Genomic DNA, 55688 nt, shown 5'->3' on the forward strand with positions numbered 1-55688 from the left:
GCGGCGACACAGCCACCGTCGTCAGCTGGCTTACCGCGGATGGAAACTACGTGGAATCCACCCAAACCCAGGTTTCTGCAGAAGAGGCGGGCGAAAAATACGACGCTAACTATCGCGGGCTGAACTCAATGCGCGAGGTAGCCGGCCATCAGGTGCGCGTGCTGGCAAGTGACGACGATTCTGTGCGCCGCTTGTGGATCGCCGACTTGGGCGATGCCCGCCTCATCATCTCCGGTGCAGCCCCCGATGAAGAATTCGCTGCAGCCACCGAGGCCTTCATCAAGGCCGAACCTATAAGCGGAAAGTAACCTCGCTGAGCCCCTCGGCGTCCGCTTGCACTGTGATTCCTTCTGTATCACCGGTGGCTTCGTCCAAGGCAGCGGCATCCAGCCCGCTCAAACGCGTCTTTTCTAGGTAGACGTCCACGCGCTCGCGCTGGGAACGCTGCGGGTAGATGGAGACTTGGACCACTTTGGCATCGGCAAGCAGCAGCACGATGGACCGGGAAAAGTAACTCAATTCCTCCTCTGTGGCCGAAACCTGGGTGCTGGTATGTGCCGGCCCGAAAAATTCCTCTACCAGCGCGCGGGAATCGCCGCCCATGATGGAGCCTGCCGATGCCGATTTGGAGACGAAATCAATCCGCCTTCCCGGGTAACCATAAATCTGCATTACTCTTCACCCTCCTCAGCCTGCTGCTCGCTGTGTTCCGCCTTTTCAAGGGCATCCTCCACCCGCTTGGATGCGCCATCCAAGTGGGACTCGCACGTGCGAGCAAGCGCCTCGCCGCGCTCCCAATACTTCAGAGACTCGTCCAAGCCCATCTGGCCGAGCTCTAGAATCTTGACGGTTTCAATGAGCTCATCGCGCGCCTGTTCGTAGCTCAATTCCTCTACGGGAGTAAAGGCATCCTGGCCCGGCTGGCCGGAACCAATAGTTTCATCTGACATCAGCAATTCTCCTACTATTTCTGGCTAATCGGCGGCCTTGGAGGCCATGGACACGGCAGTGATGGAACCATCGCCCACGCGAATGCGCAATTGCGCGCCGGGCGGTGATTGTTCATAAGAGCTAACTACCTCCGGATCGCTGCCGTCTTTGGGCAATACCTGGACAATAGAATACCCACGGGCGAGCGTGGCTGAGGGCCCCAAAGCAGAAACCCGTGCGCGCAGGGATTCCACGTGCCGGGTCTCGCGGTCCAAGAGCACCCGCAGCTCGCGGCGCATGCTCGTGCGCATGCGCTCGATCTCCTCGCGCCGGGCGCGGATCGGCGTCATAGGGTCAGCCAATACCGGCCGGGAACGGATATTATCCAGTCCACGGCGCTCGCGTTCTACCCAGCCGCGCAACGCCGCCGCCATGCGGGAACGCGCCTCTGCAATAATCGCTCGTTCTTCTGCCACGGAAGGCACCACGCGCTTGGCGGCATCCGTGGGCGTGGCCGCGCGCAAATCTGCGACATTATCCAGCACCGGGCTGTCTGGCTCGTGGCCAATCGCGGAGACTACCGGGGTGCTGGCAGCCACGACGGCGCGTTGCAGGGCTTCTTCAGAAAAGGGCAATAGATCTTCCACGGAACCGCCGCCGCGGGCGATGATGATGACATCAATCTCCGCATCGGCGTCCAGCTCCTGCAGGGCCGAAATCACCTCGGGGACGGTATTGGTCCCCTGAACCGGAGTATTAATGACCCGGAATTGCACGGCCGGCCACCGGTCGCGGGCGACTGCCATGACATCGCGCTCGGCGGCAGAACCGCGGCCGGTAATTAGGCCAATCTTCTGCGGGAGGTAGGGAAGCGGGCGCTTGCGCGCGGGATCAAAGAGGCCCTCTGCGGCGAGCTGCGCGCGCAGTTTTTCGATGCGCGCCAATAGATCGCCGATGCCCACGTGCCGGATCTCCGTGGTCCACAAGGAAAAGGACCCGCGGCCGGCATAAAAGGCGGGCTTGCCGTGCACGATGACGCGATCGCCATCCTTCAGCGGCGTGGGCAGGTTGTGCAGCATTGAGGAAGAGCAGGTCAATTGCACCGACTTTTCCTGCTGCACATCGCGCAGGGTGAGATAAGACAGCTTCCAGGTGGGCTTGTAATTGATCTGCGTTAATTGGCCTTCCACCCACAGATATCCAAGGCGCTCGATCCACCCCTTCACCTGGTCATTGACCTGGCCCACAGGCCAGGGGGTCTCTGGAGTATTTGCCGGTTGGTTCACGCAGCCACCCTTTCCTTCTACAGCGCCCTACGGTGCCCTTTAGTCTAGGTGCTCCAGACAAGTACCGCCCCGCTTGGGTGGCCTAGATCGGCGCTTTTGCTGCTGGATAGGCCTTACTATTGTTTTGCTTTACCTTTCGATACTCTGGGAGGCATGACTGATGGTAAAAATGTTCTCCTCGCGGCACCGCGCGGTTACTGCGCTGGAGTGGACCGCGCCGTCGAGACCGTAGAAAAGGCGCTAGAAAAATACGGCGCACCCATTTATGTACGCAAGCAAATCGTCCACAACCGTTATGTCGTTGAAACTTTGGCCAAGCGCGGGGTCATCTTCGTTGAAGAGGCAGCCGAGGCCCCGGAGGGTGCTCACCTCGTCTTCTCCGCCCACGGCATCTCCCCGGCGGTGCGCAATCAGGCGCAAGAGCGCAAGCAATTGACCCTGGATGCCACGTGCCCCTTGGTTACCAAGGTGCACAAGGAAGCCCAGCGCTTCGAGCGCGATGGTTACCACATCCTCCTCGTGGGCCACGAAGGCCACGAAGAAGTAGAAGGCACCGCGGGCGAGGCCCCCGATGTCACGCACCTGGTCGATGGCGTTGACGGCGTGGACAAGCTGCCGGACTACCTCCAGGATGAAAAGCTCATCTGGCTGTCACAGACCACGCTTTCGGTGGATGAGACCGTCGTGATCGTCAATAAGCTGCGCGAGCGTTTCCCACACCTGGAAAACCCGCCGTCAGATGATATTTGCTACGCCACCCAAAACCGGCAAGAGTCCGTCAAGGCCATCGCGCCGAAGTGCGATCTGATGATCGTGGTGGGATCAAAGAACTCGTCCAACTCGGTGCGCCTCGTAGAGGTCGCGCTCGAAGCAGGCGCGCGCGACTCCCACTTGGTGGACTTCGCCGCAGAGATCGATGAATCGTGGTTAGACGGCGTAGAGACCGTTGGCGTGACCTGTGGCGCCTCCGTGCCGGAACTCTTGGTGCGCGAGGTGCTCGAGTACTTGGATGATCGCGGCTTTAATGACGTGGAGCAAGTAACCACCTCTACGGAATCCATTACCTTCGCGCTTCCGCGCGATCTGCGCCCCGCCCGTACCTAGCGCTGCAGCACTTAGAAGCAACGAAAAACCGTGAGCCTAGCGGCCTCTTAAAGAGTGCCGACGGCTCACGGTTTAGTTTATTCATAGAGGTTGTCGTCCCAACGCTGCTTTTTGGCAGTGTCTTTTGGTGAAGAAGAGGGACCTGGTTCGGGGGCCGGTGGTATCACGTCCCCCGCGCGCCGGTTCGGATCCGGCTGCAGGCGTTTTTCGCGTTCTGCCTGTTGCTCGCGGCGGCGCTCTTCCCGGTCGCGGCCGCGGATGCGGTCTTGCGGTTTCTGCGGCGGCCGCGCTTGTGCATGCGATCTACGGCGGGAGGAGCGTAGGGATGAGGCCTGCGGGTTTTCGGATCTATCGCGGGCCATAAGCTCCGCCACGGAAAGCCGTTCAGTGCGGTTCTGACGGTCTCGCTTCATGTCCGCGCGCCGCGAGGCCTTTTGTTGATTCACGGCGCGCTGGGCGGCCTTGCGGAAGCGCATCCAGCGCAGAATGCCGATTGCGGTCGCGCCGAGAACCGCGATAAGCAACCACAGGAAGTTCTGGACCAGCGGATACACGGAGGTCAGCAGCGACGTTTTAGAAAAACTGCTGCCTTCTGGAGCATTGGACTTGGTGATGAAGACTCCTGCCGTCACCACGGTTACCGCGTACAAAATGGGGATGGACGCGATGGACAGGAATAATCCCCGCTCCTCAACGATGAGCGCTATGAGCAGCGAGCTGATGATGAGGAAGGCAAAGTACATCCAGCCTATGGAGCCAGCCTGAATGGAAATCAATGCGCCGGTGAGCAAAAGTGCCGCCAATAGCCCAAGGCCCTTCAGCAGCGAGATGCTCGGCATGCTCAGGCTTTGCGCGGCGGTAGGCTTTCGTTGTTTGGCTAGTGACACGTCGCAAAATCCTACCGTCTGGCGCGGGCCAATGGCTATATCCACGCAGTAAAACTGCCTAGATTTTAGGAAGAATTTGTCCCGCGCGGCCACGTATCAATGGGGGAAGGCTCCCGCGGTGCCCTGTTCGTGTGGCCGGGAATCTCCATTTCGTGCAGTTTGCGGGCGGTCACGCCCACGCGTGAATCCAGCGAGGAGAGCGTGGAATTATAGGCTTCTACTGCCTTTTCGAGGTTCTGGCCCACCTTGCCGTAGTGCTCCGAGAGGGTATTGAGCCGCGAATAGAGCTCGCGTCCCAAGCGTTTGACTTCCTTTGCCTTGGCGGAAATATCTTCCTGGTGCCACCCCATAGCCACCGTGCGCAAGAGCGCGAAGAGTGAGCTCGGGGTGGCGATGACGACGTTGCGCTCAAACCCGAACTCGATGAGCTCAGGATCGACCGATAGAGCCGCATCGAGGAAGGGATCCGCGGGCACGAAGAGCACCACGAATTCCGGGGTCGGTTGGAAGGCCTCAATATAGTCTTTGTGGGACAACGCCTGGATGTGGCTGCGCAGCTGATGCGCGTGGCGGCGCAGGTAGCCTGCGTGTTCTTCTGGATCCTCGGTCTCCAGCGCATCGAGGTAAGAAGAAAACGGGACCTTGGCATCGACGATGATATGCCTGCCACCGGCCAAGTTGATGAGCATATCTGGGCGCACGATGCGGCCGTTTAAGGGCGCAGAGACTTGGGAATCAAAGTCCACGTGCCGTCTCATGCCGCCGAGTTCGACGACGCGCTCTAGCTGGATCTCGCCCCACCGCCCGCGCACATTGGGCGAGCGGAGGGCCGTCACGAGCTGATCCGTGCGCTCTGTTAGCCGAGACGAGGTGCGGGTCACGGCCTGCACTTGGCTGGAGAGGGAGGCCAGGTGGGCAGTGCGGTCTTCTTCCAATTCTTGGAGCTGGAATCCGAGCCTATCCATGGCCTTTTCTAACGGCTGTAGCTCGGCCTGGCGGCGTTGGGATTCTTGCAGCGCCCGGTGCTCCTCGCTCGGCGCGGAGCGGGAAGCGGAATGAGAGTGGGCCAGCCATCCCAGCACGGCGCCCAATAGGAGACCGATAAACAGCAGCAGCACGGGCAAAGTGGATGTCATGGAATCCACTATGACACGTGCTGCCGACACGGCACACTATTTATTCGAATCTCCGTTCAAAAGATTTTCAAAGGCATCCCGCGCCCGGCGCAGGTTGGAGCGCATGCTCGGCTCGTCATAGTCCTCTGGGGTGGAGTCGACGTCGACGGAGTCATCGAGCGTGGTGGAGTCGCCATCGGAAGCCGCATCGGCGCCGGCGATATCGGGGTTGGCGTGTTCTGGGACCTTGCGCCATTGCTCGCGCTTGTATTGCGCCTGCTCTTCGGTATAGCGGCCGATGAGATAGCCCGCGACGGTGGAGTAGTTGAGCTCGGAGGAGTGCTTTTCCCCGGACTGCAGCTTCATCATGTCCTGCACGTAGCGATAAGCCACTGCGACCATCGCAGCGGTCGGTACGGCCAGGAACCCACCGATGAGTCCAAAGAGCGCGGAGCCGACGATGACGGAGACCAAAACAATAACTGGGTGCAGGTTCATGGCCTTTGCCTGCAGCCACGGCGAAAGGACATTGCCTTCAAGCTGCTGGACCAAAATAACGAGGCCCAAGACCAACAGTGCTTGGGTAAAGCCCAAAGACACCAAGGCGATAACCACTGCGAGCGCGCCGGAGACGATGGCGCCGACGAACGGGATGAAGCCGGCGATGAAGGTGATGATCGCCAGGGCCATCGCCAAGGGCACGCCGATAAGCACGAGGCCGAGGCCGATAAAGATGGCATCGATAAGCGAGACCACCGCCTGTGCCCGAATGAATCCGCCCAGGGTATTCCAGGCGCGCGTGAGCAATTCCGTGAGGTGCCAGCCGGCGCGCCGCCCGGTGGCATCGCGCAGCCACGGCAGGAATTTGGTGCCGTCCTTGAGGAAGAAGAAGGTGAGCACCAAGACAATGAACACCGTGACGAAAAATGAGGTGGCATTGCCGATACCCGTAAATACAGACCCGGCGATAACGCCCGCACGCTCCTGCAACCAGCCTGCGGCCTCGTCGATATAGGTGCTCATATCGTCGCTATCGAGGTTCAGGGGTGGGCCCTGGGCCCAAACCTGGAGCTGCTGGATGCCGGAGACCGTTTGTAGGTAGAGCGACTGGGATTGCCGCATGAAGTCCGGTGCCACCGAGGCGATAAGCCCACCGACGGCGGCCGAGGAGAGCAGGATCGTCACAATCGCCGCCAGGCCTGCGGGCAGTCCTTTTGTTCGCATCCAACGCGCCATGGGGTGAAGCACGGTACAGATAATAAGAGCCAAGAGCACCGGCAGGATGCCCTGCCAGAAGCTACCCAAGACGTGACAGATCGCAAAAAGGAAAACGCCAATTATCAGCAGGCGCACGGCCCACAGGGAGGTCGATTTCACCATTTCGCCCGCAATGACGGAGCGATCGACCTGATTGCCCGGGGGGTGTGGCGATACGTCGTCCAATTGGCTGGTGTCGAAGTCACCGTCCATTTTATCGCCCGGGCTCGCCTGCGGCTTTTCGGGTGTTGGTTGCTTATCAGAACTCACCCCACCATCTTGCCTCATAACGCGGTAGGTGCGTTAGGATTAGCCCCGTGAGTCTTACACTAGGAATCGTCGGCTTGCCCAATGTGGGCAAGTCCACTTTGTTTAATGCCCTGACCCGTTCCGAAATCTTGGCGGCTAATTACCCTTTCGCCACCATCGAGCCCAACGTCGGCTTGGTGGAGCTGCCGGATCCCCGTTTGGACACCCTCGCTAAGATGTTCAACTCCGAGCGCATCTTGCCGGCGACCGTGTCCTTCGTGGATATTGCCGGCATCGTCGCAGGTGCCTCGCAGGGCGAGGGCATGGGAAACGCCTTCCTAGCCAATATTCGTGAGGCCGACGCTATCTGCCAGGTGGTCCGCGCCTTTTCTGATGACAACGTCATCCACGTCGATGGTCAGGTAGATCCCGGCAATGACATTTCCGTTATTAATACAGAGCTCATTCTGGCGGATCTGCAGACCATCGAGAAGGCCCTGCCGCGCCTAGAAAAGGATGCCCGGAAGAATAAGGACTTGGCTCCTGTGGTGGAGGCCACCAAGAAGGCGCAGGAAATCCTGGAGGATGACCGCACCCTCTTCGCCGCCGCCAAGACCGGCGAGATTGATCTTTCCCTCGTGCGCGAGCTGCACTTGATGACGGCTAAGCCCTTCCTCTATGTCTTTAACTCGGACGAGGCTGTGCTTACCGATGCCGCCAAGAAGGACGAACTGCGCCAGCTCGTCGCCCCAGCAGATTGCGTCTTCCTCGATGCACAAACCGAGTCCGAGCTCTTGGAGCTGGATGAGGACGAGGCAAGCGAGCTGCTCGAGGCAGTAGGCCAAGAAGAGCCGGGCTTGGCTACTTTGGCTAAGGCCGGTTTCTCCACCTTGGGCCTGCAGACCTACCTCACCGCTGGTGAAAAGGAAGCCCGCGCGTGGACCATTAAGCAAGGCGCTGCCGCGCCCCAGGCTGCCGGCGTTATTCACACCGACTTTGAAAAGAAGTTCATCAAGGCCGAAATCGTCTCCTTCGATGATCTTGTTGCCGCCGGCTCCATGGCCGAGGCGCGCGCCAACGGCAAGGTCCGCCAAGAAGGCAAGGACTACATCATGCACGATGGCGACGTGTGTGACTTTAAGATCGGCGGCTAAATCCTAGCTTGTTGCAGGTCGCGGTAGGGAACGTGGCGAGCGCGGGAATTTAGAGTTACCCTATCTGCGTACCCAACAACAATAAGGAGGTCATAATAATGGCTGAGCTAGATAACAAGACGATCGCAATCATTGCTACGAATGACTTTGAAGACTCTGAGCTGACCTCTCCGCTAGAGGCCGTACAAAAGGCAGGCGCTACCGTAAAGGTTTTGGCGCCTAAGGCCGGCACCATTACGGGCAAGAACGGTACCGAGATCAACGTTGATGCAACGACCCAGGACTCCGAGGGTGAGACCTTCGACGGCATCATCTTGCCTGGCGGCACCAATAACGCAGACCTCATCCGCTTGGACGAGGCAGCCGTTAGCATCGTGCGCAAGCACATGGGCGAGGGCCGCCCCTTGGGCGCTATCTGCCACGGCGGCTGGATTCTAGCCGATGCAGACGCTCTCAAGGGTCGTACCTTGACGTCCTTCCCGTCCCTGCAGACCGATCTCCGCAATGCAGGTGCTACCTGGGTTGACGAAGAGGTCCACTGCGACCAGGGCTTGGTCTCCTCCCGTACCCCGGATGACCTGCCTGCATTCAACGCTAAGTTGGTCGAAGAGTTCGCAGAGGGTCAGCACTAAATTAGGCTAAAGCCTTAATTACTCCCTACGAGCCAGAGCGCGAGAAACCCTCTGGCTCGTAGGGAGATTTTTCGTCTATATGGGCTCCTTGCGTTCCCTAGGGCGGATCATGGATTTGGTTGAATGTTTAAGGATTCTCGCCGTCTGCTAACCTATGAACCCAGAAGGGGAGTAGTTCCTACGGCGCCCGCGTGCGCCGCGATGACTGGTCGACACACTGGCTTCAAAGCCCGGCCACTCAGCATCGATGCTTTTGATGCGAACGAGACCTTCGGACTGATTTTGGTTGCCGAAGGGAGAGTAGTAGGCCTTGTCTTCTTTAAGTTCTGAGCAGCGCATTTTAGAGCGCTTTATGATGCTGTCCATCGCCGCGGCGGTGGCGACGATTATCTTGAAATCCCTAGCGGCCTGGCTAACGGGCTCGGTAGGTTTCTTCTCGGACGCCCTTGAGTCCCTCGTGAACCTCGCAGCCGCCATCGCGGGCTATTGCGCCTTGCGCATTTCCGCCAAGCCTGCCGATCACAATCACCACTTTGGACACGGCAAGGCCGAGTATGTGTCTGCGTTGGTAGAAGGCGCGATGATCTTCCTCGCCGCTGGTGCCATCATCTACACCGCGGTTCAGCGCCTCATTACTCCCCAGCCCGTTGAAGAAGGCGGCTGGGGCTTAGCGCTGTCGCTCTTGTCCTCGCTGCTCAATTTGGGCGTCGGGTTGGCCTTGATTAAGGCGGGCAAGCGCTATCGTTCCGCGACGCTGAATGCTGATGGCCACCACCTGCTTACGGATGTGTGGACCTCCGTCGGCGTCCTCGCCGGCATGGCTGCGGTGTATCTTACGGGCTGGCTGTGGCTCGATGCTCTCGTCGCCCTAGCCGTTGGCATCAATATCTTGTGGACGGGATTTAAGATTTTGCGCGAATCCGTCAGCAGCCTGCTTTCTGAGGCCCTTCCGGAAGAAGAGCAGGATCAGATTTGGGATCTCTTAGCTGAACTGGAAAAAGAAAAGTCCGTGACCTTCACGGACCGGCGCACGGTAGCCTCCGGCAGGCAAAGAATGGTCTACCTGACCATGGAGGTGCCGGCGAACTGGAGCGTTTTATACTCGCACGAGATTGCCGATGACGTCGAAGTCGCCCTTGACCAGCTTTTCCCCGGATGCAGTGTGTTTATTCACGTGGAGCCGGCCGGCGTCGCGCATCGCCGCCCACTTCCATTCCGGCAATAAATAAAGGCCCAAGGCGTACTGCCCGGGGCCTTTATTCGCGATTTATTAAGCCTTGACGCTTACTTCCTCGTCGGAGTCTTCCTCCATGATGTGCTTAACGCCGTTTTCGGCTTCATCCCACACCTCTTGGTTTTGGATGCCTGCGCGCTTGGCGACGACCGTCGCGCACAATGCCTGACCCGTGACGTTCAGTGCCGTACGGCCCATGTCAATGATGGGCTCAACGGCCAGCAGCAAACCAACGCCAGCCAACGGCAGTCCCAGCGTGGACAGGGTCAGCGTGAGCATAACCGTCGCGCCAGTGGTACCCGCGGTAGCCGCGGAACCAATAACGGAGACGAAGATGATGAGTAGGTACTGCGTGAAGTCCAGGTCTACGCCGTAGAATTGCGCGACGAAGATCGCAGCAACAGCGGGGTAGACGGAGGCGCAGCCATCCATCTTCGTGGTAGCGCCGAGTGGCACTGCAAAGGACGCGTACTCGGTGGGAACGCCCAAGGCGCGTTCGCTAAAGCGTTGCGTTGCGGGCATAACACCCATGGAAGAACGGGTGACAAAGCCCAAGGAGGTTACAGGCCAGATGCGCTTGTAGAAGCCCTTGACCGGAATATTGTTGAACTTCAGCACTGCAGGGTAGACCACGGCGAAGACGATGGCTAGACCCACATACATTGCCAAGACGAACTTGCCCAGCGAGCCAAGTGCGTCCCAACCGTAGGTAGCAACGGCCTTACCGATAAGCGCTGCGGTACCAATCGGTGCCAGGCGGATAATCCACCACAGGACTTTCTGGATGACCTTGAGGAAGGACTCCGTAAAGTGCAAGAACGGATCGGCTGCCTTACCGGTCTGTACGGCGGCAATACCAATGGCCAAGGAAATAACCAGCAGCTGAAGCGCACCGAAATTGAGGGTAACTTCGCCATCGCTAGCAGAGGCCGTAAGTCCAATGAAGTTTTGAGGGAGCAGCTGCTCGAAGAAGGCAGTCCACGAACCGACGCTCGATGGATCCTCCGCGGTGGATGCATCGACGCTCGCGCCAGCACCGGGCTTCATGACCAATGCCACGACGATGCCCACGATGACGGAGAAGAACGCTGTAATGGCGAACCACATCAACGTAGAAACGGCCAAGGATGCGGCATTGGCAACCTTGCGCAGGTTAGCCACAGAGGTGACCACCGCGGCGAAGATGAGCGGCGGAACCATGACCTTCAATAGCTGGACATAGGCGCCACCGACACCGCTGAGCAGGCTGGTCAGCCACCCTGGATTATCAGGATCGGTATCCATGCCAGATGCGATCAGTCCCAGGATAAGGCCGATGATAAGGCCCGCAATGACTTGCGCGCCAAACCCCGTTGCCCAGCTAGGAAGTTTGGAGCGAGAGGAAACTTTTTGTGTCATAGAACGTCCTTTAGAAATAAAATGAACAGGTCTGACTATTTGTTGAGTACGGTGCTGTTCAACTTTGACCAGTCTTACTTTATTCCACGCGTCAAACCATGAAGAAAAAGGGACCCGTTTGCAGCAGGAGATTTGTTATGACCGCTTTGTAGACAAAGCAGTTCAGTATCTACTCATGCTTTCGCTCACACCGCGCTCTATAACCCGCGCGCTTCAATCCTCATCCTGCAACCCCGCCCTTCGCGCTCACCGCGAGAATCATCTCGGTTGGCTCGCCTATCTCCCGTGAGCGCGAAGGGGAAGGGTATGGGGAAATGCATCTTAACTTTCGATTTAGTGTGCTGCTCGTCCGCTCGAATTCGTCCTCTTTACCTTCGCGCTCACCGCGAGCCCAGGGCCCTGGTAAAAAGCCGCCTCCGGTGAGCGGCAAGGGCGGGTACTATGCGCAAACTAAAAGGACAGCTCTGAATCGAAGCAGCGGAGCACCGTCATCTGCCATACTGAAATGATGAAGATTCTGGTAACTGCATTTGATGCCTTTGGTGGCGAAGAAATTAACCCTACGGAACGCGCGCTCGATAAGCTGCCGGATGAAATCGGCGGCGCGCAGATTATCAAGCACCCTGTGCCCACGGTGTTCGGTGAAGCACTGAAGCAGGCAATTGCTGTGGCCGAGAAAGAAGGGGTAGACGCGGTGGTCTGCCTGGGGCAAGCCGCCGGGCGCAGCCATATCACTCCGGAGCGAGTAGGCATCAACTTAGCGGATGCTTCCATACCGGATAATGCGGGCAACCAGCCAATCGATGAACCAGTGGTTGAAGGCGGCCCGGCCGCATACTTTTCCACCCTGCCGGTTAAGGCAATGGTCGCAGCGATTCAGGAGGCTGAGATTCCGGCACGGGTCTCGACCACCGCGGGAACGTTTGTGTGCAACCACCTGCTCTATGGCCTGTTGCACCATTTGAAAGATACGCAGGTAAAAGCAGGCTTTATCCACGTACCGTTTATTAAGGAGCAGAATAAAGAAAACAGCCCGATGCTGGAGCTTACGGACGTCGTACAGGGTGTGGAATGCGCGATCAGCGCAGTTGCGAAAAACGCTTAGGGTCACCTTGCTAGAGAATTTTTCCGCCCAAATATAGATTTAAAGACATGTCTCGCTTAAGTCCTCTCAACTGGCCGGTGGTGCGCCAGCTGCGTAGCGGCGATCCCTTTGGCCGGGATATCAATACGCAATCAACCAAGAGCAAGGAAAAGCACGGGCGCACGGTCGAAGCTGACCGCGTGGTGCAATCCGTGTGCCCATATTGCGCGGTTGGTTGCGCCCAGCGCGTGTACGTCAAAGATGACCGGGTCATCCAGATTGAGGGCGATCCGGATTCACCGATTTCGCGCGGGCGTTTGTGCCCGAAGGGCTCAGCGTCGGAGCAGTTGGTCAACTCCGCAACGCGATTGACCAAGATTAAGTACCGCGCACCGCACTCCACCGAGTGGCAGGAGCTGGATGAAGACACCGCGATGGACATGATCGCGGATCGTTTCTTGGAAGCGCGCCGGAAGGGCTGGCAAGACACCGATGATTCGGGGCGGACGCTCAACCGCACGATGGGTATCGCCGGCCTTGGTGGCGCGACCTTGGATAACGAGGAAAACTACCTCATCAAGAAGCTTTTTACCGCTGCCGGTGCGGTGCAGCTCGAAAACCAGGCGCGCATATGACACTCCGCCACAGTTCCTAGTTTAGGAACTTCGTTTGGCCGCGGCGGCGCAACCCAACCGCTGCAGGATATGGCGAATGCTGATTGCATCGTCATCGAGGGTTCGAATATGGCCGAGTGTCACCCGGTGGGATTCCAGTGGGTCGTAGAAGCCAAAAAGCGTGGCGCCCGGATTATTCACGTGGATCCGCGGTATACGCGTACCTCTGCGTTCTCCAATCGCCACATTGGCATTCGCGGCGGTACCGACGTGGTGCTGCTGGGCGCGGTCATTAACTACATGCTCCAGAATGAGCTGTACTTCCGCGATTATGTCGTCGCATATACCAATGCGCCGATGATCATCTCGGAGGATTACCAGGACACCGAGGAACTGGACGGACTGTTTTCTGGCTATGACCCAGAAACCGGCACGTACGTGACCGATTCGTGGCAGTACGTGCAAAAGCCGGAAGGTTCTTCCTGGAATGTGGAGCGCGATGACACTCTGGAGCACCCGAATTCGGTCTTCCAGATTCTCAAGCGCCACTATGCGCGCTATACCCCTGAGCTGGTAGAAGAAACCTGCGGCATCGCGCAGGAAGACTTCTACTACCTGGCGGATTCCATTGCGCAGAATTCCGATCCGGAACACACCACGTGTTTCGCTTATGCCTTGGGCTTTACCCAGCACACCTTGGGCGCTCAGTTCATCCGTACCGCTGCCATTTTGCAGCTCTTGATGGGCAATGTGGGCCGCCCAGGCTCGGGAATCATGGCCTTGCGCGGGCACGCCTCCATTCAGGGATCCACGGATATTCCGACGCTCTTCCACTCCCTGCCCGGCTACCTGCCCATGCCGAGCGTGGAAAAGCAGACGTGGCCGGAATTTGTGGATGAGATCCGGGATGAGTCCCAAAAGGGCTTCTGGCAGATCGGCGAAAATTACGCCGTGTCCTTGATGAAGTCTTATTGGGGAGACGCGGCGACCAAGGAAAATAACTGGGGCTATGACCTCATGCCGCGCATTTCCGGCGCGCATTCTACTTACGAAACCCTGCAGGCCATGCTTAATGGTCAGGTGGAAGGCTATTTCGTCTTTGGTCAGAACCCGGCGGTGGCGCAGTCCAATGGTGGCATGCAGCGCCGCGGTCTGGCATCGCTGAAGTGGCTAGTGGTGCGCGATTTCCAAGAAATCGAAACCGCATCGTTTTGGAAGGATGCGCCGGAGATTAAAAACGGCGAGCTGAAGACCGAAGACATCGAAACCGAGGTCTTCCTAATGCCCGCGGCCACCCACGTGGAAAAGGCCGGTACCTTTACCCAGACCCAACGCATGCTGCAGTGGCGCTTCCAAGCGGCGCCGCCGCCAGGCGATGCCAAGAGCGAGCTGTGGTTCTTCTACCAGCTGGGCAAGAAGCTGAAGGAACGCCTGCGCGATTCCACTGATCCGCGCGATCTCCCGCTTCAGAAGGTGACGTGGGATTACGTGGAAAATGAGGAAGGCGAGCCGAACTCGGAGGACGTCCTCAAAGAGATCAACGGCTACTACCTGGATGGTCCCAAGAAGGGCGAGCTTTTGCCCACCTTCGTGGAGATGAAGAATGACGGCACGACCTCCGGCGGCTGCTGGATCTACACCGGCGTGTACAAGGACGGCGTTAACCAGTCCGCGCGCAAGGTCCCGGGTTCGGAGCAGAACGAGGTCGCGCCCGAGTGGGGCTGGGTATGGCCTGCTAACCGCCGCATTTTGTACAACCGTGCATCGGCCAAGCCGGATGGCACCCCGTGGTCCGAGCGCAAGAAGTACGTGTGGTGGGACGAGGCCCAGGGCAAGTGGGTAGGCGATGACGTCCCTGACTTCCCGGTGACGAAGTCGCCCGAGTACAAGGCTCCCGCCGATGCCGTCGGTCCGGACGCCCTTGATGGCACGGACGCCTTCATCATGCAGGCGGACGGTCGCGGGTGGCTCTTTGCGCCTTCCGGGCTTTCCGATGGCCCTTTGCCCACCCACTACGAGCCGCAGGAGTCTCCGGTGACCAACGTGCTGTATAAGCAGCAGCAATCACCGACGCGCTTGACCATTAAGCGCCCGGATAACCTGCAGCGTCCAGAACCGGGCATGCCTGGCGCAGAGGTTTTCCCGTTCGTATTTTCTACCTATCGCCTCACGGAGATGTACACCTCGGGTGCGATGTCGCGCCGCCTGCCTTATTTGGCGGAGCTGCAGCCGGGCCTATTCTGCGAGGTGGATAAGGACTTGGCCGCAAAGCGCGGCTTGGAAAATGGCGAGTGGGCGACGATTATCTCGCCGCGCGGTGTGATTGAGGCGCAGGTCTTGGTCACCGATCGCATGCAGATGCTGAAGATTAATGGGGAAGAATTCCACCAGATTGGCCTGCCCTTCCACTACGGCGAGTCCGAGACCACCGCTGTGGCCGGTGACGGTGCCAACGATCTCTTGGGTCTTACGCTCGAGCCGAATGTGTTCATTCAGAACTCAAAGATCGGCGCCTGCGATATCCAGCCGGGCCGCCGTCCGAGGGGAGAAGGCCGCTTGAAGCTGCTCAAGCAATACCAGGAGCGGGCGCAGTTGAGCGTTGATTCCGGCAATGATTTGTTGTCGGTTCCTGACTCGTTTACCTATAATCCCGAGCCCGAAAAGCGTGGTCAGTCTGGGGCAGATAGTAGTGATGATGAGACGGCAAGCGAAGGCGAAGAAGGTAAGTAAATGACTAATCTACTGACCGAGGACGTGGGCCGGCACGGCTATGATTCCTACCGCCGCATGGCCTTTTTCACCGATACGTCCGTGTGCATCGGCTGCAAGGCCTGCGAGGTGGCGTGTAAGGAATGGAACCGCAACCCGGTAGAGGGATATGACGTCACCGGTAATTCCTATGACAATACCGGCGCCCTGGGCGCCAATACGTGGCGGCACGTAGCCTTTGTGGAACAAAACAATGACCGTATCGAAAAGGCTCGTGAAGAGGGAAAACAGCTTATTTCCCTAGGCATGCCCACCATCGGTGGAAAGCCTGACGAGGTCGATACCACGCCGCCGGATACGGATACGTTCCGGTGGTTGATGTCCTCGGACGTCTGCAAGCATTGCACGCATGCGGGATGTTTGGATGTGTGCCCAACGGGTGCGCTCTTTCGCACCGAGTTTGGCACCGTGATGGTCCAAGATGATGTGTGCAATGGCTGCGGAACCTGCGTGGCGGGGTGCCCCTTCGGCGTCATCGAACGCCGCGATGACGGCGGGGTGTCGTTGAAATATGATAAGACCGCCACGGTGGATTATCAGGATAATTCGCACGCCGGCATCAACGTGCTCAAAAAGCTCAAGCAGCGCAAGCCCCAAGGCACGGATCACACGCCGGGCGAGGCAATGCCGATTAAGAATGTGGGCGTCGCCCAAAAGTGCACTATGTGCTATGACCGCCTGAAACAGGGTGAGCAGCCGGCGTGTTCCAAGACGTGTCCGACTGATTCCATCCAGTTCGGTACCTATGAGGACATGCTGGCCGCGGCGAAGGATCGCGTGCGCGTCCTGCACGAACAGGGCATAACGGAGGCGCGGCTCTATGGCGCCAATGATAACGATGGCGTGGGCGGAACCGGCTCTATCTTCTTATTGCTAGATTCGCCAGAGGTCTATGGCCTGCCGCCGGATCCGCGCGTGCCCACTGCGGATTTGCCGAGCATGTATAAGACCGCGGCCAAGGCCATCGGTGGGATGGCACTCGCCGTGGCGGGTTCCTTTTTGATTGGAGGGCGCAAATGAGCGGTTTTGATGAGTACCGGCCACCGCAGCCGGAGCGGCCGAATCGCTACCGCAATTTCGATGGGCCGAAGCGCAAGAAGAAGCGCAAGCGCCCGGGCGCGGGTGCGCAGGATGGCTCCAAAGAGGAGCGGATGGCAGAAGACTTTGAGTTTTCTTCCTACTACGGCAGGCCCGTGGTTAAGGCCCCACCGTGGGAGTGGCCCATCGGTGGGTATTTCTTCTTGGGCGGCATTGCCGGCGGATCGGGGCTTTTGGCCACCGGTGCACAGGCCGCAGGCAATGCGCCATTGCGCCGGACCACGCGGGTAGCGGCCTTTGGCGCGGCGGCCGCAGGATCGGTCTTTTTGATTTTGGACCTGGGCCGGCCGGAGCGCGCATTGAATATGTTCCGCGTCTTCAAGGTGACCTCGCCGATGTCGCTCGGATCGTGGCTGCTTGCGGGCTTTTCCACAGCGGCAGCCATTCCGGCCGCGGTAGAGGTGGATAATGCGACCAAGCGGAAGCTGCCGCTGCCGAAGTGGTTGCGCGCGAGCCTGGGCAAGGCTGCGACTCCGGCCGGGGCGGTCACTGGTGTGCTCGGTGGCCCGTTGGCCGGATATACGGCGGTATTGCTGTCTAATACGTCCAACCCGGTATGGAATGACATGAAGCGGCACCTGCCCTATGTCTTTGTGTCCTCGGCTTCGGCAGCAGCCTCTGGCCTGGCCATGGTGACAACCCCGGTAAAGCACGCCGGTCCCGCCCGCGCCTTGGGCATGGCGGCTGCGGCCAGCGATATCGCGACGACGAAGGTATTAGAAAACAATATGGAGCCGGAGCCGCGGGAGGAATTGCACCACGGAACGCCAGGTAAGCTTATGCGCGCCTCGGAATACCTGATAGCCGCTGGCGGCGTGGGCAGCGCGGTGGCGGCGGCAACGAAGTCCCGCGCCGTGTCTGTGGCTTCGGGCCTGGCCTTGCTTGCCGGTTCTGCGTGCACGCGCTTTGGCGTGCTCAACGCTGGCTTGGAGGCGGTCAAGAACCCGGCCACCACGATGGGGCCGCAAAAACGCCGCGCGGAGCGGCGCCGGCGCGAGCAGGGGCTTGCCACCGACGTGCTCAGCGCAGGTTAGTGCTGGGCAGTCAGGTTTAGTCGAGGTTGGCGAAGGAATCGGCAAGCTCTTCGCCGATCTCCTGCATGCGCGATTGCTCCGCCTCTAAGGACTCGGAATCGCGGTGGAGATAATAGTTCACCGCCGCGTCATGGACCGTGGTCACGCAGGTGGTCGAAATGGCATCCTCGACCTCCCAGGCGGAGCAATAGAAATGCCGGTCCGCTGCGGTGAAATCGAACGGCTTGTACTCATTTCCCGCGCGGCCTTGGGCAGCATTTTGCTTATCGATGTCCTCATTGACCAGCTCCAAGTAGCGCTCTGCCGCCGCATCTGGGTCATCGGGGCACACGGCCTCATTATCGGACTCGTATTTCGTGCCCAGTACGCTGACCTTCTCCGGCGAATCGCCGCCATAGAGCACGGAGAAGGAGTCATCCTCATCGCTGGTGGAATCGGGATCCTGGTTAGCGCCGATGAGGGTGTCTGGCAGGGACGTGCGCAGTTCCGATAATTCGATGGGCGAGCAGCTGCGGTTGGTGCTCCCGTCAGCGCAGGCGACAAGGCCCGCGCCGAGGGCGAGGGTGGCAAGGGGCAGGCTAAAAATGCGGTGGTTCATTTTAGGAAATGGTGATGTAGGAATCGTTAGAAAGCGGTGTCGTGCGGCCAATAACGGGGTAGCCCGGGACCTCGCCGATGATGAGGAGGCCACCGGAGGTTTGGGCATCGGCAAGCAGCACTAGCTCTTCCTCCGTAAGGGAGGAGGGCTGCAGGTGTGGGCGCACCCAATCCAGGTTGCGGCGCGATCCGCCCGGAATGAAGCCCTCCGCGAGGGCGTCGGTGGCACCGTCCACGGTGGGGATCGCAGAAAAGTCCAGCTCAGCCGATACGCCAGAAGCGCGGCACATCTTGTACAGGTGTCCCAGCAGCCCGAACCCAGTGACATCGGTGGCCGCTCGCGCACCGGCGGCAACGGCGTCCTGGGCGGCCTGGCGGTTGAGCGCGGTCATGGAATGAATGGCGGCCTGGGATACCTCGCCGGTGGCCTTGTGCTTATTATTCAAAATGCCCACGCCGATGGGCTTGGTCAGCGTAATGGGCAGGCCGGCCTCGGCGGCATCGTTGCGCATGAGTTTTTCGGGATCGCCGATGCCCGTCGCCGCCATGCCGTACAACGGTTCCGGGGCGGTAATAGAGTGGCCGCCGGTAATGGAAATGCCCGCCTCGGTGGCCTTATCCATGCCGCCGCGCAGCACCTCGCGCAGGACGTCCAGGCCGAGCTTCTCATTGGGCCAGCCCACGAGGTTGATGGCGGTAATGGGGGTGCCACCCATGGCGTAGACATCAGAAAGCGCATTGGCGGCGGCAATCTGGCCCCAGGTATAGGGATCATTGACCATGGGGGTGAAAAAGTCCGCGGTGGAAATCACGGCGAGGCCGTTGTCGATCTTGACCGCTGCGGCGTCATCGCCATCGTCGAGGCCGACCAAGACATTGGGATCGGCCTTGCCGATGAGCCCTTCTACCGCCGATTCCAATTCCCCGGCGGGAATCTTGCAGGCGCAGCCGCCACCGGCGGCGAAAGAGGTTAAGTTAATCTGCTCCGTCATGCTGGTCATTTTACCCGCCGGAAAGTGGTGGGGCGGGCGCGGTGGGGTGCGCGCGGGGTCTGTAAAGTAGCCAGGCGGAGGCGTACGTGTCCTGGTGGGCTCCCCGGTCTTCAAAACCGGTGAGGCCGAGCATCTCGGTCTGGCAGGTTCGATTCCTGTCCGTCTCCGCCAAAAGCGTGCAAGGAGGAAAACGAGTGCCGAGCCATAACGCTGGTCGCCCCGCGAATAATGCCCGTGATCCCCGCCGGAATTTACCCCGCATGGATGAGCTCTTGCGGCTCCCCGTGGTAGAAAGCGCGCGGCAGACACTCGCCGAACACGCCATCCGCGCCACGATTCAAGGCGTGCTCTCCGCCGCCCGCCGCGGGGAGGTGCCCGTTGCCGGCGTGGAGGAAGAAATAGTGCAAAGGCTGGCAGACCACAGCACCCATTCCTTGCAGCCGGTCATCAACGCCACCGGCGTGATTATCCATACGAACTTGGGCCGCGCCCCGCTGCCCGCAGCCGCGATCGACGCGTTGCAGGACGCGGCCGGATATACCGACGTGGAAATGGACCTAGACACCGGGCGGCGCTCGTCCCGGCGCGGTGCCGGTGCCACCCAGGCGCTTTTGGCGGCCTGCCCCGGCGCGGAGGACGCGCTGGTGGTCAATAACGGTGCGGCGGCCTTATTGCTGGCCACGGCCGCGCTGGCCCCGGACAAAGAGGTCATCATCTCGCGTGGCGAGCTGATAGAAATCGGCGCGGGGTTCCGCCTGCCGGAGCTTATTGAATCCACCGCGACGCGCCTGCGCGAGGTGGGTGCGACCAACCGGACGCACCTGCACGATTATGAAGGCGCGCTGGGGGAGGAGACCGGTGCGATTTTGAAGGTGCACCCGTCCAATTTTCGGATAGAGGGGTTTAGCTCGTCGGTGGGTGTGGGCGAGCTGGCGCAGCTGGCGAAGAAGCAGGGTACACACCTCATCGTGGATCTCGGCTCGGGCTTGCTCACCCACGATCCGGTGCTGCCAGACGAGCCCGATATTCACGCGCAGCTGAAGGCCGGGGCGGATATCGTCATCGCTTCTGGCGATAAGCTTTTGGGTGGGCCGCAGGCCGGGATCCTGTTGGGCACTAAGGACGCGATTGCGGCGGTGAAAAAGCACCCGTTGGCGCGGTCGGTGCGCATTGATAAGCTGCGGCTTAATGCCCTGGAGGCGGCTATCACGACGCCCGCCAATGCGGTGCAGCAGGCCCTCCACCTTGACCCGGCGCGCCACCGCGCGCGCACCGAGGCCATCGCCGCGGCGGTGGGTGGCGAGGTTGTTGACCACGCTGGTCGCGTGGGCGGGGGAGGAGCCCCCGAGTACCCGTTGCCCGGCGTCGCGGTATCCCTGCCGGAGGAACTTGCGCCAAAGCTGCGACGGCACACCCCGCCGGTGGTGGCGCGCCAGCACCAAGGCCGCTGTCTCATTGACGTGCGCTGCGTGCCTGAAGCTCAGGACGAGGTGCTCATCGCGGCTATCCGGGCGGTGATGTAGGTGTACGTCATCGCGACCGCCGGCCACGTCGATCACGGCAAGTCCAGCCTGGTGCGCGCCTTAACGGACATGGATCCGGATAGGTGGGCCGAGGAAAAGCGCCGCGGGCTGACCATTGACTTAGGCTTTGTGTGGACGTCGCTGCCTTCCGGTGCGGACGTGGCCTTTGTCGATGTCCCCGGCCACGAAAAGTTCTTTGGCAATATGCTCGCCGGGGTGGGGCCCGCCTCCGTGGTGCTCTTCGTGGTTGCCGCGGACGAGGGCTGGCAGGCCCAATCCACCGATCACCGCGATGCGCTGCACGCGCTGGGCATCGAGCACGGCATTATCGCCCTGACCCGCAGTGACCGCGCCGATGAAAAGCGCCGCGCGGAGGTCACCGCCCAAGTGCGCACGCAGTTTTCTGCCACGCCGCTTGCCGATTCCCCCATTATCCCCGTCTCCTCCCACACCGGCGAGGGCCTAGCGGAACTGGGCGGGGCGCTCGATGACTTGGTCGCCCGCGTGCCCGCACCCGACACAGACGCCCCGGTGCGCCTGTGGATCGACCGCGCCTTTAGCGTCAAGGGCGCGGGAACCGTGGTGACCGGGACCCTGAGTGCTGGCACGCTGCGCACCGGCGACACCCTGGTGCTATCCACCGCGGCAGGGGACAAGCGTGTGGAGATCCGTGGTCTGCACAGCGAAAATACCGCGCAGGAATCCTTGGGCCCCGTCACCCGCGCCGCGGTCAACCTGCGCGGGGTCGATGCCGCCGATATCCACCGCGGTGACCTGCTGCTGAGCCCCGATGCGTGGCGCGGCGTCGATACCGTGGACGTCCACCGCACTTTTGGCACCGCGCTTGATGAACTGCCCGATAACCTCGTGGTCCACTGCGGTACCGCCGGGATAGAAGCGCACCTGCGGCCGCTGTCAGCGGGCTTTGCCCGCCTGCGCCTATCGCGCGCTCTGCCGCTGGTCATCCTGGACCGCCTAGTGATCCGCAGCCCCGGCGGCCGCCATGTCAGCGCCGGCGTAGAGGTCATCGACGTGCGCCCGCCGGAGCTCGACCGCCGCGGTGCCGCCCGCAAGCGGGCTAACGCACTGGCTGAGCTAAGCTCCTTTCGCAATCCTTTCTCCTACCTGCAGCGCGTGGGCTATGCCCGGCGCGCGGACCTGGCACTCGATGGTTATGACACCGACGCTACGCCGACGGGCATCATTAACTTCCACCAGTGGTGGATTGCCGCCAGCCAGGTAACGCGCTGGAAAGAAGCTCTGACTACCGCGCTGCAGGAACACGCTGCGGCTAATCCGCTCGCACCCGGCATGCCGCGCAAGGCGGCACTCGATGCCTTGGATCTCAAGGAAGAAGGGCTGCTGCGCCTAGCAGTAGCCGCCGCGCACGCGGAGGAATCCGAAGGGCTTATCCGCCTGCCCGGCCACAGCGTGGATCTCGGCGCCGCCGAGCCCGCCGTGACTGAGCTGGAGCGCAGGTTAAATAAAGATCCCTTCGCGGCACCAGAGGCGCACGAACTTAAAGAGCTGGGGCTGAGCGAAAAAGAACTGGCCGCCGCCGAGCGCGCCGGGCGCCTGCTACGCCTGAAAGACGGCATCATCCTCTTACCAGGCGCGTCGGGCAAAGCGCGGGAGCTCCTAGTAGAACTCGAGCAGCCCTTCACCCTGTCCGCCGCGCGGCAGGCGCTGGGGACCACCCGCCGGGTGGCCATCCCGCTGCTGGAATATCTCGATGCCCACGGCATTACCCGCCGCGGCGAGGGCAGCAAGCGCACCCTGCGCTAAGCAGAGGTGGCCGACCTATTTGCGGTGGTTTCCGCCGCGCGGGCGGGACTGTTCGCGCGCCACGCGCCGGGCACGCACGCGGGCGGATTCGGAAGAAAAGCGGCCCGGTTCCTCCGCGACGGGAAGTGCGCGCCAGCTCAGGTTTTGTGAGCCCGGCATGGACGAGACCAAGTCAGCCAAGCCACTGCTAGCAGGCGGTGCCGCGGCCTCATCGTTGTCGCGGGCTCGAGGCGCGGGTGGGGAAGTAGGTGCCTCTTTGTCTTTCTTGGTGCTGTCCCCTTGGGCAGCACCGTCCTCTGGGGCAGCGCCGTCCTCTGCGGCAGCGCTGGGCGTCGCGGGCGAGGATTCTGCAGAATCTGTGGTCGTTGTGGTCGCGTCGGTATTGGGGCTGACCGGGCGCCGCGAGCCGGCGGGAAGATCACCGGCGATGTCAGCGGACTCCAGCGCGAACTCCCACTCCTCGGTCGGGGCTGGGGTGGCCTGGCGGGATGTAGTGGCACTAGGAAGCGCGGTGCGTCCGGACGGCACCCTCAGGGGTGGTACCGCCGGGGAGAATAATTCGCTATCTGGGGAATCCGCGGCGGGGATATCGACCGCGATCATCCCGCCGCCGCTATACGCGCGGGCGGCCAACACAGTACCGGCTTCTTGCGCCGCCGCATACGCGGTGCGCAGGCCAGGCAACTGGCTCAACGCGCCACACGGGCCGAGCACAGTATCGCCGCAGGCGGCCACGACGGCATCATCGATGACCTTAAGCGTGACAAGGAACTGCTGCGTTTCAAGGTGAGATAGCTGCGAATCAGGCATATCGCCCGCCGCAGTATCAACGACCGCGCCGTGGCCTCCAGCGAGCAGCGCCGATTCGGCGGGCTGGTCATTGACTGGCACCATCCACGGCCACAGCCCGAGGGAGACGGCAACCTCGAGTTCGCCGTCAACAATGCCGACCGTGGCTACTGTCTGCGGGGTGGCTTGCGATGCCTTCAACCGGTCTAGGTCCGGGTATTCGGCTGCCTCTACCTCATCGAGAAACCCGATGAAGCCAAACTCCGAGCGCACCCGCCAGCCGTTGGAGTAGGTATCGGGCTCTAAAGAGACATCGATAAGCGCGGGCTGAGTACCCACGCCAGGGATGCTGAGCGCCGTGCCGGCGATGACGTGCTCCAAAATCACGACGTGTTCAACACCGAAGTAGCTGGTAGGAAGCGGATAAGCCATCATGGGTATAAGGTCACCTCGAAGGTTAAATGCTGGCATGAAGGATGCTATTTATTTTACGCATGTGGGGGTAATGGCATCCTCATCCGGTAATTTCCGCGAGATTTGGTTAGTGTATAGGCACCTCTCGGTAGTTGATTTTTGCATAAACGAATAGGAGCAGGTGCTATCTCTTCTACATCCACACCTCAGCCCGGAACAAATCCGGATGACGGGGTGAATAACACAGCAGAAAGCCGCAAGCGTGTGCGCGGGGCCAAGCGTATCCTCCGGGAAATTACGTACCCGCACAATATCCATCCGGCCCTCGTTCCTGGCGTGTCTGTTGAAGATCAAAAGATTAAATATGGGGTGGATAAGACCATCCTGAGCGTCGTGGGTGGGCTCATCGTCGCCTTTGTGCTGTGGGGAGTCCTTGCTCCAGAGCAGGTGTTTGATTCTTCTTCCGCTGCCTTGGATTGGGTTATGCGCAACCTCGGGTGGATCTTTACTGCCCTGGCAACATGCTTGATGTTTTTGCTGCTCATCTTGGCGTTTTCAAAGTACGGCAAGATTCCACTCGGCGTCGATGGGGAAAAGCCAGAGTTCTCCACTCTTAGCTGGGCGGCCATGCTTTTTGGTGCGGGGATCGGCATCGGCATCATTTTCTTCGGACCTTTTGAGCCCCTGAGCTACTATCTTTCACCGCGGCCAGGCGCCTATGAAGCCGCAAGTGATGACGCTGTCATGGGGGCTATGGCCCAAGCCGCCATGCACTGGGGGATTAATGCTTGGGCTATCTACGCCATCGTCGGGCTCTGCGTAGCGTACGTCTCCTTCCGCCGTGGTCGTGTACCGCTGATGAGCTCCATCTTAATGCCGCTTTTTGGCAATCGATCTACGGATTCCGCACCGGCGCGAATCATTGATGGCTTAGCGATTATCGCAACGCTCTTTGGCACTGCAGCCACTCTGGGTATCGGCGCCCTGCAAATTGGCCGCGGAGTGGAGATCGTCAGCGGATGGTCCACCGCCGGAAATACCGCGGCGCTCATTATCATCGTTGTGCTTTCTATCGGCACCATCTTTTCCGCCGTATCCGGTGTGGCGAAGGGAATTCGGTGGCTGTCCAATATCAATTTGGTATTGGCATTGGCACTCGCCCTCTTTTTCTTTGTCATCGGCCCCACAGCCTTCCTAGCGAATATGCTGCCCGCCGTCATCGTCGAATACCTCGGTGAAATGCCCAATATGCTCTCCGCGAACATGGGCCAGAGCGAAGACATGGTGTCCTTTTTGTCGTCTTGGACTACTTTTTACTGGGCATGGTGGGTGTCATGGTCACCATTCGTTGGCGTATTCGTGGCCAAAATTTCCCGCGGGCGCACCATCCGGCAATTTGTTCTCGGCGTGTTATTAATTCCATCTGCCATCATTGTCTGTGCCTTCACCATCTTGGGCGGTACCACCATTTGGCTGCAGCGCCGCGATGGCGATATTGCCCCAGACGGCACTATCGATTCCATGCCTGCAGCAGAAGATATGTTCTTTACCGTTTTGGATCACTTTCCCGGATCAGAATGGATGGCTCCGATTGTCATCCTCATGCTCGTGGTATTTTTCATCACCACGGCCGACTCTGCGTCCATCGTCAATTCCCAACTGACACAGCGCGGCAATCCCCAGCCGAAGCCTCTGGTAACGATTTTCTGGGTTATTTGCATGGCCGGCATTGCCGTTGTGATCCTATTAGCTGGCGGCAAAAATGCGCTGCAAGGCTTGCAAAACTTGATCACCGTCACGGCCCTGCCGTTCGCCGTCATTATCGTGCTCATGTGCATTGCCCTCGTACGGGAATTGCGACATGATCCTGCAGCGATCCGCGATTATTATGCGGAAGAAGCTGTCTCTAATGCCGTTATCCACGGTGTGCGCGAATACGGTGACAACTTTGCCCTTACTGTCGAACCCACCGATGATGATTCTGATTATGCTACCGGTGGCAAGTTTAACTCCACTGCCGCGGAGGTCACCGAGTGGTACGCGCGCACCGATGAGGAAGGCCATGCCATCGGATATGACTACGAAGCCGGCCGCTACGTGGATGATGATCCTTCGGTGGCCGATGGTGAGTTCGTATCTGGCTCCGCCGAAGACGATACGCAGACCCCGCCAGCTCATTAAGGCTTGATAATTATTGTCAGGTACAGTCACAGACTATGACCTTGTCCACGTTCGCCTTCGCCTTCGGCCTGGTCCTGCTGTCAGGCCTGTCCACCTCCATCGGCGGAGCGCTGGCTGTGGGAAAGCGCCAGCCAGGGCCCGCATTTATGGCTGCGGCCCTGGGCCTTTCGGCGGGTGTGATGCTTTATGTCTCCTTCATGGAAATCCTGCCGGAGGGCACAGAGCAGCTTAGCGATGCCCTCGGAAGCGAGAAATCCGGTACCTGGGCCGCGGTAGGCGCCTTCTTCGCCGGTATTGCGGTCATCGCGATTATTGACCGAATGGTGCCAGAAGAAATCAACCCGCACGAACCGGGCACGACCGAAGAAGATGCCCGGCGCGGCAGGTTGATGAAGACGGGCGTATTTACTGCGGTAGCGCTGGGCCTGCACAATTTTCCGGAGGGCTTTGCCACCTTCTTATCAGGCCTGGAGTCTAAGGAGATTGCGGTGCCGGTGGCCGTGGCGATTGCCATCCACAATATCCCGGAAGGCATCGCCGTCGCGGTGCCACTGCGGGAGGCGACCGGATCGCGCAAGAAGGGCTTCTGGTGGGCCACTCTTTCAGGGCTGGCTGAACCGCTCGGCGCGCTCATCGGATTTGGCCTGCTCATGCCGGTATTGGGGCCGGCCACCATGGGCATTAGCTTTGCCGCCGTGGCAGGAATCATGGTGTTTATTTCCCTCGATGAGCTGCTTCCCACCGCGGAAGAAACCGGCGAGCACCACTACGCCATCTACGGCCTTATCGCCGGCATGGCCATTATGGCAGTATCGCTCATGCTGTTTATGTAATTTAGTGTTGCGCTTCTGAGGTGGCAGACGGCGAGCCGGTTGAGGCTTTGACGGCCATGACGATGCTGGCGATGACGAGGCCGAGGATGAGCCCGCACACCATGGACAGGCCGGTTTCGGCCAGCCAGCTCAGCGCGCCATTGTGGATGTGTTCAGTGGCGGCCTCGATAAACCCATGTGGCTGGTCTACTCCGAATTCATGCAGGCCTGTGGTGACGATATGCCCGCCTACCCACAGCATGGCGGCGGTGCCGATGATGCCGATGATATCCAGCACGATGGGCATGCCCTTGACCAAGGCATTGCCTAGCAGGGAATTGCCATCGCGGCGCCGGGTTAAGGCCAGGCCGATGTCATCCATCTTGACCAGCAATCCCACGGCGCCGTAGACGCCCAAGGTCAAGATGACGCCGACGGCGATGAGCGCGCCAAGGCGCAGCCAGAAGGGCTGATCGATGACCTCATTTAAGGAAATCACCATGATCTCAGCAGACAGGATGAGATCGGTGGTGATGGCGGATTTCACCAGGCTATCTTCGGCCTCGGGGCCCTTGTGCTGGACGGTATCGGTGGCATCGCTTGGGCTGGAGTGGAAGAAAGAGAGGATCTTTTCCGCGCCTTCGAAGCACAAATAGGTACCGCCACACATCAAGATGGGCGTGAGCGCCCACGGCGCGATCCAAGACAGGATCATCGCAATCGGCAGGATGATGACGAGCTTGTTGATAAGCGAGCCCTTGGTGATGCGCCAGATCATCGGCAGCTCGCGCTGCGGTTTGATGCCCTCGACGTATTGCGGGGTTACTGCGGCATCATCGACGACGACGCCGAGGGCCTTCATGGATGTCTTGCCGCCTAAGGCGGCCACATCGTCGACGCTGGAGGCGGCGGCGCGGGCAATTAAGGCGACATCGTCAAGCAGGGCAAAAAGGCCACCGGCCATGGCTTATCCTTCGGGGGCTAAAGTTATGTTGTCTGACCAAGACAAGTCTATGCCGTGGTGGGCAAGCCAGGCCATCGCATCGTCGCCGTGGCGGGTAATTCCCTCGACCGCGTTCAGGGTGGTGTCGATGGCGAGCTCGGCGTCCTCGGCGGAAATGAGGCCGGCAGACGTCGCCGCGGAGAGCTCGTCGATGTCGAGGACGGTGATGGGCTCGCCGGTGGTGGTCACCAGATCAACGTAGAGATCGCGGGTGGTCCATTCGTTGCCCTGGCGCTGGATTTCTGCGACGTCGATATAAAAGTCCTGCTCTACCTCAATGCCGGTGCGGAAGTGAAAAATATTTGCGCGCAGGTTGAGGCTTGGCAGCAGCCAGGATTCGAGGTAGCCAAAACGCGGGTGATCGGCGCCGCGCGCCATGTACAGGCCGAACTCGGTTTCAGTGTAGGTATCGACTTGGCGCAGGTAGCCCTTGGGATCGGTATTGGTGAAGTCCGCAGTATTAAAAGTCTCCCGCTTGACTGGGTGGAGATCAACGGCCATTACTTCACCTCTAGGAAGGCGGCGGTGGGGGCGAAATCGCATCGCGCCTCGGTGGTATTAACGGAACCGGAGAGCAGCGCAACGACCAGGCCCTTGCCGGTGTGGGCCGTGCCAGACAGCGTCGTGGGCCCATCCTGGTTGATGCCGTTATTGTGCAGCGGGGTAATGCCGCTTTGCAGGGTATTGATATTAAACCACTGCACGTTCATTCCTCCTTGGTCTGGTGCTGCCGGTGGGGTGCCCAAGGCGGTAAAGAGGAAGGCGGTCTCGCCCTCGCCGGCGCCGGGGGCGGGAATTTCCGTAGGGCCAGGTACCGCGATGGCAGAGCCGGTGGCGGCGTTGGTGCCGCCGATGCAGTGCGCGGAGACGGTAGGCCAATAAAATTGCCGGAAGTGCGGGTTATCGCCCTGCGGCATCGGAACGCCGCCATCTCCATCGCCGGTGCCAGCAAAGAAGTCCAAGGCAGACAAGATCGCATTGCGGGCGTCTTCAGGGATCCACGGCTGCGCGGCAAAGGCGCGCACGCGGTCCTGGGTCTCCGGGGTGGGGCGGCCGAGCTCATCTAAGGGGCTGGCGGGCATGTGCTGCTGTGCCAGTGAGGAGAGGTCCGGGGCGAAGGCCTGCGCGGGCGCAACCAGGGGAGAGGCAAGGCCAATAAGCGCGGCGGTGGCAGCGGCGATGTAGCCGGTGCGCCCGCTTAGGCGCCAAGAAGTGTGGGCGTGGCTCACGGTATCAGGTCCTTATTGTCTCGCAGGGAAAGAAGTATAACCTCATCGGTCACAGCAGTAACAGTAATAACTCTAGTAACGATAGTGATCCGCTGGGAAGTGTCAAGTACTAGGTCGTTTCAGGCACGCGAGACGTTACGGGGTGGCATAGGTCGCGTCCTGGCTCCCCAATGCTGCACTATGCCCTGTTAGGGGGTATCGTAGGACGTCGTTCAAGAACATTTCTCGCGCACCAGCGCTTGTAGATCCTCCGAAGGAGAACCCAACTAGTGAGTAATACCGAGTTCCGTAATGTTGCCATTGTCGCGCACGTTGACCATGGCAAGACCACGTTGGTCAACGGCATGCTGGAGCAGTCCGGTGCCTTTGGCGAACACGGTGAGCACACGGACCGCGTCATGGACTCCAACGATCAGGAGCGCGAGCGCGGCATTACCATTTTGGCCAAGAACACGGCCATCCGCCGCCAGGGTCTGGGCAAAGACGGCGCAGACCTCATCATTAACGTCATCGACACCCCGGGCCACGCCGACTTCGGCGGCGAGGTCGAGCGCGGCATTTCCATGGTGGACGGCGTCGTGCTGCTTGTCGATGCCTCTGAGGGCCCCCTCCCACAGACCCGTTTCGTCCTGACCAAGGCGCTAGAGGCCAAACTGCCGGTCATCGTCTGCGTGAACAAGACCGACCGCCCCGATGCCCGCATCGACGAGGTTGTCACCGAGTCCCAGGACCTGCTGCTGGAAATCGCAGCTGGCCTCGAGGACGAGGAAGCCGCAGCCGCCGCTGAAGAGCTGCTCGATCTCCCGGTTCTGTACGCCTCCGGCCGCGCCGGCGTTGCCTCCACCGAGAACCCGGGCGACGGCAACGTCCCCGATAGCAAGGACTTGCAGGCGCTTTTCGATGTCATCTACAACGTCCTGCCAGAGCCTTCCGCTACCGTCGATGCCCCGCTGCAGGCGCACGTGACCAACCTTGACGCCTCCGACTTCCTCGGCCGTATCGCGCTGCTGCGCATCTACGCCGGCCGCATCAAGAAGGGCCAGCAGGTGGCCTGGATCCACTACGATGATGAGGGGAACCAGCACACCAAGACCGTTAAGGTCGCCGAGCTGCTGCGCACCGTCGGTTTCGAGCGCCAGCCGGCCGAAGAGGCCATCGCCGGCGATATCGTCGCCATCTCTGGTATTTCCGATGTCATGATTGGTGACACCATCGCTGATCCAGAAAACCCAGAGGCACTGCCGCGCATCACCGTTGACGAGCCGGCCATCTCCATGACCATCGGTGTGAACACCTCGCCGATGGCAGGCCGCGGCGGCGGCACCAAGTTGACCGCCCGCATGGTCAAGGCCCGCTTGGAGCAGGAGCTTATCGGTAACGTCTCCCTGCGCGTGCTGCCCACCGAGCGCCCCGATACCTGGGAGGTTCAGGGTCGCGGCGAGATGGCTCTGTCCGTGCTTATCGAGTCCATGCGCCGCGAGGGCTTCGAGCTGACCATCGGTAAGCCGCAGGTTGTTACCCAGCAGATCGATGGCAAGACCTACGAGCCTTATGAGATCCTCACCATCGACTCCCCGTCGGAGCACCAGGGTGCCATCACCCAGCTGCTGGCTTCCCGCAAGGGCCAGATGCAGTCCATGGACGTGCGCGAGGGCGACTGGGTGCGCATGATCTTCCGCGTTCCCGCCCGTGGCCTCATCGGCTTCCGTACCCAGTTCATGACCGAAACCCGTGGCGCCGGCATCGCCAACTCCATCTCCGATGGCATCGATGTCTGGGTCGGCGAAATCAAGTCCCGCGCAACCGGCTCCTTGGTGGCTGACCGCACCGGCCAGATCACCCAGTACGCACTGATGCAGCTGGCTGACCGCGGCAACTTCTTCGTCGAGCCAGGTGCTGAGGCCTACGAAGGCATGGTGGTGGGTGCCAATAACCGCGATGAGGATATTGACATCAACATCACCAAGGAAAAGAAGCTGACCAATATGCGCTCTGCCACCGCAGACGCCACGGTCACCCTGGCCAAGGCCCACACGCTCTCGCTGGAAGAAGCGCTGGAATTCTGTGGCAACGACGAGTGCGTCGAGGTTGCTCCAGACGTGCTGCGCGTGCGCAAGCTCGAGCTTTCCGCCACCGACCGCAAGCGCGCCGCCTCCCGCGCTAAGCAGATGAAGAAGTAATCTGCCCTCGGTCTAAGTCGTGGCTGCGGTTGATGCCGCAACCGCCGTGATAATCGCCGTCGTCTCCTGCAGTATGGTTTTTACCGCAGAGGCGGCGGCATCGTCGTAATCCACCTGTTGCTTTAATTCTTTGATGCGGTTGCGCATCTCTCGGCGTTTCATTTCGGGCGCGTCCTCCTTGAGCAGGGGATAGGCCCCATTAACCTCGCGCAGAATATCCAAGATAATCATGTCTTTGGTGCTTGGGTTTTGGGTGCCGTCAAGCACCGCGGCGAGCCTCTCGCGCACCTCATCTTCTAGCGCCGTATCCGTCATGATGTAGCGATCGCCTCCCAGCTGCCACCACGAGGAATCCTCAATTTTCAATTGGCCGCGGTCCTGAAAATCCTGGGCAATCTTCTCGCGCGGGGAGAACCACCTCGCCTGTAGCAATGTCTTGACCGAGCTGGTCCGGTGCTCGTGCAGGCCATCCCACGCCCAAGCAAGCACTGGGTGCTCTGGCTTTTTATCCGTGGCGTGCACCTTATTCTTTGCACTTATGCCAACCGCGTCATGCATGAGTAAATCGCTAAAAAGGCCGGCGCTCAAGGCGGTCTCGTTATTGGTCACTGCCTCCTTTTTACCGTTGTCCTTCGTCAGCAGGAGGAACATTTCTTGGCAGATAAGCATGGTGGGGTAATTCCTTCAACAGTGATTTTGTCCGAGTTTAGCGCGCAGAATCTTCGTGTGGCGGAAAGAAGGTACTAAAGTAGTCCGCGATGAAAAATAGTCTCAAGGCCCGTGCACTTGCTGCCACTGCCGTCATCGGCCTCGCGTTTGTCAGCGGGTGTTCGGCCAATCCTGGCCCACCGCCGGTGGTAGAAGACTCGGACGACCAGGAAGCTACCGCCCAAGAAACGGAATCAACCACGGCCGCGACGGACGATGGTCCGCCGCGCGCGGAGGAAGACGAGTCTCGGCCCACCATTTCCATCGGGGTCGATCCCCTGCGCGCTGGCCTTAACCCACACTTGGTGGCCAATAACTCCGAGCTCGTGGATCAAATCGCGGAGCTGGTTTTGCCCTCGACATTCCACTGGGGCCGCATGGATACGGACGTCCTGGAATCTGCCACGGAGGTCACCGCACCGGAGGACGTGGCCCAGCGGGTGCGCTATGTTATTGCCTCTCCCGCGCAGTGGTCCGACGGCACCCCGATTTCCGGCGCGGATTTCAGCTACTTGTGGAAGAAGATGACCACGACCGCAGGAGTTAAAGACCCAGCGGGCTACCGCGCCATTTCCGCGGTGACCACATCCGATGGCGGGCGCGTGGTCACGGTGGATTTTGCAGAGCGGGTTAAGGATTGGAAGCAGCTATTCAACCAGCTCCTTCCCTCACACCTGCTGCAAAATTCCGATTTTGATTCGGTGCTGGCCAATGACATCCCCGCCTCCGCCGGCCGCTTCTCGGTCGATAGCGTGGACCGCAGCCGCGGGGTGATCACGCTCAACCGCAATGACCGCTTTTGGGGCGCTGACCCCGCCCACATCGATGTCGTCCAGCTGCGCGAGGTACGCGATAGCACGCAGGCGCTAAATATGCTGCGCTCCGGCCAGATTGGGTTCGCGGACTTTACCCCGGATCAAACCTCGCAGGAAGCGCTCGGCCTGCTGGGGCACGTGAGCGATAAGACGGTCACCCGCCCGCGCCAGCTGCGTTTGCACATGTCCACCGAGCAGGGTGCGTTGGAGGATGCGGCCGCGCGGCGCGGTCTGGCCTCGCTTATCGATACCGGGCAGGTTGCCCGGCTCGCCACCGGCCGCGCCTCCAACCTGAAGGCCGGGCATAACCCGGTCTCCGGGGAGGCAAACCTGACTGCCCTGCGCGAGCGCGCCAGCAAGAAACCCATCCGCTTCGCCGTCGATCCGACCAGCCCCACGGCTTTGGCTGCGGCAAATACGCTGTACGATGTCCTCGAAGCCCACGGCATCCCCGCCGAGGTCACCACCGACAGGCTTACCACCATTACCTCAAAGCTGCTTCCTGAAGGCAAAGTGGATGCGGTGGTGACCTGGGAGGATACCACCTTAACCTCGCTTTCTGCGGCGAGTATCTTCAATTGCGCCGAAGACCAGCCGCTCGCAGGCGATCTCTCCGGGTTCTGCCCCGATAATGCCGCCGAGACGCGCATGGACATTCTCTCCGGAAAAATCAGCCCCTCCACCGCGTTGGGCCGAATCCGTGAGATCAATGCCCAGGACGTGTTATACGTCCCGCTCTTAGATGAAACGCGTGTGCACGCGCTGGGGGAGGGTATTGTAGGCCCCGGCCAAAGTATTGATGATTGGGATAAAGGTCTGGTCACAGCGCCGGTTTGGAGGAAAGATGAGGACTAAGGACTTGGTGGGCTACCGCGTTGTTGCGGTGCACGCGCACCCTGATGATGAGACGCTTTTTACCGGCGGGACCCTCGCGACCCTGGCCGCGCGCGGCGCACAGGTCACGGTCATCACCCTTACCCTTGGTGAGGACGGCGAGGTCATCGGTGCGCCCTATCAAGGCCTGGCCGAGCACCATCAGCTCGGTGGCTTCCGCGCCCGTGAATTGGCCTGCGCCCTCTCCGCCCTAGGAGTAGAAGGAATACAGCTGGGCGGATTCGGCCACTTCCACGATTCCGGCATGGTGGGATCGCCCTCTCATGACAACCCCCGCGCGCTGGTCAATCGCTTGGACGAGGCAGTAGATCTGCTCCGCGCGGAATTAGAGGCACTCCAGCCGCACGCCATCTTGACCTATGGGCCAGATGGCGGATATAACCACCCGGACCACGTGGCGGTGCATAGGGTGGTAGAGAAGGCGGCATCGGCAAGCACGCGCATCTGGTGGGCGATCTTTGACCGCGCCGCTAATTACGCCGGCCTGGAGACCCTCGACGCGCCCGCGGGCTGGCGCAAACCTGATGCCGCGTACCTAGATAATTTCACCACCGCCGGCGCGGATCTGACCTTCGCGCTTGACGATGCCGCCCTCCACGCCAAACGCGCCGCCATGCGCGCCCACGCCACGCAAATCTGGCTGGCCGATGGCAGCACCACCGCCACCAACCCCGAGGCCGCCGTGGCCGCCGTCCACGACCCAGCAGCGGTGCCCGGGGCCTACTGCCTGTCCAATAGATTGCTCATGCCCTTGCTGCGTGCCGAATACTTCCAACTCGGCAGGGGCGAGCCCGCAACCGACCTCCTAGGGGATCTGTAATGCGCACTGATTTTAGCCGCGGCGAGCAGGTCACAGGCCTTATCTGGCTTTCTCTCGGCGCCCTGCTATCGCTGTTTTTAGAGGTCATTTACCTCACCGCACGGATCCCGCTGGCTGATGGTGCGAGCATAGCGTTTCCCATCACCATCCTCATCGCCGCCGCATTCAATGTGGTGCTAACCCGCACCGCGCGGCTGTGGAGTGATCGTACTTACATCGCGGCCATCCCCACCATCGTCTGGGGCCTGGGATTTTTCGCGCTTATGCTGCTGGTCCCGATTACCGGTGATGTCATCGTGGGCAATAATATTCTCAGCTTGCTCCTGCTTTTGGCCGGAATCGGCGGCGGCGTTTGGCCTTTCCTAAAGCAGAAGTGACATACTATATTTCATCCCCAAACCCACGAAATCAGGAAGATTCAAGGATTCTCCATGACTTATACAATCGCTCAACCTTGCGTTGATGTAATGGACCGCGGCTGTGTTGAGGAATGCCCCGTCGATTGCATTTACGAAGGCAAGCGCATGCTCTACATCCACCCAGATGAGTGCGTGGACTGTGGCGCGTGCGAGCCCGCATGCCCGGTAGAAGCCATCTTCTACGAGGATGACGTTCCCGATGAGTGGATCGATTACAACGATGCCAACGCAGCATTCTTCGATGACTTGGGCTCTCCCGGTGGAGCGGCAGCCCTCGGCCCGCAAGATTTCGACGCGTCAATGGTAGCCGCGCTGCCCCCACAGAATCAGGAGTAAATCATGGCCCGCACACCGCTAGGACAATCGCTTCCGGATTTTCCCTGGAACTCGCTGGCTGGCGCCAAAAAGAAGGCCCAGGCGCATCCAGATGGAATCGTTGACCTTTCGGTGGGCAACCCCGTAGATCCGGTCGCCCCCGGCGTGCAGCTGGCGCTGTCCTCTGCCGCCGAGGCCCCCGGCTACCCGCAAACGCAGGGCACACCCGAGCTGCGCGAAGCCATCGCCTCCGCCCTCCGGCGCCGCTACCATATGGACGTGGATCGCGTCCTGCCCGTAGTGGGCACGAAGGAGGCCATTGCGTGGCTGCCCACCCTGTTGGGCATGCGCGGCGAGACCGTCGCCTTTCCCTCGGTGGCCTATCCCACCTACGAGGTCGGCGCCCTCCTCGCTGGGGCTACGCCACTGCGCGCCGACGACGACTTTCAGGACGCCTCCCTGGTATTCATCAACTCCCCGTCCAACCCCACCGGCCGCGTAGCTGGGGTAGAGGAGCTGCGCCGCATCGTGGCTTGGGCCCGCTCGACGGGCGCCATCATCGCCTCCGATGAGTGCTACATGGGCTTGGGCTGGAACGATGACAACCCGCCGGTATCCATCCTGGATCCGCGCGTGACCGACGGCGATAATACCGGCCTCATTGCCATGCATTCGCTGTCCAAGTCCGCGAATATGGCCTCCTACCGCGCCGGATTCTTCGCCGGCGATAACGACCTCATTGCGGAGCTCTTGGAGCTGCGCAAGCACGCCGGGCTCATCGTGCCCGGTCCGATTCAGGCGGCGATGGTTGCCGCGCTTGACGATGACCCCACCGAAGCCCTCCAGCGCCAGCGCTACGCCGCGCGCCGCGCCGAATTAATGCAGGCGCTTATCAAGGCTGGCTTTACCATCGACCACTCCGATGCCGGCCTGTACCTCTGGGCCACCCGCGGTGAAGACTGCCGCGAGACCATCGACTGGTTGGCTTCCTTGGGCATCCTCGCCGCACCTGGCGATTTTTATGGCCCCTCGGGTGCACAACACGTGCGCATTGGCTTAAACGGCACCGACGAGCGGGTGCGCGCCGCCGTCGAGCGCCTCGCTAGTGCCTAACTCGCCTCGCGCGTTTCGCCCGCCTGCGCGGGAGGGGATTTCTCCCCGCAAGGTGGTCCTGCGCGAACGCGTTCCGCTAGAAGGCGAATACTGGGCCGCCCGCGCGGGCGATTCGCCCTTTCCGGAGGGAACGCTCCTTCCCGCGGGTGCGGCTCTTCCCCGGCCGGTTCCCGCGTGGTATCACCTCTCCGTTCCGCCGGAGGAGCCGATTCCCTTTGACTACTGCGTAGTCCACGCGGATGAAGACATCATCGTTGCCGATAAACCGCACTTTCTTCCCACCACCACGAATGGTCGCTTGCAGCGCGAGACCCTGCAAACCCGCCTGCGCGTGGACTTCGGCGAAGACGAAATCGTGCCGCTTCACCGCCTTGACCGCCTCACCGCCGGCCTCGTCATCTGCTCGCGCAATCCCGCCACCCGGGCCGCCTACCAGCGCATTTTCCTGGAGGGGAGGGCGGTGAAGAGGTATAGGGGCATCGTCAAGCAGCCGCTTTTCCTTGATGAGGAAATCCAGCTGCCCATGTACAAGCCGCGGGGCGGCAGGCAGGTGCGCGTGGCTGATGAAGGCACGCCTACCTCGACGTATGTTCGCGCTGCCGGGCGAGAGGTGACCATGTGGCCGCGGACTGGGCATACGCACCAGCTGCGGGTGCTGCTGAATCATCTTGGGCATCCGCTTATTGGTGATAACACCTATCCCAAGCCGCGCCCGCTCGACCTCTACGACTTTTCCCGCCCGCTTTACTTGCTGCATGAAACTATATCTTTTATAGATCCTTCATCACATTCGGAGCGTCAGTTTTTCAGTTCGCGGGGCTTAGGAACTACAATCAGGTAATTACTAATCTCCGGCAAGAAAGGCGGCCCATGGCAGACCTCAGCGTTGCGCGCTTTGCGTCCAGTTTTGGGCAATTCCTCAAGTTCGGTCTTGTCGGCGGCTCTGGCACCGCGGTCAACCTTTTCGTGTACTTTCTTGCGCAGAAGCTTTTTGGTGCGGCGGATATCTTTGCCGAGGATCCCTTCATGAACCTCTTTGGTTCTGCATTCCACATCCGCTGGTACCACGTCTTTGCCACCATTTCTTTCCTCGTAGCCAATACCTGGAACTACCAGCTCAACCGCATGTGGACCTTCCGTACCGTATCCAAGGTTTCTTGGATTCGCGGTTTCTTCCCGTTCCTTTTGGCGGGAATCGGGGCGTTTATCGTCAGCCAGGTCATCCTGACGCTGCTCATGAACCCCAATTCGCCCGTGGGCCTGCCAACCGATGTCTTCGATAACTCCACCGGATTGCGCACCAAGTCCTATTGGGCGCAGGCCATTTCCATCGTCGTGGCGATGCCCATCAACTTCATCATCAACAAGCTCTGGACGTTCCGCTCCAAGCCGAATAATCCGGTCGTCGTCGACGAGGTTGCGCCGGTTTAGCTACCTGCCCTTAGTTCACCCGTAACCGCCCCCGCTCTGCGCCTTGGCGGGGCCGCTCCCGACCTAGCGGCTCTCGCCGTTCACCCCGGCCCCGCCCTTCGCGCTCACCAGCGTGGGCGGCTGGGGTCATTTTATGCTGCCGGTGAGCGGCAAGGACGGGGAGGGGCATCGCCAAGCAAGTACTGGCGCGACCCCCACCCCTTCGTGCTCACGCTGGGGTACTTTTCATCGACGCCATGCCTATTCGGTGAGCGCCACGGGAGTGTTCGCCCTTCGCGCTCACCGGCAAAGGAAACAGGCAGCGAAGCCACGTCCCCGTGAGCGTCAAGGGTAGGGAGGCCGGGAGCCGCTGACGCAGGGACCCCTCCGCGCTCACGGGGAGTAGCAAACGAAGACCACCCGCCGTCCGCGGTGAGCGCGAAGGGCGGGTGGTGGTGGGGTGTGCCTGAAGGTGGGAGGTGGGGGCTAGTCCTCGAGGGTGGCGTCGAGGCGGGACTGGTCCCGGCGGTTTTGCTTACGCCGGAGCGCGGGGGAGATGAGGATGACCGTGATGGCACCTACGGTGGCGCCGATGAGGTAGGGGGCGGCATCGGAAGGCGCGAAGGCGCGGTAGGCGATGCCGGCGAAGCAGATAAACATCGGGATGAGGTAGAGGGCGGTTAAGGTCCAATTGGAGCGGACCGTTGGGGTGGCGATGTGCCTGCGCATCCAGGCGGCGCTGAGGGAGGTGCCGGCGATGGAGGGGATGATGGCGAGAAGGGCGAGGAGGCTGAGGCGGCCGGGGAGGGACCACGCGAGGATGGCGGCGACGATGAGCTCGAGGAAGGTGATTGGAGTCAGGGTGATGGCGGAGGCCTTGGTGAGGATGTCGCGCTCGAACTCGTCGGTGGAGGCGCGTTCGATTTGGTTGAGGGACATGTTGGCGATGGCGTTAATCATGTTGTTCAGCTCCAAAGATCTTCTCGACTGTTTTGTCTAGCTCGCGGCAGATGTCCAGTGCGAGGTGCACGGACGGGGAGTAGTTGCCGCGTTCGATATTTGCGATAGTTTGCCGGGAGACGCCGACGCGCTCTGCTAGTTCGCCTTGCGACCATTCGCGCCAGCGCCGCCACTTGCGGACCATGTTGGGTTGTCCGGCCACTTCATCACCTCTCTTGTCGTGTTTACATCACTTAATGTAAAGGAAACTTGACATTCTGGCAAGGGTTAAACGCATAAATGCCAGAGCCAATACGGCTGCGTGGCGGAAGTGGGAAGCTTTGGCTCGCGGCCTTTGAGCAGGTCACGGGTGGCTTTGATGAGGAGGATGACTTGGTCAAGGTGGTGTGTGACGTCATCGGCAGTAAAGCGCAAAACCGTGTACCCGTGCGCGGTCGCGGCGTTCTGTTTGGAGCGGTCGGCCTGGAACGCGATGCTGTGGCTGTGGTAGGTCCAGCCGTCGATTTCCACGATGAGCTTGCCCATCAATAGGTCGAACCGGTAGCCACACACCAGGGCGTTGTGAACAGGGAAAATGCCTTCTGCGCGCAGCGCGCGGCTGACTTTCCGCTCCGGCGGGCTATCCGCGCCGATGGCGGAGCGCCGAATCGTCTCCTTCAACGCGCGCGGTGTCCGGCCCATTCGTTTGCGGTCCCGGTCCAGCCGGCCGGGCCCCTTTTCACCGCGGTAAAACTCTTCCAGCAGCGGGCCACAGGCCCTAGCAATCTTGCGAGCAGCCCACAGAACCTGCACCACCGGCAGCCCTTTGACCAGGCTCGTTGCCTTGAGGCGAGAATGCGAAACCCGGAAATTCTTACCCCGCAGCGTGCGCGGGCCCTCCGCCTCCAGCGGAAACGTCAGCGGCCGGTCGAGGTGAATTTCTTGCGCGGTCTTCCCCGTAAAATGAATGCGGCTCAGCCCATGCACCAGCGCCTTCGCCACCGCCAGCGGGGACCACTCGTCGGTATAAATCCCCCGGTGCACGCGGAATAGCTTCCCCGCGCGCACCCGTCGCCGAATCGTGTCCTTGCCTAGCCCCTGCTCGCGCAACTGCGCAGTCGTCCATGCCCCCATGGCTTCAACCTAAAGAAGCGGCAGCCTCCCCGTCCATACGGATTTCGCTAGCCTGTGGATAACCGTCCCATTTTGCGTTCCCGCGCGCTATTCTCGCCGCTGCCCTGTGGATAACTCCCTCCATGCCACCCTTCGCGCTCACCGGCGGCCACTTGGGTGCGCTGGAGCGTCCCCTGGTGAGCGCGAAAGGCGAGTGTGGTCCCAGCCCGCCCTTTGTGCTCACGCCCACGCTTTCCGATGCCCATTTCCTCCTCCCCGTGATCGCGAGGGGCGGCCCCACACCCGTCGCGCTCACCGGGAGGTGAAAACGCCGTACCCCGCCCAGCGCTGGTGAGCGCGAAGGGCGGGGTAATGGGGCGTGAGGGCAGTGATGGTGGGCTGGAGGCAAAGCTAGGTCAGAGGGAGCGTGGAGGTCGGGTCGATGCCGCGAGCTTTGGAATTGAGCACGCCCGCGACGGCGAGCACCGCGAACATGGCGGCGGCGGATAGGAGCTGGGTGCGGGCGGTGGCATCGGTAAGCATGAGCACCGCGATGGCCGCGAAGAGGGCGAGGGCGAACCAGGTGAGGTAGGGAAATGCCCACATGCGGATGGGGAGGGGATGCAGGGCCTCGAGTTGGCGGCGCAGGCGCAGCTGACTGACGGCGATGAAGACCCACACGATGAGCAGGGAGGCGCCGGCGGCGTTGAGCATGAAGGTGAGCAACCAACCAGTATCGGCGTAGTTGAGGACGACCATGAGGGCGGAGAGCACCACGGACAGGGCGATGGCGGTGGTGGGCACGCCCTCGGTGTTGGTGGCGGCGAAGATGCGTGGGGCCTCGCCGCGGGAGGCGAGCGAGTGCATCATGCGGGATGAGGCGAAGATTTGGGCGTTGAAGGCGGATAGCAGCGCGAGGACGATGATGACCTCCATGATGCCGGCGGCACCGGGGATGCCGGCCCGGTCGAGGACCATGGTAAACGGCGATTCGGCAGCGGTGGAAGCCGCGTCCAGGCTCGAATAGGGAAGCAGGAACGTGATGACGAGGACAGAGCCCAGGTAGAACACGGAGATGCGCAGGATAGTGGAACGCACGGCGTTGACCAGGGATTTTTCGGGATCCTCGGATTCGGCGGAGGCGATGGCGACGACCTCGATGCCGCCGAAAGCGAAGGCTACGGCGAGCAGGCCGGCGGCGACGCCGCCGAGGCCGTTGGGCATGAAGCCATCGGCAAGGAAGACGGATGTGCCCACGAAGGTGTGGCCAGGCAGGAGGCCGAAGATGAGGAGGACGCCGATGATGAGGAAGGCGATGATGACGACGACCTTGATGAGCGCGAACCAGTACTCAAATTCGCCGAAGGTGCGCACGCGCAGCAGATTGACGAGGCCGAAGACGGCGACGCAGATGGCGGCGGGTATCCAGGGCGGCACGTCGAACCACGAACCGATGAAACCTGCAGCCCCGGTGATTTCGGCGCCGAGGACGGCGACGGTGGCGCACCAGTAAATCCACCCTTGGGTAAAGCCTGCCCAGCGGCCGATGCCGTGTTCGGCGTATTCGGAAAAGGAGCCGGAGGCGGGGATGACGGTTCCCATTTCCCCGAGCATTTGCATCACGAGGATGGCGAGGAAGCCGGCGATCGCGTAGGCGATGATTACGGCTGGGCCGGCGGCGGAGATGCCAACGCCCGTGCCAAGGAAGAGACCGGCGCCGATGGTGGAGCCGAGCCCCATCATGGTCAGGTGGCGGACCTTCAGGCCAGAACCAAGGGTAGAAGAGTTATCAGACACTTCTCCATGGTATTTCTCGGCCGCGGGGCGCCGGAATTGAGGTGGCGTTAATTCTTGTGGAGGTCCTCGTTTAGCGCGACAGCCTCGGCATTCCACTCCACGGCCTCGACGGCACCGGAGACGGAATTGCGGCGCAGCAGCAGGCCGGAGGCGCCGGAGAGTTGGGAGCCCTTGACGGCTTCGCCATTGCCGACGCCCAGGGCCTCAGCCACCTTGCCAAAGACGGCGACCTTGGTGCCGGCGGTGACGTAGAGGCCGGCTTCGACAACGGCGTCATCGCCAAGCGAAATGCCAATGCCCGAGTTAGCGCCCAGCAGGCAGCGCTCGCCGATGGAAATAACTTCCTTGCCGCCGCCGGACAGGGTGCCCATGATGGAGGCGCCGCCGCCGATATCGGAGCCATCGCCTACGACGACGCCCGCGGAAATGCGGCCTTCCACCATGGAAGCGCCCAGGGTGCCGGCGTTGAAGTTGACGAAGCCCTCGTGCATGACCGTGGTGCCCTCTGCCAGGTGAGCACCCAAGCGGACGCGGTCGGCGTCACCGATACGCACTCCGGACGGAACAACGTAGTCCACCATGCGGGGGAACTTGTCCACGGAGTAGACCACGACGGGGCCACGGGAGGCGAGGCGGCCGCGCACCATCTGGAAATCGGAGACGGCGCAGGGGCCGTAGTTGGTCCAGACCACGTTGTTGAGGTGGCGGAAGATGCCGTCCATGTTGAGGCCGTGCGGTTTTACCTCGCGGTGGGAGAGCAGGTGGAGGCGCAGGTAGGCGTCGTAGGTATCAGTAGGGGCCTCGTCGAGGTCAGCGATGGTGGTCTCCACCGCCACGCGGGCCACGCCGCGCTCATCATCGGGCCCGACGAGGGCGGAGAACTGCTGCGGAGTCTCTTCCAAGCGCGTCGTGCCGGTGGTCTCTACTGGCTTATCGGTATGAACTGCTGGGAACCATACGTCCAAGACGGTGCCGTCGTGGGTAATGGTTGCCAGGCCACGTGCGGATGCAGAAGTCATGGTGGCTAGCTTAGCAATTACTGCCGTACTTGTTCGCGCTTGCCCGCGGGAACCACGAAGGACAAGGCGACGAGCGCGGCAAAGAGGATGATGACGGCGATGACTTGGTTGCGGGCGGAGGGGTCAAAGAGCATGAAGATGGTCAGCGCGGCCAGCGCGGTGGCGGTAGCCCACGGCAACCAGGGGTATCCGGGCACGCGGATGTCCGTGAGCTCGCCGTTCGCCTTCAACTGCGGGTGCAGCTTGAGGAAGGAGGCGACGATGAAGGCCCAGACCACTAACAGGCAGCCGCCGACGGCGTTGAAGAGGAAGGCCAGCAGTCCTGGCGGGTTCCAGAACTGGAGTCCCACCGAGGCGAAGGCGAAGATCATAGACAAGATGACCGCATTGATGGGGGAGCCGGAGTGGTTGGTCTTGAGGAAGAACTTGGGCGCGCAGTGGTCTTTGGCCATGTCGAAGACCAGGCGCGAGGTGGCATAAATCTGCGCGTTGAAGGCGGATAGGAGGGCCAGCGCGATGATGGCCTCCATGAAGCCGGCGGCGAATGGAATCTTGGCAGCCTCGAGCACCAAGGTAAACGGCGAATCGGCGGCGGCATCGGCGTCTTGGATCTGGCTAAACGGCAGGGCCATGGTGATGACCACGATGGAGCCGATGTAGAAGATCATGATGCGCACGATGATGGCGCGCACTGCGGTAGCCACGTTGCGGGCGGGATCCTCGGACTCGGCGGCGGCGATGGTCACCAGCTCGATTCCGCCAAAGGCGAACGCCACGGCGAGCAGGCCCGCGGCGAAGCCGGGCATGCCATTGGGTAGGAAGTTATCGGTGAAGTTGGTGCCAGCGCGGGAGAGATCCATGCCGGGCAGGACGCCGAGTGCCATGAGGATGCCGATGACGAGGAAGGCGATGATGACGGCGACCTTGATGATGGCGAACCAGAACTCGAATTCACCAAAACCGCGCACGGCGGCGAAATTCACTATGGCGAAGAAGGCCACCGCGATGAGCGCGGGAATCCACGGGGCGATATCGAACCAACTGCCGATGATCGCGGCGGCGCCGGTGATTTCTGCGCCCATGACCATGATGAGCATGAACCAGTAGATCCAGCCCATGGTAAAGCGTGCCCAGTGGCCGAAGGCCTGGCCGGCGTAGGTGGAAAAGGAACCCAGGGAGGGACGCGCCGCGGCGATTTCCCCGAGCATCCACATGATGAGCGCGATGAGGACGCCGGCGACGGCATAAGAGATGAGCACCGAGGTGCCGGAGATTTGGATTCCCAATCCGACGCCCAAGAAGAGACCGGCACCCACCGCGGAGCCCAGGCCCATCATGGTGAGGTGTCGCGATTTCAATTGTGTGGCTTCGGCCATAATTACCACCTTGTGAGAGGTTATTTTTTGCAGTGAAGTGAACATTACACAATGCAACGGACCCAGTGGGGCGCTACCATGGCGGCTTGTGACTTTAGATCTATATGCCGACCCCATTGAAGTGACCAAGGCGCTCGTCGATATCCCAAGCCCCTCCCACCACGAGGAGGCCATCGCGGATGCGGTGGAAGAAGCCCTGCGTGGTCTAGATGTGGAGGTTGCCCGCTTTGGCAATACCGTGTGCGCGCGCACGAACCGCGGGATGGATTCCCGCGTGGTTCTTGCAGGCCACATCGATACCGTTCCATTGGCAGATAACGTACCGCATCGCATGGACACCGCCGAAGATGGTGCCGAGATCATGTTCGGCTGCGGCACCGTGGACATGAAATCCGGCATGGCCGTGTACCTCAACGCCTTTGCTCACCTGCATGAATCGGAAGAGCTCCAGCATGACCTGACCGTCATCGCCTATGAGGGCGAAGAGGTATCCACTGAATTTAATGGGCTGGGCCACTTGCAAAAGGATCATCCCGAGTGGTTGCAGGGCGATTTTGCGCTCCTCGGCGAGCCCTCCGGCGCTATGGTCGAGGCCGGCTGCCAGGGTACGATTCGCCTGCGCGTGACGGCGCATGGCACCCGCGCGCACTCGGCCCGCGCCTGGCTGGGCTCCAACGCCGCGCACAAGCTCGCCCCCGTCATGACGCGCATTGCGGACTACGAGCCGCGCGAGGTCACCATCGATGGCTGCACCTACCGCGAGGGCCTGAACATCGTCCACTTGGAGGCTGGCGTAGCCACCAATACCTTGCCGGACGAGGCCTGGATGTTCGTCAACTTCCGCTTCGCCCCAGATCGCAGCACGGAGGAGGCATTGGAGTACATGAAGGGGGTCATCGGCAAGCATGAGGACGTCACCATAGAGATCGACGACACCGCTGGTGCCGCCCTGCCTGGCTTGGGACAGCCTGCGGCACGTGCGCTTGTCGATGCCGTCGGTGGTAACGTCCGCGCCAAGTTCGGCTGGACCGATGTCTCGCGCTTTGCTGAGATGGGCATTCCGGCCGTGAATTTCGGTGCCGGTGACCCGGGCTTTGCGCATAAGAAGGACGAGCAGGTGCCCACGGCGCAAATCTCTGAAGTTTCCACCGCACTGCTTAATTACTTGAAGGGATAAAAATGACCCCTGACCACATGCGTACCCTGCGCGGCCCGCTCTTGCTGCGTAGCGAGGGAGAACAAGGCTCCACCTTTGACCAGCGCCTGCTGGAATCCGGCGCGGACCACGAATGGCAGCATGCCGATCCGTGGCGCGTGCTGCGCATCCAAGGCGAATTCGTGGCCGGCTTCGATGCGCTGGCCAAGCTGCCTAAGGCCGTAACGGTCTTTGGTTCCGCGCGCACCAAGCCTGAGGATGCGAGCTATCAGATGGCCGAAGAACTCGGCCGCAAGCTTGCCGAATGCGCCTACGCCGTCATTACCGGCGGCGGTCCCGGCATCATGGAGGCGGCGAATAAGGGCGCGCACGAGGGCGATGGCCTCTCTGTGGGACTCGGCATCGAATTGCCGCACGAGCAGGGCCTCAATGAGTACGTGGACTTGGGCCTGAACTTCCGCTACTTCTTTGCCCGCAAGACCATGTTCTTGAAGTACTCCCAGGCCTTCGTCTGCCTGCCCGGAGGCATGGGCACCATGGATGAGTTCTTCGAGGTCCTCTGCATGGTCCAGACCGGCAAGGTCACTAATTATCCCATCGTGCTCATGGGTACCGAATACTGGTCTGGCCTGCTGGAATGGATAAAAAATACCCTCGCCGCCGGTGGCTATATCAACGAAGACGACCAAGAGCTTTTCCTGCTTACCGATGACCCCGATGAGGCCGTCGCCCACATCATCGAGCGTCACAAGGTCATGAGCGATAAGCGCATTAGGGAGCCGCGTTGAGCCTCGCGCGCGTGATGGCAATAGTCAATCGCACTCCAGATTCCTTTTATGACAAGGGGGCCACCTTTGACATGGACCCCGCCCTCAAGCGCTGTGATGAAGCCATTGCGGCGGGGGCCTCCATCATCGATATCGGCGGGGTCAAGGCCGGGCCGGGCGAAGAGGTCGATAGCGCGGAAGAAATTGATCGCGTCGTGCCCACCATCGCCCGCGTGCACCAGCGCCACCCGGAGGTACTTATTTCCGTAGACACCTGGCGCAGTGAGGTCGCCGAGGCAGCGATCGCTGCCGGGGCAGGGCTGGTCAATGACACCTGGGCCGGCTGGGACCCGCAGCTTATCGAGGTCGCCGGCCACCACCGCGTGGGCTACGTGTGCTCGCATACCGGCGGGATTACCCCGCGCACCCGCCCGCACCGCGTGCACTTTGATGATGTTGTCGCCGACGTTATTGCTGAGACTACTGCCCTGGCGGAAAAGGCCGCAGGGCTCGGCTGCCCGGAAGAGCTCACCTTCATCGATCCCACGCACGACTTTGGCAAAAACACCTATCACGGCCTAGAACTCCTGCGGCGCATCGACGAGATCGTCGATACCGGCTGGCCCGTACTCATGGCGCTATCCAATAAGGACTTCGTGGGCGAGACCCTCGCGCGCGGGGTGGGAGACCGCGTCGCCGGAACGCTCGCTGCCACCGCCTGGGCCGCAGCCCACGGGGTGGCCGCCTTCCGCGTCCACGAGGTCGCCGAGACCGTCGACGTCATCCGTATGATCGCCGCCATCCAGGGCACGGCCGCGCCCCTTGATACCACGCGCGGGCTCGCATGAGCGTTTCTGTCATCATCCCGGCGCTCAACGAGGCTTCCACCGTGGCCGGCGTTATCCGCGCCTGCCTTGCCGATGACCCCCTCGAAGTGCTCGTCATCGATGCCGACTCCACCGACGAGACTGCCGCAGTCGCGCGCGCCGCTGGCGCCGATGTGCGCAACTGGCGCGATATCCTGCCCGAGCCACCGCGCCCCGGCAAGGGCGAGTCTCTGTGGCGCGGGGTCGCCGCCGCGCGCGGTGACGTCGTCGTCTTCATCGACGCCGACCTAGAATCCGCCGCGCCCGGCATGGTCACAGCACTCGCGGCGCCCTTTGAGGATCCCGGCGTGAATATGGTCAAGGCCCGCTATCGGCGCAGCCTCAACGGCCAACCCACCGGCGGCGGGCGCGTGACCGAATTGACCGCAAAGCCACTCATCCGGCAGTTCTTCCCAGAGCTAGCCCACATTGACCAGCCCCTAGGCGGCGAATACGCTCTTCGCCGCTCGGCCGCGCTAGAGGTGCCCTTCGTGGAAGGCTATGGGGTGGAAGCGGGGCTGCTGGTGGACATCGGCAAGCGCGGCGGGCTGACAGAAGTCGACCTAGGCACCCGAGTCCACCGCAACCGGCCGCTTCATGAGCTGGCGCCAATGGCGGATATCGTGGCGCGTACGCTGCTCTCGCGCGCCGGGGTGAGTGCGCCGATTGCTCAGCGCCCGCCGCTGCTAGGTAGGATTTAAGCCATGCTGTCCTGGATTGTGCTCATCGTGGTGCTCATTGCGTTCATTGTGATCGGAACGTGGGTGTGGGGTTCGATTTTTGGGCCCGGGACCGTGATGGACCCACCCGATGAGCCGCAGAAGGTGCTGGAAAATAACCGCGCCGCCGCAGCTCAGGGCCGTTTTGAGGACGTGCAATTCGAGGTCGTGCCGCGTGGGTACCGCCAAGATCAGGTTGATGATCTGCTCGCGCAACTGGAGCTGGAATTAGCGGCCGCGCGGAAAAGCGGGCAAAAAGGGACTAAGCTGGAAAGAAACGAAGAAAGTTAAGGAGCCCAACTATGGCAGCAATGAAGCCACGTACCACTGGCGGCGAAATGGAAGCGGTGGTGGAATCCCGCAAGATCGTCATGCGCATCCCATCCGACGGCGGCGGGCGCATCGTTATCGAGCTGAACAAAGAAGAGGCCGCGGAGCTCGGTTCTTTGTTGACCGAGGTTTCTAGCTAGTCTGGATACATGCTTTCTCATATCGTCGACATTCTGGCCGATCCATCCGACGGCACGGCGCTTTCCGGCGTCGATGATTTTTCCCGCCTCGTTTCGGAATCCGGCCATTCCTTTGATGTGGCCAAGCAAGGGTATGTGACCTTAGCGGCCGGTGCCGGCCTCAAGCACAAGGGCGATGACATGGATATGGTCAACGCCCGCGAAGCGTACCTAGCCACCGGCCATTTCGCGCCCTTCGTCGAGTCTGTGACCGGCGCGGTGCAAGACGCGCTCGATGCCAGCTCGCTGTCTGCCTCTACGCCCGCCTCGCTCCTCGAGGTCGGCGCCGGAACCGGCTACTATCTGGCCCACACGCTTGACTCCATCGACGGCGCGCGCGGCGTCGGCCTCGATATCTCCCCGCATGCGGCCAAGCACTTGGCCAAGTGCCACCCACGCGTGGGTGCCGTGGTTGCCGATGTCTGGCAGCAGCTTCCCATCCGCGATGAATCCATCGACGCGATTTCCGTGGTCTTCGCCCCGCGCAACCCATCCGAATTCCAGCGCGTCCTCGCTCCCGGCGGCCAAGTCATCGTCCTGACCCCGGGCGCGGGGCACCTCGATGAGCTGCGCGAACCCCTCGGCATCCTCGGCGTGGAAGAGGGCAAGGTCGAGCGCATGTATGAGCAGGCAGAAGGCCACCTCGAGCAAGCGGCCGACCCAGTCGATATTTCCTTCCCCATTCACCTGGATAAAGCGGCCATCGCCGCACAGGTAGGAATGAGCCCGTCCGCCCGCCACATCAGCGCCGACGAGCTTGCCGAGCGAATGGCCGCCCTTCCTCCCACGCTGACGGTCACCGCCCGCGCCCGCCTGGACCGCCTCCGCGCGGTTTAATAAACGCAGGTTCGCCTCAAGACACCTCGCCTTCGGCATACATACCGCCCTTCGCGCTCACCAGCAGCGCGCGGGGCGGTTCATTTGTGCTTCCGGTGAGCGCGAAGGGTGGGGGTGGAATCAGCCAGCTACCGTACCCTCCTTTGGCGCTCACGGGGAGCTGCTTGCCGATGCCCCGCAGCCTCGCCGGTGAGCGCGAAGGGCGGGGCGGCTAGAAGGTGGTTGGCCGGAAGGCGAGAGGAGCAGAGGCGAGTGCTCGAAGGGTGGGTCCCGAAGGGCGGGCGGCCGGGAAGGAGGGTAGCAGTATTAGAGCTTGGAGCCGGAGCGCTGCCAGTCCTGTTCGATGACTGCTTCACTTGTGGTCTCGACATCCATGCCGGAGCAGCCGCCGTCGAAATAGACGCGGGAGGCCATGGCGATGAGGCCGCCGTCAACGAAGACCTCCACCGTGGAGCCGTCTTGGATGATGGTGAGGGTGTCGGAGTCGCCATCGGCAAGCGTGGCGGTGGCGGGAGCGGAATCAGCGAAGTAGTGGTCAAAGGCCTTGTTCATGGAACGATCGAGGCTGATTTCCTCGCCGGAGTGGCAGATGGTGGCGGCGGGGTCACCGTTGCCATCGCGAAGGGTGATGGTGACGCTGGAGCCGGTGGGAACCTCCATGACGCCGGTCCAGGAGCGCGCGTAATCCGAAAGCTTGACCGCCTCGGGCAGGCCGGTGGCCGGCGCCTGGTACAAGACGCCGCCCTCGAGCGTGACCTGGCGCGGCAGGGAGAGGGCATTGGACCAGCCTTCGGCATCCCAAGAAGCGTGTTGGGTGGCGTCGTCGCCGCGGCCATTGCCGTTGAGCAGGCCGAGGATGACGGCGCGCTCGTAGCGGCTTTCTTCAGGAATCGTGCCTGCGGTGGCGTTGGTATTGCGCGGGCGGGAGAAATCGTGGCCGAAGTCCACGCGGCGGAATCCGGAAACCACCGTGAAGGTGGCGTCTTCTAGCTGGCCCACGAGGTAGCCGGAAACATCGCGGCCGTCGCGCTCGAGGGTGACAAAGAGTACGTCGTAGATCTCTTCGTCGACTTCATCGCGCAGGCGCACGATGCGCGGGGAAACCACCGGAGGAATGGGGGAGTCGGCGGGCACTTCGCCGTCGAGGAAGCCTGGGTCGCCCTCGAAGGTAAGGCTGCCGCGCAGGGACCATGAGATGCCGTCGTGGCTTTCTAGGAGGACCGGCTGCGGGGTTTCGGTGCGGCCGGAAAGCGCCAACATGAGCCAACCTTTGTGGCCGTCTTCGCGGTCATCGGTGGCCCAATCGGGCACGACGGAAGGCGAGCGGAACCGAGTGTGGTCGGTGGTATTGCCGGCCACCTCGCCGAAGCGCACGACGTTGGGGTCGAGGGCCGAGGAGTCATCGGACACCTCGCAGACATCGTCAATGCCGGAAAAGCGCGCGAGGCGAATGGAGGTGCCGGTCGCGGTCACGGAAGTGAAATAGAGGTTGGTAGCGTCCTCACCCTGGGCCACGGACCCCGCGCGGAGGGCGAGCTCGCCGCCGACTGGGGCGAGGACATCATCGCAGTCCAGCCAGTTAAACGGCGCTTCCTCCGAATAGGTGTGTCCCCAGCGCGCAGGGGCATCGGGAGTGGGGCGATATTGGTAGAACATGTGCCACGTATCGCCATCGCGAAGGACGCCGGCGGGCGCGTCTAGGATGCCGACATCGGGGATGAAGTGGAGTTCGGGGCGGTGAGTCGTCACGGCATTCCTCTCTTAAATCAGGTGCGGGTTCAAGCTTGGGTTGGGGTGGCAGCCACGCCAGGGAGGAAACGCGTTGACCTGCCACGCGGTGGTTTCGCCGCCGTGCGCGGGCGGGGACTTTATGGGGCAGTGTCCGGCTGTCATGTACACCCAGAGTACGGATATCTTTTAGCGCGTGCAGGGCCCTCGCTTGCCGATGCCGCCTTTTAAAGCTTCGTTACCAATGTCAGCCCCGAACCCAGCGGGAGCCGGGTTACGGTGGCGCCTTCGAGCTCGCGGAGGTACTCATCGGCCTCGCGCGCGGCGGCGGTATCGCGGTCGGTGCGGGAGGTGTCGGCGACGGTGCCATCGAGAAGCGCATTGGCAAGCACGAGCGTGCCGTGCTGGTGCAGCAGGGGCCAGGCTGCCTTGATGAGGGCGGGGAGGTCGAGGGCGGCGACGTCCGCGTAAATGACCTGGTAGGCCTCGGTGGCCAAGCGCCCGAGCACGTCGAGGGGGCGCGAGGGGAGGAAGCGGCCGCGGGTGGAAGCGTAGCCGGCCTCGCGGAAGGCGGCCTTGGCGCTGCGCTGGTGCTCGGCCTCAGGGTCGATGCAGGTGAGGATGCCGTTATCTGGCATGCCCGCGAACAGGTAGAGACCGACGACGGAGGCGGCGGGGGTAATCGCCACGGCCTGGGGACGGTCTACCACACCGGAGGAAGTTGCCGTCAGCGTGGTGAGAAGCTGGCCGGTGGATTCATCCGGGACGGGCAGGCCGTATTCCTCGGCGTGGTCGCGGGCGCCGCGGAGAGCCGCCGAAGGCTCACTGGTGGAATCGATATAGGAGCGCAGTGCGTCATATGCGGTAGTAGTCACGATTAAGACAATAGGTAAAGTTGCGCGAAAGGGTGGCAAAAACGCGCGCAGCCAGCGAAATTGTGATCTGTGGGAAGTATGTGACGGACTCACAGGATATTATCAGCGCAGTGGCTGGAGTTTCCGCGCTGAGTGTAGAAAAATGACACCCATGACAGAAACGAAGCGCGATGCCGAGTCCGTTGCCTCCACCGATGCGAACGTGGAGTTGACCGGTACCGCGGCGTTCGATGCTGGGGAAGCCACGATGCCTTCGTGGGCCGAATTGGTGGCAGAGCACGCTGATGGCGTGTACCGCCTAGCCTACCGTTTATCCGGTGACCAGCAGGATGCCGAGGATCTCACCCAAGAGACCTTCATGCGTGTCTTCCGCTCCTTGGATAAATACCAACCGGGTACCTTTGGCGGCTGGCTGCACCGCATCACCACAAACCTCTTTTTGGATATGGTGCGTCACCGTTCCAAGATCCGCATGGAGTCCCTGCCTGAGGATTATGAGCGCGTTCCGGGTACGGATATGACCCCGGAGCAGGCCTATACCGTGGCCAACCTGGATCCCGTGCTGCAGTCCGCGCTGGATAGCCTGGCGCCGGATTTCCGCGTCGCCGTGGTTCTGTGTGATGTCGAAGGCATGAGCTATGACGAAATTGCCGAAACCCTCGGCGTGAAGATGGGTACGGTGCGCTCGCGCATCCACCGCGGCCGCTCCCAACTGCGCGCGGCGCTAGAAAAAGAGGCACAGACCAATGCGGAAGCGCGCATCTTGTTGCGCACGCGCTAGAATCGAATCGTTAGCTCCCCTGCCGCGCGGCAGGGGAGGATTAAGTGTGATTAATCCGGCTGTGGCATGAACGTGAGGAGGGCGTCGATGGACTCACTGCGCGGACGCCGCACCCTCTCCAGGCTCAGCGTGCGGGGCGACTTTACCCCCGCGCAGGCAAAGGCTCGGGATAAGGCAAAGGCGCGGGCGCGGCGCAACGATTCCATCGGCCACCTCGGCCCAGAGGCCGTCGTCGCCTTCGTAGATGGGGAGATGGAGCCCAAAGCCATGCACCGCGTGCGCATCCATCTAGTCCACTGCGCGGAGTGCCGCGCCGACGTGCACCACCAACGCCATGCCTCCGAGTGGGTGCGTCACTGCAGCGATGATTCCGCGGTGAAGGCCCCACTGTCCTTATTAGCCAAGCTGGCGGGAATGGCTACGGAAGGCGTGGCCCCGGGGCCCGATGCGTCGACCCCGGCGCACCGGCCGGAACAGGATTTCCTGGATAAAGTTGAGACGGTGGTACGCGCGATTAAACACAATCAGCGCGGACAGAACTAAACGGAGGGCGAGGATTTAACCGTGTTTTCTTCCATTGGCTGGCCCGAGATTATTGTCATTGTCCTCCTCGGCATCGTCATCATCGGTCCCGAGCGCATGCCGGAGGTTATCAAGGACGTGCGCGCGGCCATCTACGCCGCCCGCAAGGCCATCAATAATGCGAAGGCCGAGCTCAACGGCGAGATGGGGTCCATCTCCGCGGAATTCGATGATATTCGCGGCCCGCTCAACCAAGCTGCACAGTGGACGCGGTTAGGCCCGAAGGGTGCTATTACCAAGGCGCTTTTCGATGGCGACGATTCCGCCTGGGACGACTTCAATCCCCAGAAGATGGCCGAAGATATCAAATCCGGCACCGCGCCGAAAGAACCCGAACAGCGCGCGCAAGACAACAATGGTGCTGCCCGGCCCACCTTTAACTATGCCGAGGTATATGGCGATACCACCGAAACCACCCGGCAGCCGGCGCAGCAGCCGCCCCAGCAACAACAAAAGCCGCAGCGCGGTGGAAAAGATTCCACCGGCAGCGGCTCTGAATGGAGCGACGTTACCTAATACAACGCGCTGTTAGTTCACGCCCAAATTGAGGCTCTTGCCAACTAGGGAATCGGAGCGGATGGCGAGCTTATCAGCAACCGCCCTAATTTCCTTCGCGGCAGGGGAGTCGGGAGCCTCGAGCACGATGGGCGTGCCGGCATCGCTATTCGAGCGCAGGGACGGATCCAGCGGCACGGAGGCCAGCAGCGGCACCTCGTGGCCAAGAATGACGCCGAGGCGGTCTGCGACGATCTGGCCGCCGCCTTCACCGAAGACGTCCATGGTGGAGCCATCCGGCATGACCATGGCGCTCATGTTCTCAATCACGCCGGCCACGCGCTGGCGCGTTTGCTGGGAGATGGAACCGGCGCGCTCGGCCACCTCGGCCGCAGCGGCCTGCGGCGTGGTGACGATGAGCAGCTCCGCATTCGGGATGAGCTGCGCAACGGACAGCGCCACATCGCCGGTGCCCGGTGGCAGGTCCAGGAGGAGAACATCGAGATCGCCCCAGAATACGTCTGCCAAGAACTGCTGCAGCGCGCGGTGGAGCATGGGCCCGCGCCAGACGACGGGCGCGTTACCCTCCACAAACTGCCCAATCGAGATGTGCTTAATGCCGTGGGAGATGGGCGGCAGCAGCATTTCATCATCAAGCACGGTGGGGCCGTCGGTTGAGCCGAGCAGGTTGGGCACGGAGTGGCCATAGATATCGGCATCGACAATGCCTACCTTCAGGCCCTTATCCACCAGCGCTGCGGCAAGGTTGACGGTCATCGAGGACTTGCCGACGCCACCCTTACCCGACGCCACCGCAAATACGCGGGTCGTCGAATCGGGCTTCGCAAAGGGAATCTCGGGCTCGGCCTGGCCACCGCGCAGCTTTTGCTTCAGCTCGCGGCGTTGCTCATCGCTCATCGCGTCCATGGTTACGGTGACCTTGCCAACGCCGTCGATATCCTCGACCGCGGCGCGGGTATTGGTCTCGATGGTGGACTTCATGGGGCAGCCCGCGATGGTCAGGTAAATGCCAACGGTGACGTCGTTTCCTTCGATATCGACCGATTTCACCATATCGAGTTCGGTGATGGGGCGGCCGATTTCTGGATCCTGTACGTGGGAAAGAGCCTCGCGTACGGCTGATTCGGTAATAGAGCTAGACATAACTCTTGCCATCTTAGTCACGGCGCTACCTTAGGTAAACACGCCTGCACGGTAGACTCGGTGAGACGTTTGAATCCATCCGTTTGTATCGTTGACCTAGAAGAATAAAAGGAGCACACTCAGTGAAGCGCAGCCCCGCCCGTCGATTTGCCCGCGCTACTGTTACCGCGGTGGTAGGCGCTGCGCTGCTTGTCGGCTGCTCAGACAAGGTTGACACTAGCCCCGCTGCGGCAAAGTCCGAACCGGAACAGGTGCAGATCGTCGTTGACCCTGCAGAAACAGATCAGCTCATCTTAGGCGAGGTATTCCGGCAGTCGCTCTTGGAGGAAGGGCGTACCGCCGAGCTGAAGGAAGAAGAAACCTTCAAAATACATGGCGACAAAGGCAGTTCCCTGAACCCAGAGGGCAACTTTTACGTCGGCTGCACCGGCAACTTTTTAAGCCACTTTAATCCCGGTGAGGCGCGCGATATCTCGGCGGAATATAAAAAGGCAGAAGAAGACAGTGAGCCGGGCGGGGAAGACTTCCTAGCCCGCACCCATATTGCACTCATGTCTACCTTGCCCACCCAACTTGCCACCGTCGAGCCCTCCGGTGCTCACGGTTGTGAGGATGCGCAACCAGAGCTGCCAGAAAACTTCGTAGTCATCTATAACGACAGCCTCTTTGACCGCGAAGAAGAAAAATCCGTCGCCGCGGTCACCAAATTCATCACGCAAAAAGACATCTCTGACATGGCAGACGCGATAGAGGATGGCGAAGAGCTGAAGAAGGTCGTCCACGAATGGATGGAAGCCTCCGGACTGGACATTGTCAATGAAGAAAGCGATTCAGGCTCCTCCGGCGGCTCCGATCTGAGTAGTTCTTAAGTAATCTCTGCGCTCCGTGCTACCTACCTCCCGCCCTTCGCGCTCACCGGCAGGCGCGCATTAGCGTGCGTTGGTCCTCTTCGTGATCGCGAAGGGCGGGGTGGGCGAACGGGCGAATCCGCTCGTCGAACTATTACTGCGATACCTGCACCGCACCCTTGGCGCTCACGGGCAGTGCTTGCCGATGCCCCAACCGCCTCGCCGGTGAGCGCGAAGGGCGGGTAGGGAGCGTGTCAAGTTGTTTGTGTGTGG

General features: G+C 61.3%; 55 protein-coding genes and 1 tRNA gene (1 of these 56 cut by a window edge). 33 read left to right on the forward strand and 23 right to left on the reverse strand.

Features of this window, described 5'->3' with window-relative positions:
- A protein-coding gene (locus tag HMPREF1257_RS04805) for a DUF4245 domain-containing protein (protein ID WP_023026186.1) crosses the window boundary here: on the forward strand, nt 1-308 show its 3' portion. The gene continues 262 nt to the left of window position 1, outside the view; 308 of the gene's 570 nt are visible here — the last part of the coding sequence; its start codon lies off the left edge, out of view; it ends in the stop codon at nt 306-308.
- On the opposite strand, the gene HMPREF1257_RS04810 is transcribed toward HMPREF1257_RS04805, so the two are convergent.
- From HMPREF1257_RS04810 to xseA, 3 genes are read right to left on the reverse strand one after another with little or no spacing between them, the layout of a single operon-like run.
- Nucleotides 292-672, reverse strand: coding sequence for a hypothetical protein (locus HMPREF1257_RS04810; RefSeq protein ID WP_023026188.1), 381 nt, complete (start codon nt 670-672; stop codon nt 292-294). The two genes, HMPREF1257_RS04805 and HMPREF1257_RS04810, sit on opposite strands and share 17 nt — an antisense overlap.
- Nucleotides 672-950: an exodeoxyribonuclease VII small subunit gene (locus tag HMPREF1257_RS04815; protein ID WP_023026190.1), complete on the reverse strand. Its 279-nt coding sequence runs from the start codon at nt 948-950 to the stop codon at nt 672-674. Before HMPREF1257_RS04815 ends, HMPREF1257_RS04810 begins: the two co-directional genes overlap by 1 nt.
- 24 nt (nt 951-974) lie before the next feature.
- A complete protein-coding gene (xseA, locus tag HMPREF1257_RS04820) occupies nt 975-2216 on the reverse strand; it encodes an exodeoxyribonuclease VII large subunit (RefSeq protein WP_034659286.1) in 1242 nt (413 codons plus the stop codon).
- 153 nt (nt 2217-2369) lie between these two features.
- Here xseA and HMPREF1257_RS04825 point away from each other — a divergent pair, with 153 nt between their 5' ends.
- Nucleotides 2370-3320: a 4-hydroxy-3-methylbut-2-enyl diphosphate reductase gene (locus HMPREF1257_RS04825; RefSeq protein WP_023026194.1), complete on the forward strand. Its 951-nt coding sequence runs from the start codon at nt 2370-2372 to the stop codon at nt 3318-3320.
- A 77-nt stretch (nt 3321-3397) separates the two neighbouring features.
- On the opposite strand, the gene HMPREF1257_RS04830 is transcribed toward HMPREF1257_RS04825, so the two are convergent.
- The 3 genes from HMPREF1257_RS04830 to HMPREF1257_RS04840 all read right to left on the reverse strand — a co-directional run bounded on the left by HMPREF1257_RS04830 (nt 3398) and on the right by HMPREF1257_RS04840 (nt 6867).
- Nucleotides 3398-4207 carry a DUF6542 domain-containing protein gene (locus HMPREF1257_RS04830; RefSeq protein WP_023026196.1) on the reverse strand — a complete coding sequence of 270 codons (810 nt, stop codon included), beginning with the start codon at nt 4205-4207 and terminating at the stop codon, nt 3398-3400.
- A 65-nt stretch (nt 4208-4272) separates the two neighbouring features.
- Nucleotides 4273-5343, reverse strand: a complete 1071-nt coding sequence (locus HMPREF1257_RS04835; protein WP_023026198.1) for a DNA recombination protein RmuC — start codon at nt 5341-5343, stop codon at nt 4273-4275.
- Between the two features lie 36 nt (nt 5344-5379).
- A complete protein-coding gene (locus tag HMPREF1257_RS04840; RefSeq protein ID WP_084529616.1) occupies nt 5380-6867 on the reverse strand; it encodes an AI-2E family transporter in 1488 nt (495 codons plus the stop codon).
- A 29-nt stretch (nt 6868-6896) separates the two neighbouring features.
- Here HMPREF1257_RS04840 and ychF point away from each other — a divergent pair, with 29 nt between their 5' ends.
- The 3 genes from ychF to HMPREF1257_RS04855 all read left to right on the forward strand — a co-directional run bounded on the left by ychF (nt 6897) and on the right by HMPREF1257_RS04855 (nt 9839).
- Nucleotides 6897-7982, forward strand: coding sequence for a redox-regulated ATPase YchF (gene ychF, locus HMPREF1257_RS04845; protein ID WP_005282143.1), 1086 nt, complete (start codon nt 6897-6899; stop codon nt 7980-7982).
- 98 nt (nt 7983-8080) lie between these two features.
- Nucleotides 8081-8614 (forward strand): type 1 glutamine amidotransferase domain-containing protein, encoded by a 534-nt coding sequence (locus HMPREF1257_RS04850; protein ID WP_023026203.1) that lies wholly within the window; start codon nt 8081-8083, stop codon nt 8612-8614.
- Nucleotides 8615-8966: 352 nt separating this feature from the next.
- Nucleotides 8967-9839: a cation diffusion facilitator family transporter gene (locus HMPREF1257_RS04855; RefSeq protein ID WP_023026205.1), complete on the forward strand. Its 873-nt coding sequence runs from the start codon at nt 8967-8969 to the stop codon at nt 9837-9839.
- Nucleotides 9840-9884: 45 nt separating this feature from the next.
- On the opposite strand, the gene HMPREF1257_RS04860 is transcribed toward HMPREF1257_RS04855, so the two are convergent.
- On the reverse strand, nt 9885-11246 hold the full coding sequence (locus HMPREF1257_RS04860) for a dicarboxylate/amino acid:cation symporter (protein WP_023026207.1): 1362 nt from the start codon (nt 11244-11246) through the stop codon (nt 9885-9887).
- A 505-nt stretch (nt 11247-11751) separates the two neighbouring features.
- Between HMPREF1257_RS04860 and pcp the strand changes: the two genes are divergently transcribed.
- The 4 genes from pcp to nrfD are packed head-to-tail and all read left to right on the forward strand — an operon-like array spanning nt 11752 to nt 17845.
- Nucleotides 11752-12351, forward strand: coding sequence for a pyroglutamyl-peptidase I (gene pcp / locus HMPREF1257_RS04865; RefSeq protein ID WP_023026209.1), 600 nt, complete (start codon nt 11752-11754; stop codon nt 12349-12351).
- A 47-nt stretch (nt 12352-12398) separates the two neighbouring features.
- Nucleotides 12399-15674: a formate dehydrogenase-N subunit alpha gene (gene fdnG, locus HMPREF1257_RS04875; protein ID WP_232208520.1), complete on the forward strand. Its 3276-nt coding sequence runs from the start codon at nt 12399-12401 to the stop codon at nt 15672-15674.
- Entirely contained in the window at nt 15675-16733 is a 1059-nt protein-coding gene (locus tag HMPREF1257_RS04880) for a 4Fe-4S dicluster domain-containing protein (RefSeq protein ID WP_023026214.1), read from the forward strand. It begins immediately after the preceding gene.
- The gene (nrfD, locus tag HMPREF1257_RS04885; protein WP_023026216.1) at nt 16730-17845 is read left to right on the forward strand and encodes an NrfD/PsrC family molybdoenzyme membrane anchor subunit; all 1116 of its coding nucleotides are present in this window, start codon (nt 16730-16732) and stop codon (nt 17843-17845) included. The genes HMPREF1257_RS04880 and nrfD overlap by 4 nt, the downstream gene beginning before the upstream one ends.
- 16 nt (nt 17846-17861) lie before the next feature.
- On the opposite strand, the gene HMPREF1257_RS04890 is transcribed toward nrfD, so the two are convergent.
- Both HMPREF1257_RS04890 and selD read right to left on the reverse strand, forming a co-directional pair.
- A complete protein-coding gene (locus HMPREF1257_RS04890; protein ID WP_023026218.1) occupies nt 17862-18443 on the reverse strand; it encodes a hypothetical protein in 582 nt (193 codons plus the stop codon).
- A 1-nt stretch (nt 18444) separates the two neighbouring features.
- Entirely contained in the window at nt 18445-19434 is a 990-nt protein-coding gene (gene selD / locus HMPREF1257_RS04895; RefSeq protein ID WP_023026220.1) for a selenide, water dikinase SelD, read from the reverse strand.
- Nucleotides 19435-19510: 76 nt separating this feature from the next.
- Here selD and HMPREF1257_RS04900 point away from each other — a divergent pair.
- From HMPREF1257_RS04900 to selB, 3 genes are all read left to right on the forward strand, one after another.
- A tRNA-Sec gene (locus tag HMPREF1257_RS04900) sits at nt 19511-19605 on the forward strand.
- Between the two features lie 23 nt (nt 19606-19628).
- Nucleotides 19629-20957: an L-seryl-tRNA(Sec) selenium transferase gene (selA, locus tag HMPREF1257_RS04905; RefSeq protein ID WP_023026223.1), complete on the forward strand. Its 1329-nt coding sequence runs from the start codon at nt 19629-19631 to the stop codon at nt 20955-20957.
- Nucleotides 20958-22742, forward strand: a complete 1785-nt coding sequence (selB, locus tag HMPREF1257_RS04910; RefSeq protein ID WP_023026225.1) for a selenocysteine-specific translation elongation factor — start codon at nt 20958-20960, stop codon at nt 22740-22742. It abuts the gene before it with no gap.
- Nucleotides 22743-22757: 15 nt separating this feature from the next.
- Here the strand turns inward: selB and HMPREF1257_RS04915 are convergent, their stop codons facing one another.
- Entirely contained in the window at nt 22758-23966 is a 1209-nt protein-coding gene (locus tag HMPREF1257_RS04915; protein WP_023026227.1) for a hypothetical protein, read from the reverse strand.
- Between the two features lie 213 nt (nt 23967-24179).
- Between HMPREF1257_RS04915 and HMPREF1257_RS04920 the strand changes: the two genes are divergently transcribed.
- Nucleotides 24180-26126, forward strand: a complete 1947-nt coding sequence (locus HMPREF1257_RS04920) for a BCCT family transporter (RefSeq protein WP_023026229.1) — start codon at nt 24180-24182, stop codon at nt 26124-26126.
- 35 nt (nt 26127-26161) lie between these two features.
- Nucleotides 26162-26959, forward strand: a complete 798-nt coding sequence (zupT, locus tag HMPREF1257_RS04925; protein WP_023026231.1) for a zinc transporter ZupT — start codon at nt 26162-26164, stop codon at nt 26957-26959.
- Nucleotide 26960: 1 nt separating this feature from the next.
- Here zupT and HMPREF1257_RS04930 read toward each other — a convergent pair whose 3' ends face one another.
- From HMPREF1257_RS04930 to HMPREF1257_RS04940, 3 genes are read right to left on the reverse strand one after another with little or no spacing between them, the layout of a single operon-like run.
- Nucleotides 26961-27902 carry a DUF808 domain-containing protein gene (locus tag HMPREF1257_RS04930; protein WP_023026233.1) on the reverse strand — a complete coding sequence of 314 codons (942 nt, stop codon included), beginning with the start codon at nt 27900-27902 and terminating at the stop codon, nt 26961-26963.
- Between the two features lie 3 nt (nt 27903-27905).
- Nucleotides 27906-28442 (reverse strand): DUF402 domain-containing protein, encoded by a 537-nt coding sequence (locus tag HMPREF1257_RS04935; RefSeq protein WP_023026235.1) that lies wholly within the window; start codon nt 28440-28442, stop codon nt 27906-27908.
- A complete protein-coding gene (locus HMPREF1257_RS04940; RefSeq protein ID WP_023026237.1) occupies nt 28442-29170 on the reverse strand; it encodes a hypothetical protein in 729 nt (242 codons plus the stop codon). Before HMPREF1257_RS04940 ends, HMPREF1257_RS04935 begins: the two co-directional genes overlap by 1 nt.
- A 269-nt stretch (nt 29171-29439) precedes the next feature.
- On the opposite strand from HMPREF1257_RS04940, the gene typA reads away from it, so the two are divergent.
- A complete protein-coding gene (typA, locus tag HMPREF1257_RS04945; RefSeq protein ID WP_023026239.1) occupies nt 29440-31350 on the forward strand; it encodes a translational GTPase TypA in 1911 nt (636 codons plus the stop codon).
- A gap of 12 nt (nt 31351-31362) precedes the next feature.
- Here typA and HMPREF1257_RS04950 read toward each other — a convergent pair whose 3' ends face one another.
- On the reverse strand, nt 31363-32019 hold the full coding sequence (locus HMPREF1257_RS04950; RefSeq protein ID WP_023026241.1) for a GPP34 family phosphoprotein: 657 nt from the start codon (nt 32017-32019) through the stop codon (nt 31363-31365).
- An 89-nt stretch (nt 32020-32108) separates the two neighbouring features.
- Here HMPREF1257_RS04950 and HMPREF1257_RS04955 point away from each other — a divergent pair, with 89 nt between their 5' ends.
- Genes HMPREF1257_RS04955 through HMPREF1257_RS04985 form a run of 7 tightly spaced genes read left to right on the forward strand, consistent with a single transcriptional unit; the run spans nt 32109 to nt 37865 of the window.
- Nucleotides 32109-33728, forward strand: a complete 1620-nt coding sequence (locus HMPREF1257_RS04955) for an ABC transporter family substrate-binding protein (protein WP_023026243.1) — start codon at nt 32109-32111, stop codon at nt 33726-33728.
- Entirely contained in the window at nt 33718-34587 is an 870-nt protein-coding gene (locus HMPREF1257_RS04960) for a PIG-L family deacetylase (RefSeq protein ID WP_023026245.1), read from the forward strand. Before HMPREF1257_RS04955 ends, HMPREF1257_RS04960 begins: the two co-directional genes overlap by 11 nt.
- The gene (locus HMPREF1257_RS04965) at nt 34587-34964 is read left to right on the forward strand and encodes a hypothetical protein (RefSeq protein WP_023026247.1); all 378 of its coding nucleotides are present in this window, start codon (nt 34587-34589) and stop codon (nt 34962-34964) included. Before HMPREF1257_RS04960 ends, HMPREF1257_RS04965 begins: the two co-directional genes overlap by 1 nt.
- A 54-nt stretch (nt 34965-35018) precedes the next feature.
- Complete coding sequence (gene fdxA, locus HMPREF1257_RS04970; protein WP_023017724.1) at nt 35019-35342, forward strand: ferredoxin; 324 nt, start codon at nt 35019-35021, stop codon at nt 35340-35342.
- Between the two features lie 3 nt (nt 35343-35345).
- Entirely contained in the window at nt 35346-36434 is a 1089-nt protein-coding gene (gene dapC / locus HMPREF1257_RS04975; RefSeq protein ID WP_005282219.1) for a succinyldiaminopimelate transaminase, read from the forward strand.
- A 52-nt stretch (nt 36435-36486) separates the two neighbouring features.
- Entirely contained in the window at nt 36487-37275 is a 789-nt protein-coding gene (locus HMPREF1257_RS04980) for a pseudouridine synthase (protein ID WP_051138380.1), read from the forward strand.
- Nucleotides 37276-37304: 29 nt separating this feature from the next.
- The gene (locus HMPREF1257_RS04985) at nt 37305-37865 is read left to right on the forward strand and encodes a GtrA family protein (RefSeq protein WP_023026252.1); all 561 of its coding nucleotides are present in this window, start codon (nt 37305-37307) and stop codon (nt 37863-37865) included.
- A 465-nt stretch (nt 37866-38330) separates the two neighbouring features.
- On the opposite strand, the gene HMPREF1257_RS04990 is transcribed toward HMPREF1257_RS04985, so the two are convergent.
- From HMPREF1257_RS04990 to HMPREF1257_RS05015, 6 genes are all read right to left on the reverse strand, one after another.
- On the reverse strand, nt 38331-38804 hold the full coding sequence (locus tag HMPREF1257_RS04990) for a hypothetical protein (RefSeq protein ID WP_023026254.1): 474 nt from the start codon (nt 38802-38804) through the stop codon (nt 38331-38333).
- Nucleotides 38797-39006, reverse strand: coding sequence for a helix-turn-helix transcriptional regulator (locus tag HMPREF1257_RS04995; RefSeq protein ID WP_023026256.1), 210 nt, complete (start codon nt 39004-39006; stop codon nt 38797-38799). The genes HMPREF1257_RS04990 and HMPREF1257_RS04995 overlap by 8 nt, the downstream gene beginning before the upstream one ends.
- 65 nt (nt 39007-39071) lie before the next feature.
- Entirely contained in the window at nt 39072-39917 is an 846-nt protein-coding gene (locus HMPREF1257_RS05000; RefSeq protein ID WP_023026258.1) for a type IV toxin-antitoxin system AbiEi family antitoxin domain-containing protein, read from the reverse strand.
- Between the two features lie 390 nt (nt 39918-40307).
- Nucleotides 40308-41639 (reverse strand): amino acid permease, encoded by a 1332-nt coding sequence (locus HMPREF1257_RS05005; RefSeq protein ID WP_369707597.1) that lies wholly within the window; start codon nt 41637-41639, stop codon nt 40308-40310.
- Nucleotides 41640-41740: 101 nt separating this feature from the next.
- Nucleotides 41741-42712: a 2,3,4,5-tetrahydropyridine-2,6-dicarboxylate N-succinyltransferase gene (gene dapD, locus HMPREF1257_RS05010; RefSeq protein ID WP_023026265.1), complete on the reverse strand. Its 972-nt coding sequence runs from the start codon at nt 42710-42712 to the stop codon at nt 41741-41743.
- Nucleotides 42713-42729: 17 nt separating this feature from the next.
- Nucleotides 42730-44088, reverse strand: a complete 1359-nt coding sequence (locus HMPREF1257_RS05015; RefSeq protein ID WP_023026267.1) for an amino acid permease — start codon at nt 44086-44088, stop codon at nt 42730-42732.
- Between the two features lie 88 nt (nt 44089-44176).
- Between HMPREF1257_RS05015 and dapE the strand changes: the two genes are divergently transcribed.
- Genes dapE through HMPREF1257_RS05045 form a run of 7 tightly spaced genes read left to right on the forward strand, consistent with a single transcriptional unit; the run spans nt 44177 to nt 48942 of the window.
- Nucleotides 44177-45265: a succinyl-diaminopimelate desuccinylase gene (gene dapE / locus HMPREF1257_RS05020; protein ID WP_023026269.1), complete on the forward strand. Its 1089-nt coding sequence runs from the start codon at nt 44177-44179 to the stop codon at nt 45263-45265.
- A gap of 2 nt (nt 45266-45267) precedes the next feature.
- On the forward strand, nt 45268-46032 hold the full coding sequence (locus tag HMPREF1257_RS05025; RefSeq protein ID WP_023026271.1) for a TIGR00730 family Rossman fold protein: 765 nt from the start codon (nt 45268-45270) through the stop codon (nt 46030-46032).
- A 14-nt stretch (nt 46033-46046) separates the two neighbouring features.
- Nucleotides 46047-46859, forward strand: coding sequence for a dihydropteroate synthase (folP, locus tag HMPREF1257_RS05030; protein WP_023026273.1), 813 nt, complete (start codon nt 46047-46049; stop codon nt 46857-46859).
- Entirely contained in the window at nt 46856-47578 is a 723-nt protein-coding gene (locus HMPREF1257_RS05035; protein WP_023026275.1) for a glucosyl-3-phosphoglycerate synthase, read from the forward strand. The genes folP and HMPREF1257_RS05035 overlap by 4 nt, the downstream gene beginning before the upstream one ends.
- Nucleotides 47579-47581: 3 nt before the next feature.
- On the forward strand, nt 47582-47887 hold the full coding sequence (locus HMPREF1257_RS05040; RefSeq protein WP_023026277.1) for a DivIVA domain-containing protein: 306 nt from the start codon (nt 47582-47584) through the stop codon (nt 47885-47887).
- 11 nt (nt 47888-47898) lie between these two features.
- Nucleotides 47899-48066, forward strand: a complete 168-nt coding sequence (locus tag HMPREF1257_RS11810) for a DUF3117 domain-containing protein (protein ID WP_005280113.1) — start codon at nt 47899-47901, stop codon at nt 48064-48066.
- 9 nt (nt 48067-48075) lie between these two features.
- Nucleotides 48076-48942, forward strand: coding sequence for a methyltransferase domain-containing protein (locus tag HMPREF1257_RS05045; RefSeq protein WP_023026279.1), 867 nt, complete (start codon nt 48076-48078; stop codon nt 48940-48942).
- Nucleotides 48943-49248: 306 nt separating this feature from the next.
- Here the strand turns inward: HMPREF1257_RS05045 and HMPREF1257_RS05050 are convergent, their stop codons facing one another.
- Together HMPREF1257_RS05050 and HMPREF1257_RS05055 are read right to left on the reverse strand one after the other, a co-directional pair.
- Nucleotides 49249-50691, reverse strand: a complete 1443-nt coding sequence (locus tag HMPREF1257_RS05050) for a GH32 C-terminal domain-containing protein (RefSeq protein WP_023026281.1) — start codon at nt 50689-50691, stop codon at nt 49249-49251.
- 206 nt (nt 50692-50897) lie between these two features.
- Nucleotides 50898-51545 (reverse strand): O-methyltransferase, encoded by a 648-nt coding sequence (locus HMPREF1257_RS05055; protein ID WP_023026283.1) that lies wholly within the window; start codon nt 51543-51545, stop codon nt 50898-50900.
- Between the two features lie 151 nt (nt 51546-51696).
- On the opposite strand from HMPREF1257_RS05055, the gene sigE reads away from it, so the two are divergent.
- From sigE to HMPREF1257_RS05070, 3 genes are all read left to right on the forward strand, one after another.
- A complete protein-coding gene (sigE, locus tag HMPREF1257_RS05060) occupies nt 51697-52326 on the forward strand; it encodes an RNA polymerase sigma factor SigE (protein ID WP_034659280.1) in 630 nt (209 codons plus the stop codon).
- Nucleotides 52327-52392: 66 nt separating this feature from the next.
- Complete coding sequence (locus HMPREF1257_RS05065) at nt 52393-52869, forward strand: anti-sigma factor (protein WP_051138379.1); 477 nt, start codon at nt 52393-52395, stop codon at nt 52867-52869.
- Between the two features lie 21 nt (nt 52870-52890).
- Nucleotides 52891-53424: a twin-arginine translocase TatA/TatE family subunit gene (locus HMPREF1257_RS05070; RefSeq protein ID WP_023026290.1), complete on the forward strand. Its 534-nt coding sequence runs from the start codon at nt 52891-52893 to the stop codon at nt 53422-53424.
- Between the two features lie 12 nt (nt 53425-53436).
- Here the strand turns inward: HMPREF1257_RS05070 and HMPREF1257_RS05075 are convergent, their stop codons facing one another.
- Nucleotides 53437-54567: an Mrp/NBP35 family ATP-binding protein gene (locus tag HMPREF1257_RS05075; protein ID WP_023026291.1), complete on the reverse strand. Its 1131-nt coding sequence runs from the start codon at nt 54565-54567 to the stop codon at nt 53437-53439.
- Between the two features lie 122 nt (nt 54568-54689).
- Here HMPREF1257_RS05075 and HMPREF1257_RS05080 point away from each other — a divergent pair, with 122 nt between their 5' ends.
- On the forward strand, nt 54690-55436 hold the full coding sequence (locus HMPREF1257_RS05080) for a hypothetical protein (RefSeq protein WP_023026292.1): 747 nt from the start codon (nt 54690-54692) through the stop codon (nt 55434-55436).
- The last annotated feature ends 252 nt before the right edge of the window (nt 55437-55688 follow it).

The organism is Corynebacterium sp. KPL1814, from assembly GCF_000478175.1.
In the GTDB taxonomy this organism is placed as follows: Bacteria; Actinomycetota; Actinomycetes; order Mycobacteriales; family Mycobacteriaceae; genus Corynebacterium.

What these genes read in the sequence shown, in the direction of transcription:
- HMPREF1257_RS04810 (WP_023026188.1), bottom strand. Translation starts at nt 672, where the DNA reads ATGCAGATTTATGGTTACCCGGGAAGGCGGATTGATTTCGTCTCCAAA.
- HMPREF1257_RS04815 (WP_023026190.1), bottom strand. Translation starts at nt 950, where the DNA reads ATGTCAGATGAAACTATTGGTTCCGGCCAGCCGGGCCAGGATGCCTTT.
- HMPREF1257_RS04825 (WP_023026194.1), top strand. Translation starts at nt 2,370, where the DNA reads ATGACTGATGGTAAAAATGTTCTCCTCGCGGCACCGCGCGGTTACTGC.
- HMPREF1257_RS04835 (WP_023026198.1), bottom strand. Translation starts at nt 5,343, where the DNA reads ATGACATCCACTTTGCCCGTGCTGCTGCTGTTTATCGGTCTCCTATTG.
- HMPREF1257_RS04840 (WP_084529616.1), bottom strand. Translation starts at nt 6,867, where the DNA reads ATGAGGCAAGATGGTGGGGTGAGTTCTGATAAGCAACCAACACCCGAA.
- HMPREF1257_RS04850 (WP_023026203.1), top strand. Translation starts at nt 8,081, where the DNA reads ATGGCTGAGCTAGATAACAAGACGATCGCAATCATTGCTACGAATGAC.
- HMPREF1257_RS04855 (WP_023026205.1), top strand. Translation starts at nt 8,967, where the DNA reads ATGATGCTGTCCATCGCCGCGGCGGTGGCGACGATTATCTTGAAATCC.
- HMPREF1257_RS04860 (WP_023026207.1), bottom strand. Translation starts at nt 11,246, where the DNA reads ATGACACAAAAAGTTTCCTCTCGCTCCAAACTTCCTAGCTGGGCAACG.
- pcp (WP_023026209.1), top strand. Translation starts at nt 11,752, where the DNA reads ATGATGAAGATTCTGGTAACTGCATTTGATGCCTTTGGTGGCGAAGAA.
- HMPREF1257_RS04880 (WP_023026214.1), top strand. Translation starts at nt 15,675, where the DNA reads ATGACTAATCTACTGACCGAGGACGTGGGCCGGCACGGCTATGATTCC.
- nrfD (WP_023026216.1), top strand. Translation starts at nt 16,730, where the DNA reads ATGAGCGGTTTTGATGAGTACCGGCCACCGCAGCCGGAGCGGCCGAAT.
- HMPREF1257_RS04890 (WP_023026218.1), bottom strand. Translation starts at nt 18,443, where the DNA reads ATGAACCACCGCATTTTTAGCCTGCCCCTTGCCACCCTCGCCCTCGGC.
- selD (WP_023026220.1), bottom strand. Translation starts at nt 19,434, where the DNA reads ATGACGGAGCAGATTAACTTAACCTCTTTCGCCGCCGGTGGCGGCTGC.
- HMPREF1257_RS04915 (WP_023026227.1), bottom strand. Translation starts at nt 23,966, where the DNA reads ATGATGGCTTATCCGCTTCCTACCAGCTACTTCGGTGTTGAACACGTC.
- zupT (WP_023026231.1), top strand. Translation starts at nt 26,162, where the DNA reads ATGACCTTGTCCACGTTCGCCTTCGCCTTCGGCCTGGTCCTGCTGTCA.
- HMPREF1257_RS04930 (WP_023026233.1), bottom strand. Translation starts at nt 27,902, where the DNA reads ATGGCCGGTGGCCTTTTTGCCCTGCTTGACGATGTCGCCTTAATTGCC.
- HMPREF1257_RS04935 (WP_023026235.1), bottom strand. Translation starts at nt 28,442, where the DNA reads ATGGCCGTTGATCTCCACCCAGTCAAGCGGGAGACTTTTAATACTGCG.
- HMPREF1257_RS04950 (WP_023026241.1), bottom strand. Translation starts at nt 32,019, where the DNA reads ATGCTTATCTGCCAAGAAATGTTCCTCCTGCTGACGAAGGACAACGGT.
- HMPREF1257_RS04955 (WP_023026243.1), top strand. Translation starts at nt 32,109, where the DNA reads ATGAAAAATAGTCTCAAGGCCCGTGCACTTGCTGCCACTGCCGTCATC.
- HMPREF1257_RS04960 (WP_023026245.1), top strand. Translation starts at nt 33,718, where the DNA reads ATGAGGACTAAGGACTTGGTGGGCTACCGCGTTGTTGCGGTGCACGCG.
- HMPREF1257_RS04965 (WP_023026247.1), top strand. Translation starts at nt 34,587, where the DNA reads ATGCGCACTGATTTTAGCCGCGGCGAGCAGGTCACAGGCCTTATCTGG.
- fdxA (WP_023017724.1), top strand. Translation starts at nt 35,019, where the DNA reads ATGACTTATACAATCGCTCAACCTTGCGTTGATGTAATGGACCGCGGC.
- dapC (WP_005282219.1), top strand. Translation starts at nt 35,346, where the DNA reads ATGGCCCGCACACCGCTAGGACAATCGCTTCCGGATTTTCCCTGGAAC.
- HMPREF1257_RS04985 (WP_023026252.1), top strand. Translation starts at nt 37,305, where the DNA reads ATGGCAGACCTCAGCGTTGCGCGCTTTGCGTCCAGTTTTGGGCAATTC.
- HMPREF1257_RS04990 (WP_023026254.1), bottom strand. Translation starts at nt 38,804, where the DNA reads ATGATTAACGCCATCGCCAACATGTCCCTCAACCAAATCGAACGCGCC.
- HMPREF1257_RS05000 (WP_023026258.1), bottom strand. Translation starts at nt 39,917, where the DNA reads ATGGGGGCATGGACGACTGCGCAGTTGCGCGAGCAGGGGCTAGGCAAG.
- HMPREF1257_RS05005 (WP_369707597.1), bottom strand. Translation starts at nt 41,639, where the DNA reads ATGATGGGGCTCGGCTCCACCATCGGCGCCGGTCTCTTCCTTGGCACG.
- dapD (WP_023026265.1), bottom strand. Translation starts at nt 42,712, where the DNA reads ATGACTTCTGCATCCGCACGTGGCCTGGCAACCATTACCCACGACGGC.
- HMPREF1257_RS05015 (WP_023026267.1), bottom strand. Translation starts at nt 44,088, where the DNA reads ATGGCCGAAGCCACACAATTGAAATCGCGACACCTCACCATGATGGGC.
- HMPREF1257_RS05025 (WP_023026271.1), top strand. Translation starts at nt 45,268, where the DNA reads ATGACCCCTGACCACATGCGTACCCTGCGCGGCCCGCTCTTGCTGCGT.
- folP (WP_023026273.1), top strand. Translation starts at nt 46,047, where the DNA reads ATGGCAATAGTCAATCGCACTCCAGATTCCTTTTATGACAAGGGGGCC.
- HMPREF1257_RS05035 (WP_023026275.1), top strand. Translation starts at nt 46,856, where the DNA reads ATGAGCGTTTCTGTCATCATCCCGGCGCTCAACGAGGCTTCCACCGTG.
- HMPREF1257_RS05040 (WP_023026277.1), top strand. Translation starts at nt 47,582, where the DNA reads ATGCTGTCCTGGATTGTGCTCATCGTGGTGCTCATTGCGTTCATTGTG.
- HMPREF1257_RS11810 (WP_005280113.1), top strand. Translation starts at nt 47,899, where the DNA reads ATGGCAGCAATGAAGCCACGTACCACTGGCGGCGAAATGGAAGCGGTG.
- HMPREF1257_RS05045 (WP_023026279.1), top strand. Translation starts at nt 48,076, where the DNA reads ATGCTTTCTCATATCGTCGACATTCTGGCCGATCCATCCGACGGCACG.
- sigE (WP_034659280.1), top strand. Translation starts at nt 51,697, where the DNA reads ATGACAGAAACGAAGCGCGATGCCGAGTCCGTTGCCTCCACCGATGCG.
- HMPREF1257_RS05065 (WP_051138379.1), top strand. Translation starts at nt 52,393, where the DNA reads ATGAACGTGAGGAGGGCGTCGATGGACTCACTGCGCGGACGCCGCACC.
- HMPREF1257_RS05075 (WP_023026291.1), bottom strand. Translation starts at nt 54,567, where the DNA reads ATGTCTAGCTCTATTACCGAATCAGCCGTACGCGAGGCTCTTTCCCAC.